We start from the raw sequence: 57671 nt of genomic DNA, 5'->3' as shown, positions 1-57671 counted from the left end.
CATTTTTTAGTTTTTCCCATTCAACTTTAAGATCAGCATACTCTTTGCCTTTTGCTTCAAAGTCAGCTTTTTCAGCATCAGTTGGGTGAACGATAACATCGCCATCGATTCCGTTGACTGCTAAAATATCGCCTTCTTTGACTTTGGCAGTGATTTCTTTTGTTCCTACGATTGCAGGAATTTCAAGAGAGCGAGCCATAATCGCTGAATGTGATGTGCGTCCGCCAATATCCGTTACGAATGCTTTCACATACGTACGATCTAATTGAGCAGTATCACTTGGTGTTAAGTCATGGGCAACCACAACTACCTCTTCGTTGATCATTGAAGGATTAGGAAGAGTAACACCTAATAAATGAGCTAAAATACGTTTTGCAACGTCACGGATATCTGCTGCACGTTCTTGCATGTAGGCATTATCATCCATCGCTTCGAACATGCCGATATACATATCTGTTACTTCTTTTAATGCTGATTCAGCATTTACTTTGTTATCTTGAATGTTTTGTTTGATTTGACCGATCATTTCTGGGTCAGCTAAAACCATTAAATGTGCATCAAATACTTGCGCTTCTTCTTCACCAAGGCTTTGCGCTGCTTTTTCTCTGATTGCTTGCAACTCAGTCGTAGATTTTGCTAAAGCATCATCTAAACGACTTTCTTCAGCAGATGTATCATCTACAGATTTTTTGTCGAAAGATAAATCAGGTTGAACTAACAGGTAAGCTTTAGCAATAGCAACACCATCACTTGCGGCAATTCCCTTTAGCATTTCAGACATTATTCTGACAATCCTTCTTTTTGCATTGTGTCTACGATTGCTGCTAATGCATCAGCTTCGTCAACACCGTCAACTGAGATTGTTACGTCTGAACCTTGGCCAACGCCTAAAGACATAACGCCCATGATTGATTTAAGGTTAACAGATTTACCTTTGTATTCTAAGTTAATATCTGAGTTAAATTTACTTGCAGTTTGTACTAATAATGTAGCTGGACGAGCGTGAATCCCTGTTTCTGCTACGATGTGAAATTCTTTCTTTTCCATATAAATCGGTCTCCTTCGTAAGTAAAATAATTTTTTATGTTAGGGTTTTCCTTTCTTGGTACGTTTCAAATGAAACTAGAATCTGGATAATACCCTTTCAATTTTTAAGATTACCATTTTTTGTGAGTAGTTACAACACTTTTCACCTATTTTTTATCAAATGAAACGATCAATTATTTTGCTTCTTTTATATAATGATATATAATTCGTCCATTTAATCCAGCTTCCCCAACAAAAGACATTCTATCGGGCAGGTTTTTCCAAGCCTCTCTAAAGGTTGTAAAATCTTTTGGCTCTACAACAAGTTCAGCAATAGTCCCTTCTTTCAAGGCATTTATTTGTTCTTCAAATGGATTTTCATACATTGATTAATCACAGCTTTCACTTTTATTTTTAGACTGAAGATATTGTATGACAAAAATAGATATTTGTCTAAATTATACCTGAAACCTACATAAACAAACCTTAATAATTTTATAAAAACATAATAATTTCAATTAAGTGTAAACTATGCAACCTATTAATAGGATTTCCCACTCTATTTATCAGGCTATTAAAAGTTCAATTGCTTGATTCTTGTTAAAAAGATGCTATAATATTCTCAAAGGTCAAAAATGGTCAGCAGACTGTTTGACTTTAGAACAATGACTTTAATACATGATTAGTCTTATTATGAAAGGACGTGTTTTATCCTATGATTTGTCAAAATTGTCAACAAAATCCAGCAACGATTCATTTGTACGCAAATGTTAATGGCCAAAGAAAACAATTGGACTATTGCCAAAGTTGCTATCAAAAATTAAAAGCACAAGCAAATGATAATCAACCAACAATGTCTCAACAAGATCCATTTGGTTTTGGAAGTTTAGATGATTTATACCGCTCACTGTCTCGTCAAATGCAAGAACAGCAAGGGAATCCTAACGGTCAAATCCCTCCTACTCAATTTGGGGACGGAAATGGCTTTAACGGAGGTCAACCGCCAAGAGGAGGGGCAGGTCAATCTAACGGGCTATTAGGTGAATATGGCATCAACATTACAGAAGCAGCTAGAAACGGCAACATTGATCCTGTCGTTGGCCGTGATGAAGAAATCAAACGTGTGATTGAAATCCTAAATCGCCGCACGAAGAATAATCCTGTCTTGATTGGTGAACCTGGTGTCGGTAAAACTGCCGTTGTTGAAGGTTTAGCACAAAAAATCGTAGATGGCGATGTACCGCAAAAATTATTGGACAAAGAAGTTATTCGTTTAGATGTGGTTTCTTTAGTTCAAGGAACTGGAATCCGTGGTCAATTTGAAGAACGTATGCAAAAATTGATCGAAGAAATCAAGCAAGCAGAGAATGTCATTTTATTCATAGATGAAGTCCATGAAATCGTTGGAGCAGGTTCTGCAGGTGATGGTAACATGGATGCAGGGAATATTTTGAAACCTGCACTTGCTCGTGGTGAGTTGCAAATGGTTGGAGCAACAACATTAAACGAATACCGCATCATCGAAAAAGACGCTGCTTTAGAACGTCGGATGCAACCGGTTCGTGTAGATGAACCGACAGTAGATGAAACAATCGCTATACTTAAAGGTTTGCAAAAACGCTATGAAGACTATCATCATGTGAAATACACTGATGAAGCGATCAAAGCAGCCGCAATCTTATCGAATCGTTATATCCAAGACCGCTTCTTGCCTGATAAAGCGATTGATTTGTTAGATGAATCTGGTTCTAAAATGAACTTGACGATCCAAATCGTCGATCCTAAAACAATCGAAAAGAAACTAGCAGATGCCGAACAACAAAAACAACAAGCTTCAGCTGAAGAAGATTTTGAAAAAGCGGCTTATTATCGTGACCAAATCAATAAATTACAAACAATGAAAGACAAACAAATCAGCGATGAAGAAACACCTGTGATCGATGAAAAAAATATCGAAGCAATTGTCGAACAAAAAACAGGTATTCCTGTCGGTGATTTAAAAGAAAAAGAACAAACACAATTAAAAAACTTAGCTGTCGATTTAAAAGCACATGTTGTTGGACAAGATGATGCAGTCGACAAAGTATCTAAAGCAATTCGACGTAATCGCGTTGGTTTAGGCAAACAAAACAGACCTATCGGCTCATTCTTATTTGTAGGACCAACCGGTGTTGGTAAAACTGAATTAGCGAAACAATTAGCATATGAATTATTCGGCTCAGAAGATTCAATGATTCGTTTTGATATGAGTGAATACATGGAAAAACACAGTGTATCTAAATTGATTGGTTCACCTCCAGGTTATGTTGGTTACGATGAAGCAGGACAATTAACTGAAAAAGTACGTCGTAATCCATACAGCTTAATCCTATTGGATGAAATCGAAAAAGCGCATCCGGATGTCTTGCATATGTTCTTACAAATCCTTGATGATGGTCGTTTAACAGATGCACAAGGCAGAACAGTCAGCTTCAAAGATACGATCATTATCATGACAAGTAATGCTGGAACTGGTAATGTAGAAGCAAATGTCGGCTTTGGTGCTGCCCGCGCAGGACTTACAAAATCTGTTTTAGGACAGTTAAATAATTTCTTCACACCTGAATTCTTGAACCGTTTTGATGGAATCATTGAATTTAAGGCGTTGAGTAAAGAAAACTTGATGAACATTGTTAGCTTGATGTTAGATGACGTCAATAATTTACTTGCTCATCAAAAAATCCATATTGATGTTCCTACAGATGTCAAAGAAAAATTAGTTGATTTAGGCTATGACCCTGCAATGGGTGCACGCCCTCTTCGTCGGACAATCCAAGAACAAATCGAAGACGGTATTGCTGAGTATTTCCTAGATCATCCAGAAGAACATCAATTGATCGCCAAACTAAACGATGATGGAAAAATTATTGTTACTGGAGAAATCGCTGTAGATCCCAACGAGAATAACGACACTACATCAGAAGAAGAATAACATGTGAAGTCAATCAGGCAAACTGATTGACTTTTTTGTGTTTTCCAAGACAAATTTCTTTTTATTTAAGCTAAAAAAAATTATAATTAAGATGCATAGAATTTATATCAAATTTTAAAGAAGACTATTCCAGCTTTCTAAGTCTGTGAATACTCTGTTTTTTATTATTAACATACAAATAAAGAGTTAAACCGAGGTGAAAAAAATGAAATTAGTCAATGTAACTAACAGTTACAAACAGTTAGTCAATAAACAACTAGAAAATACCGATGCATACTTTGTCAAAGTTTATTCAGCGGGTAACACGACCGTCGTTTATTCAGAAGCTACTCAACATGCTGAAATCTTGGTTGTAAATAAAAAACGTGCTGTTCGTAAAACTGAAATCAATGAAATTCTAACTTACTTCTTGAAACGTATTCCAAAAGAAAAATACGACCGTGATCAAATTTCAATTATTGAATTAAAAGACGTTATAGAAATTTCGATTCCGATGACTTCTAGTCTTATTGAAAATTAGACACGTACAGCTAAAAAGCCAGTTTATCACTTATATGATAAACCGGCTTTTTTATTTAATTTAAGATGTGCTTTTTATAATAACAATATAGTTCCTCAATAGAGTTACTCATCAAAATATCCATAGCCGCTTCGACCTGTTCTTCTGTCCAATCGAACCATCTCAGTTCCAAAAGCATCTTAATTTCATTATCTGAGAATCTTTGTTTTATCACTTTCGCTGGATTACCACCAACAATCGTATAAGGTGGCACGTCTTTTATAACCATAGAACCTGCTGCGATTACAGCTCCTTCACCAATCGTAACACCTGGCATGATCATCGCATTCATCCCAATCCAAGCATCACTTTTAATGACTGTATCGCCTTTTGGTTCATAAGATTTTTCTACATGACTAGCAAAAGGATAAACAGTGATCCAATCTGGATGGTGATTGTGATTACCACCCATTAAAATCGTGGCACCACCTGCAATGCAAACATAATTTCCAATAATCAATTTATCTAGATGCCAGCCCATATCTCTGACAGGATCAAAGGCCGCTCTTGTTAATGGATCTCCCCATAAATAACGAACACAACCATCTTCAAAATTCTGATTGCTGTAGTAACCAGAATAATAAGAAAAATCACCGACCTCTATTAATGGATTCGTCACTAACTCTTTCAAATAGACTGTATCTGACCATTTTTCAAATTTATTATTGTTCTTCATTTTTCTTCCTCGCTTCTAAGTTAATTTACTATTTTGACTTAGAAGCTTACTACCACTGAAACATTTTTTAATAGTCTTAAACGACGACTCATATTTATCACTCCAATAATGTTGTTGATTATACGTATTTGTTGATTTAAAGTCAAATGATAAAAAAATCGTTCCTATCAAAAGAAAATTGATAAGAACGGTCAATAAAATAATCTTACATCAAACTCTTCAATTCAACATCTGGATATTTATCTGCAAACCAACGCATAGCAAATTGATTTTCAAATAAGAACAACGGCTGATCAAAGCGATCTCTTGCCAAGATATTCCGGCTAGAGCTCATGCGTTCATCTAAATCAGCTGGATCGATCCAACGAGCGATTTTCGAGCCCATTGGTGTCATGATTACTTCTGCATTATATTCATTCAGCATACGATGTTGGAACACTTCAAACTGCAATTGTCCTACCGCGCCAAGAATATATTCTTCTGTTAAATACGTTTTATACAACTGAATTGCACCTTCTTGAACGAGTTGATTAATCCCTTTATGGAATGATTTTTGTTTCATCACATTTTTGGCACTAACTTTCATAAATAACTCTGGTGTAAATGAAGGTAGCTCTTCGTACTGAACTTTTAATTTCCCTTCAAATAGCGTATCCCCAATTTGGTAATTACCCGTATCATAGATCCCGATAATATCTCCTGCTACAGCTTCTTCTACATTTTCTCTAGCATCAGCCATAAATTGGGTTACGTTACTTAATTTGATTTTTTTACCAGTTCTGCCAAGTGTCACATCCATCCCACGTTCAAAAGTACCTGAACAGATACGAACAAAAGCAATACGATCTCGGTGGGCAGGATTCATGTTTGCCTGAATTTTAAAGACAAAACCTGAAAACTCTTCTTCATAAGGGCTAACTTCTTCTCCCTCTTCTGTCTTATGACCATATGGTGATGGCGCAAATTGTAAGAAGGTTTCTAGCATTGTTTGTACACCAAAGTTAGTTAACGCTGAACCAAAGAAAACTGGCGTTTGATCGCCACGAGCAATTTTTTCCGTATCAAACTCGTCTCCTGCTTCAACCAACAATTCAACTTCTTCTAACACTTGTTTGTACACACTATCTTTATGCAACGGTAAATCACTTGGAATATCACCATCTACTAATGGAATGAAACGTTCGCCATTATTGTTTTCAGGTCGGTAAACTTCTACACGCTTGTTGTAGATATCATATAATCCTTCCAAGCCTTTTCCCATACCGATCGGCCAGTTCATTGGGTAAGATTCGATATCTAGCAATTCTTCTAATTCTTCAAGCAACTCTAACGGTTCACGACCATCTCTATCTAATTTATTGATAAAGGTAAAAATCGGTATTCCACGTTTTTTGACAACTTGGAATAATTTCTTTGTTTGAGCTTCAATCCCTTTGGCGCTATCGATCACCATGACAGCACTATCCACGGCCATCAACGTTCGGTACGTATCTTCTGAAAAGTCTTCGTGTCCAGGTGTATCCAGAATGTTCACACGTTTTCCATCATAGTCAAACTGCATCACAGAACTGGTTACAGAGATTCCTCTTTGTTTTTCAATTTCCATCCAGTCAGACTTTGCAAAGTTTCCTGTTTTCTTTCCCTTGACAGTACCTGCTTGACGGATTGCTCCACCAAATAATAAAAGCTGTTCTGTAATCGTTGTTTTACCAGCATCCGGATGGGAAATAATCGCAAACGTACGACGGCTATCTACTTGTTCTTTTAAATGTGGATTATTCATTTGTTACTCCAATCTATTATTATTTTCTAAGAAAAAATCATTATTATTTATTTAAAGGATCTCTACATCGGAAAATTCTCCTTACTCTTTATTATTCAACTAGTGTAGTATATCATGGAATTACAGTAGTTTTCAAAGTCTTTAGCTAAGTTTCAAAAAAATCAAAGAGACCAAAGTAAAATTCAATGAATTTTGCTTTGATCTCTATTAATTGGGGAAGAAATTGATCTTAATAGTTATTTTGCTAAAAGACTAGCATTATTACTAAAAATTGCTTTACAGTTAGCTTAGGTTAAGTATAAAGTTATGGACTTAATTGTGCAAATGTCTGTTTTTTTTGCTAAACCGTTGTATAACACTGTTATTTCGTTATTTATATAGATCACAGTTCTTATTAATTATACTTATAAGTATTTAACATTGTTATTAAACCATATATTTTTTTATAAATTATTCAAATTAGTTCCATACTTTTCACTATATTGATAAACTTATTTTAAAGGAGGAATAAAATGCTAGAATCGATGATGTTAGAAGACACCGCTAAACGTAAATTGACACTATTTAAATTGTTGACCATATTTTCTAATAAGCAACATAGCATCAATTTTTTTGAAAAAAGGTTAGATTATTCTTATAGCCGAGTCGTTTATCTTCTAGAATTGATTCAACAAGATCTCACTAAAATGATTGGAAAAAAAGAAGAAATTTTACAAGTGAACGGTGTGCATTATAAACAAGATATTTCTTATGATATGTATTATCAGTTTTTGATTACCCAAAGTGTTCCCTATCAATTATTAATCTCGATTCTTTTTTATCCAAATGACAACTTAGCCAAATTTTGCGAGAAAAACTACCATAGTAGAACTACCGTTGTTCGAAAATCCAAGTTGTTAAGTGATTATTTTAAACGGTTCAACATCAAATTGAATATCTCTCAATTAAGCCTTTCCGGTGATGAAATGGTTATCCGAATAACATTGTACACACTGATCTGGTTAGCTTCACAAGGGACTAATCTACCAAAAATCAATAATAATCCAATCGATTATAAAAAAATCACCAAAATAATCAGTCCGTATTTCCCTGACAGTTACAGCTATTCAGCTCACAAACAAATCACCTTGATATTGGATATCGTTTATCTAAGAGTACACTCTGGAAATGTATTGACAGAAAAAACAACGATTGATCCTTATATTCCGTCAAATAAAACTTATACAAAAGCTTTATTTGGCGATCTGATCTGCGAGACAAAAACTTTGGAAGCAGAAGCTCAATTCGCAGCATATTTATTAATTTCTACACCAAATTTTTTCAGAAATAATGACTATCGACTATCATTGTTAAATATTTATTTAAAAGAACAGACAAATTCAGCGACTAAATTATTAGATGAATTTTGCACTTTATTTAGTAATGAGTTTGTCCCTAGTGACTTTTCTTGGAATGACGAACCCATTTTATTTGGAAATGTAGCAAATATTATTTTATCTGCTTCAATTATTGAACAACCCTTTCCAACTTTGTTTCATTTGATTAATCATTCGCTTTATTCAAAAAATGAATATTACTACCGTTTATTCACAAAATTTAAAGCTTTATTTCAAAAAGTTTCAAAAAGAAAAAACTTTAGCTGGCTCAAAGATAATATTGAGCAATTATCAGACACATTAGCTGCCTTGTTAGTGCCACTTTATGAATCATTTCAAGTAAATAATATTGTACGGATTGCATTAATTGCAGAGTCTAATTACTTACTTGTCCAACCATTAACACAGTTTATTGAAGAGTTACCTTTTGTTCAATTAGTTGCTTATCAGGAGAATCAGTTATCTTCTTTTGACTTTATCGTCGCTACTTCTTCGTATTTAATACCAAAAGAATGCCAAAAACCATCATTTGTTTTTCGCTTTTCAGCTGATAACGACGATCAATATATTGGTCTCTACCAAGCGATCAAAACCATCCATAATAAAAAAGACATTAATTCTATTTAAACTAAAAAGGATAGTTCAAAACTAATCTCTAGTTTTGTCCTATCCTTTTTGACTTTTTTATCTTCTTGGTTCGTCATCTTCCATTTCTTTACGGAAAAAGCGACGGTATTCTTCTGGTTCTTCATCAACAATTTCTTCATCATGGAAAACCACTTTTAATGCTAAAACTCTTGTTCCTTCCATCTCTTCAGAAGTCAGTGTGATATTTCCAACGTCAAATGACAACTTCTCACCTTCATCAGGAATTGTGCCTAATGCTGTAATCAAGTATCCCGCCATTGTATCAACATCACTCATATGCAAATCTGTTCCAAATGCTTCATTGAATTCATCTATCAGCATTCTTCCTTGAATTAAATACTCGTGATCATTAATCTTAGAGTATAAATTTTCTACTTCATCTGTCTCATCATCGATTTCTCCAACGATTTCCTCTAATAGATCTTCTAATGTAGCTAAACCAACCACGCCACCATATTCGTCTAATAAAATAGCCATTTGATTTTGGGTTCTTTTTAGCTCATACAATAGATCATCGATAAAAATCGTTTCCGGGACAAAGAGCGGTTCTTGTATAATATTTTTTAATTGAATTTTGTCAAAGCCTAATTTATGGGCTGCTTTTAATAAATTTTTAGTATGAAGAACTCCAACGATTTTGTCTTTGTCTTCATTGTAAACTGGAATTCTTGAATAGTTTTCTGATAAAACGGCATCGATATTTTTTTGAATGTCATCTTCAATATCGATCATAAAAGCATCTGTACGAGGAACCATTACTTCACGAGCAACTTTTGTATCTAAAGAAAAGACACCTTGAAGCATTTCTAATTCATCGTTATCTAAAACACCTTCTGATTCCAACATATAACGCATTTCATCACGTGTCATTTTTGAATCAGCATCATCAAATTTCATCGGTGTAAGTTTTGAAAGTAGATCTGTTGAAGCTGATAATAACCATACGAATGGTTTGGCCACAACACCTATAACACGAACAAAACCCGATGTAGCTTGAGCTACTTCTTCTGATTTATTCATAGCAATTCGTTTTGGATACAACTCACCAAAAACGATTGATACATAAGTCAACAACGCTAAAATAATAATATTTGCAATATTTTTTGCAGCAGCACCGCCGCCTAGAACAGGAGCTAATTTTGCTGATAATGAATCAGCTAATGAGGCACCAGATAAAATATTAACTAAAGTGATACCAACTTGGATTGTCGATAAAAAGCTTGTAGGATCTTGCAAAACTTTTAATAATTTCTTAGCTTTTGCATCTCCTTCTTCTGCCTTTTGTTCGACACGATTCTTATTTACAGAAACTACCGCAATTTCTGAAGCTGCAAGAAAAGCGTTGATCAATGTCAAAACAACCAATAGCAAAATTTGCGCGATAAGCGACTGACTCTCGGGGTCAGCATTATTCATAATGTTTTCTCTCCTTAAATGTTTGCGGGAATGACTATACGAGCTTATTTAATTAAAAAAATTAAAATTGTTGAATATGATTTTTCTTATCCTATTCATTATATTTTTTCATAATAACTAGTTCGTAACGTAGACTATTCCCAAATCTAGAAAGGGTTACTTTCTTCGTTTTAAAAAAACGTGACTACATGATGTAGTCACGTTAAAATCGTATCACAAATGGCTTCCGATTTCAATATTCACAAACTATTTTTCCTTACTTGGTGGCGAATTTATTTCGCCGGCTATTTCAACGGCAGGTTCTTCTGTTGCTTTAGTTTGGCTATACATCGTATAAACATGGACAACAATTGTTTTACAGACTGCATAAAATGGTACTGCTAAGAAAATACCTAAAAGTCCAGCAATATTTCCTGCGACAAGTAAAATAATAATAATCGTCAATGGATGAATTTGCAAAGATTTACCAATCACATTTGGGTAGATAATATTGCCATCGATTTGTTGTACGATCAACACAACTAGACAACAAAGTAATGCTTTAAACGGTTCATCAAAAACTGTGACAAAAACTGCAGGGGCAAGACCGATGTATGGTCCTAAGTATGGAATCAAGTTGGTCACACCAGCAATTACGCCAAATAAAAATGCATAACGGACACCGATCAATGAATAACCGATAACAGTAAATGTTGCAACGAATAAACATTCAATCGCCTGACCACTAATATAACTTGATAAGGTTTTATTCAATTTACCTAATAATTCAACAATGTCATCTTGGCGCTTTTCAGGTAAAAATCGTTTAACTCCTGGAACTATGCGATCCCCATCTTTTAACATATAAAATAAAATGAATGGAGCTGTGACAATAATGATCGTCGTTGAGGCAACCGTTGATACGATTGAACCTAAACTACTGGATAATCCGCTAATAAACTGTTGAATAATATTGCCATAAGAAATATCCAGTTGATCAATATATTTTGGCAAGTCAAAATCTTTAAAAATAGGCAACTCAGCCATTTGATAAACCCACGCCTCAACCCCTTTAAATACATCCGGCATGTTAGAAGCCAAACTAGATAGTTGCGAAACCAAGCTTGGAATCACACTTACTAAAAGCAATACAAGTGCTACGATCAAAAGTAAAAATACGATCAAAATCGCAAAAATTCGTTTCATATTCGTTTTCATCAATAAATTGACGATTGGATTTAAAATATAATACAAAAACCCAGCTACCAAAACTGGGGCAAATAATGTTGAAAAGAATGTTCCTATCGGTGTAAAGATAAAATTGATCTTTGATGATACAAAAATCAGCGTTGCAATCACCAATAATTCTGCTGACCAAAAAAATAATTTTGACTGTCTTAATTTTTCAAACAAAGATGATCCTCCTTTAGCATTAAAAAATTCTCTGTTATTCTTTTTACAAAAAATAATTGCTTGTTTATAGATTCTAGCATACATTTTCCTAAATAAGATAGCAATACTTCTTTGTACCTATTTTTGATCTCCATATTTTCTCAATTCATACAAAAAACATCCGCTAAATTGGATAATACGGATGTTTTTTGCAGAAAATTTTAATTACAAAAATAAATTTATTTTTTGAAAAATCCTTTTACTTTATCAGCCAAACTGCCTGCATCAATCTCGGGAATCATGGCTTTTAACTTTTCATAATGTTCACCAAGATCATCTTTGTGGTCATCAAGGAACTGTTTAGCTTTTTCAAAATTTCCTTCACCAACCAAGTCTTTTACTTTTTGCACGATTTCATCTGTATTCATTATGCACACAACCTTCCGTTTTTTTGTTATTTATACTGTACACTGCTGATACTTTTTTTACAAAAGATAAACACCAACCAATATCAACGTTCTAATGTCTGATTTTTTGGGGTATAATAAACGAAATACTTATAAGAGAGGTGCTAAATGAAAATCGTCCACACTAAAGATACTATGAGTGATATCTACTTAGATGCTGTTAAAATCCGCCGGCAAGTTTTTATGATTGAGCAAGGTGTTCCTGGTGAGATTGAAATTGATAAATACGAAGCGGCTTGTATTCATTTTGTTTTGTATGGTGATAATAACGAAGCTATTGCTACTTGTCGTTTGTTGCCGCTAGAAAATGGATTGATAAAATTACAGCGTATGGCTGTTCAAAAAGATTTTAGAGGGAATGATTATGGGCGTTTGATTGTAGCTAGTGCTGAACAGTTTGCAGACGAGCAAGGATACAATGCGATCACTTTAGGTGCACAAATCACAGCTCTTGGGTTTTATGAGAAAATGGGCTATACCAAGGAAGGCGAAATGTTTCTTGATGCAGCTATTGAACATTATCAGATGAATAAACGATTTTAGATTTCAAGTAAAAAAGAAGTCAAAGCAAAACTTAATCAGTCTTGCTTTGACTTCTTTTCTCACTTTGCATCTTACATTGGCTATTTCTTTGACAGCTCTTGATAACGCTTATACCAGATATCCACATAAGCTTCAGAGAAGGGACCTTTTTCGTTATTAATCCAATCGACTAGCGTCTTAACATTTTCTTTTAGAATAAAATCGATATCTTCTGGATAATCCATAATTTTACTGTGAAATTCATACTCATCCACATCCAATAATCGTTTTTCGCCATCAGGAAAAACTTTGATATCCAGATCATAATCAATATACTTCAATGCTTCATCATCTAAAAGATAAGGTGATGCTAAATTGCAGTAATAAGAAACCCCTTTTTCTCTAATCATCGCTATTATGTTGAACCAGTATTTTTTATGGAAATAAACGATAGCTGGTTCCCGAGTAACCCAACGGCGTCCATCAGACTCTGTTACCAAAGTATGATCGTTCACGCCGATTAAAGAATACTCGCTTGTTTTTAATACCATAGTATCACGCCATGTTCGATGCAAATGCCCATCGTGTTTGTAACTTTGGATCGTTACAAATTCACCTTCTTTTGGAATTGCCATAGTCCCCCAACTTTCCCTAGTACGAAAAATCATTTCTAAAAGCTACTAACTTTTCGTTTGGGTGTTCATTACACCGATATCAACATAATTATATCATAATTTTCAACTTTGCATACTAAGGAGTTTGGTTTCTCATCACAATGAAGGGGAACTATTAAAATAAATGGTTTGATTTTAGTTTTTTTGAAAGTTAATTGGTCATGATTTTGAAGAGGAGCGGGGTCTATACAGAGCTAGACATTTCTTGTGTTCCGACAACAGGTTCACCTATATTATTTCAATCCACTAGCTCTATACAGAGCTAGACCCTGTGTAATCGGGTGTAGATCCTTGATCTGTTTATTTCAATCCACTAGCTCTATACAGAGCTAGACTGTGAAAATGCTGCAAATACCTACCATATTTCCACTATTCAACTATTAATCACAGTATAACATTAAATTAAAATGAGAAAAACCCTGTTTTTCCAACTAAAATCAGCAAAATTTTGGTGCGGACCTCCTAGGGGTTTTATGGGCACTTAGGGTTCGCACCTCAACTTATTCTTCTATTTTAAATTCTTGTTTATAAAGTTCTACCATTTTTTGCTGAGGCTTAGGAAAAACATAATTTTGAAAGTCTTCTTTTTTTGACCAAATTTGATTTTCACCTGTATCTAGCTTCCCAGTTTGGCGTCCATAGAAAACTAAAATATGCCATTTTAAATGGCTAAAAATATGAATAACCTCTCCTAGAGATCGCTTTTGCCAAACAACTTGAGAATAATCTTCAAAAATTGCTGTTTTTTCTTCAGCAACTAAAAGCGGTTCTTCAAAATCAAATGATAACTGTTGCTCTTCTCTAACCGATGTCTTTTGTAGAAAATCAAAACGCTCTTTACTAACTTCTTCTATTGGAAATAACCACATATTAGCCAATAATCCTTTTGCACTACGCTGACTCAGTAAAAATTCTTGCTCTTTATTTTCAATAATTCCACCGACATAGTAGACATCTTTTGGTTTCAACTTTTTTGATTTGACTGGAAAATTCGTCATTGTATTATTCTGATAGCTCAAACAATAAGACTGAATCGGGCATTCTTCGCACTTTGGCGACGTTGGCGTACAAATTGCTGAACCTAAGTCCATCATAGCTTGGTTAAAATCACCAGGACGATTTTGATCAATGATTTTATACATCGCTTCTTCAAACACCTTGCGGCTACTAGGTTTGGCAATGTCATCACTGATTTCAAACAAACGGCTCACAACACGCATAACATTGCCATCAATTGCAGGTTCCGGGATTTGAAAAGCTATACTGCCGATTGCACCTGCCGTATACGGTCCAATTCCCTTTAATTGACGAATTTCTTCAATTGTTTCAGGCATCTGACCATTAAATTCTGTCATGATTTGTTGCGCTGCAACCTTTAAATTTCTTGCTCTAGAGTAATAACCTAAACCTTCCCAAGCTTTTAACAATCGCTCATCTGGTGCTTCAGCTAAATCCTTGATTGTCGGAAACCACTCCATAAAACGATAATAGTAATCAATCACTGTATCAACTCGAGTTTGCTGTAGCATAATTTCTGAGATCCAAATGCGGTATGGATCTAAATTGACTCGCCAAGGTAAATTTCGCTTTTCCTTTTCATACCAGGTGATAAATTCTTCTTGAAATGACTGGAGTTTATCATCACTCCACGTCTCCCAATATTTTTCATTCTTCATTCTCTAATTCCTTTTCATCAAAATATTGCTGAATCAAATCTGAGTCAAAACGTTTTTGGAAAAGTCCTTGTTTGACTTTCATTAGGCGTTTATAAGAATCTAATTTACGATGCTTTTCCCATAATTTATCGCCTTCTTTTCTGATCACATCTAATTCTTGGTCTTCATCTTTTTCAAACGATAACTCTTCTAAAGCCAAATCGATCACTTCACGATTAAACCCTTTTTGCATCAGATGCATTTGAACTTTTTGCAAAGCATCTTTGAAACTCTTTGTTCGATAACGTCTCATTGCTTTTTCAGCAGTTGCTTTTGCTACTTCTACTTGTTCGTCCATAGTATAAAAAGTTAACCCATGTTGAATGTCTTCGTCATTCAAGCCTTTTCGTTTTAATTGTTGTTCAATCATTTTGGGTCCTTTATCACTTGTTCGCATTAAGGTTCGAACATAACTTTCACTAAATATTTTATCGTCTAAAAGGTTCATTTCTTCTAAGCGAATCACGATGTTTTTTCGATCTTCTGGTAAAATTTCCTTTTCTTTCAAGTAATCTAAAATTTCTTTTTTTGAACGTAATTGGTAGCTTAAATAATTTAAGGACATTTGCAAGCCCACATCATAAGAACCAGCTTTTTTTATTTTCTCGACCATTTCATCCGATAATTCTTGTCCTTTTAACAAACGTTGTCGGACTAAGGTATCCTCAGATACACGTAATTTTTCTCCTGAAGATAGCCAGATAAGATAAAACTGACCTTTGTCTTTTGTAATTTTCGTGATTGTTTCCATCTTTCTCCGCCTTTCTAGTGAGAACGTATATTCTACTATAACATAAAATTGACAGAAGCTAAACTAGGCAAATTGTGCTAAAATAAGAACTATCGATATATTTGATTAATGGATCTACGGATCAAAAGGATGGAATTATGACCACACAACTATTAAAAGAAGGACAAACGATTCCTTTAAAAATAAAACGTTTAGGTATCAACGGTGAAGGCATCGGCTATTATAAAAAGACCATCGTTTTCGTACCTGGTGCTTTACCAAAAGAAGATGTCTCTGTAGAAATCACAAAAATAGCTCCACGTTTTGTGGAAGGGCAATTAAAAAAAATTGTAAAAGCAGCACCTGAACGTGTTGTACCGCCTTGTCCAGTTTACGAAGCCTGTGGCGGATGTCAGCTGCAACATTTGGCTTATCCGGCACAACTACTCTTTAAAAAAGATCTATTAAAACAGTCACTAAATAAGTTCAGACCAAGAAACTATGAACATTACCATTTACCAAAAACAATCGGCATGAAAAATCCTTGGAATTATCGTAATAAAGCACAATTTCAATTGCGGAAAATCGATGGTGAAGTTGAAGCAGGACTTTATCAAGCGGAATCTCATCGTCTAGTTCCAATCGATGATTGTCTCGTTCAACAACCTGCAACAACCAAAGTAATGAATGCTTTGGTAGAATTATTGAACAAATACCAATTACCAATTTATAATGAACGAAAAAATAGCGGCATCTTCCGAACTTTAATGGTTCGTGTCGGTGTTAAAACAGATGAAGTTCAAGTGGTATTTATTACGCAATCCGTAAAATTCCCACAGAAGAAAGCCTTAATTGAGGAGATCACACAACATCTTCCAGAAGTTGTTTCTATTATGCAAAATGTTCAAAACAAAAGAACATCAATTGTTATGGGCGATGAGACAATCCATGTCTGGGGGAAAGAGAGTATTGAAGAGCAAATCAACGAAGTAACCTTTGATTTATCTCCTAGAGCTTTTTTCCAGCTAAATCCAGAACAAACAGAAGTATTATATAATGAAGCTGTAAAGGCTTTAGATTTACAACAAAATGAAACCGTTGTTGATGCCTATTGTGGGGTTGGAACAATTGGTTTAAGTATCGCTAAACAAGCCAAAGAAGTTCGTGGAATGGATATTATTCCAGCGGCGATCGAAGATGCTAAGTTGAATGCTGAACGCTTAGGCGTTACGAATACCCATTATGAGGTTGGAACAGCTGAAGAATTGCTCCCTAAATGGCTTCAGAGCGGTTTTAAACCTGATGCTATCATCGTTGACCCTCCTAGAACCGGATTGGATCAAAAATTACTAAAAGCTATTTTAAAGCAGCCTCCTAAAAAGATGGTCTATATTTCTTGTAATGTCTCAACACTTGCAAAAGATTTAGTTGATTTGGCTAAAGTCTTTGACGTGAAGTATTTACAATCAGTTGATATGTTTCCACAAACAGCGCGATGTGAAGTCGTCGTGAAATTAACTAAGAGATAATTTGATAATAAAAAGATCCAACAATCAAAAAAATCTGGTTGTTGGATCTTTTTTAAGCTCACTGCTAAAGTACTTCCACTATGCATCAAAAAAAGTTAAAGATTTCAAAGGATTTATTGTTTAGTTAATTAAACACAATTACTAAATGATTTACGTTATAGAAAAAAAGGCTAAGAGAATTTAATCTCCTAGCACTTTTTCTTATTGATTCATTTAGTTTTTACCTACAAAAAATGATACTACTGCAACTAAAATCACAGCACCAATAATTGACGGAAACAATGCCATACCGGCAACTTGAGGTCCCCAACTTCCTAGAAGTGCTTGACCAATCGATGAACCTACAAGACCTGCAATAATATTGAAGATCCAACCCATTGATTTACCTTTACTTGTGATCGCTCCAGCAATTGCTCCGATAACGCCACCTACGATTAAAACCCATAACCAATGCATACATATGACCTCCCTTACAAATAAAATAATGTTAAAAATGATTACTTAATTATGCTAACAGATTATTTATTTTCTTGCGAAAGAAATGCACTTAAAATAAATTTATATCATTTAATTATCATTTTTATTTCATCTCATCTATTGCATGAATCGTCACATGATTTTTAGTACCGCAACTTTTGCAATCGTAGTGAAGATTTATTTCATCATCTACCAAAATATCATCACATTTTAATTCAATTTCATTATCTGAAAGCGTCAATTCTCCTAAAGGAATGTTTACTCTTTGATGATCTGCTTTGTCGGTTCTCGTATTCAACAAAAATTTACCCACCATTTCATTTTCGCAATTTTTACAAGTTACAGCAACGCTGATTTCTCTTTCCATCTTAAGCTCTCCTTCATTTTTTATCAAATAGATGATTATACATCTATAATTTTAAACGCCTACTAAAAAAAATTCGATTGATATGCTCTAAGCTTAATTTAGGCAAACAAAAAAAGCTAGAATCCAAATGGATTCTAGCTTGAAAGTTAATCTTAAAAAGATTATTTTACTGTGATTGAAGCGCCAACTTCTTCTAAAGCAGCTTTTAAAGCTTCTGCTTCATCTTTAGAAACGCCTTCTTTGATTGGTGCAGGAGCGCCATCAACTACTGCTTTAGCTTCTTTCAAGCCAAGACCAGTTGCTTCACGAACTGCTTTGATTACTTTAACTTTTTGATCGCCTGCAGAAGTTAATTCTACAGTGAATTCAGTTTGTTCTTCGCCAGCTGCTGCTGGTCCTGCTGCTGCTGCTACAGGAGCTGCTGCAGATACGTCAAATTTTTCTTCAATAGCTTTTACTAAGTCGTTTAATTCTAAAATAGTTGCGCCTTCTAATTCTGCAACAATGTTTTCAATGTTCAATGCCATTATGGTTTCCTCCGTTTTAATAATTCATTATTTTTTTAATTTAGTTTGTTACTAGGCTGCAATTATGCAACTTCTTCTTTTTCTGCCACTGCTTTGACAGCGTAAGCCACTTGTCTGACTGGCGCTTGTAATACAGATAATAGCATAGAAAGTAGTCCATCGCGACTTGGAAGTTTTGCTAAAGATGTCATTTCTTCTACTGAAGATACTTTACCTTCAATAACGCCACCTTTAATTTCCAATGCTTTGGCAGTACTTGCGAATTCGTCGATGATTTTAGCAGGTGCTACTACATCGTCGTTACTGAAAGCGACTGCTGTAGGTCCTGTAAATACTTCGTCCAAGCCTTCTAGTCCAGCTTTTTTGGCTGCACGTGAAAGGATAGAGTTTTTGATAACTTTCATTTCAACATTTGCATCACGCAATTGTTTACGTAAGTTCGTCACTTCCTCAACAGTTAAACCACGGTAGTCAACGATGACTACAGAAGCTGCTGCTTGGAACTTAGCTGTTGCTTCTTCGACTAGGGTTTCTTTTTTAGCGATTGCTGCTTCACTCATTTATTTTCACCTCCTGATTATTGATGGAGAAGCCTAAATTGTAATTAATACAAAATAAACTCCATGCCACCGTTGACATAGAGGGACGTAATTGTATGTATCAACAATTGTCCTCGGTAGGAAATTAAGACTTACGTCACCTACTGTCTTCGGTACAGTTAATTATTAACCTCAACTACCTTACCATGGTAAAGGTAGTTGAGTCAAGTAAAATTTCTAATTGTCTAGTTTCATGAACTAGCTTTGCTAATTAAAACGAAGCTTGGTCAACGTGGATTCCAGGTCCAAATGTAGTTGTTACTGAAATGTTCTTGATATATTGACCTTTAGCTGCTGATGGTTTAGCTTTCAACAATACATCGTTGATTGTATTGAAGTTTTCTAGTAATTTTTCATTATCGAATGAAACTTTACCAATTGGCACGTGGATGTTTCCAGCTTTGTCAACACGGTAAGTTACTTTACCAGCTTTTACTTCGTTAACAGCTTTTGTTACGTCCATTGTTACAGTACCAGTTTTAGGGTTAGGCATAAGGCCTTTAGGACCTAAGACACGACCTAATTTACCAACTTCAGCCATCATGTCTGGAGTTGCTACAACTACGTCAAATCCAAACCATCCGCCTTGGATTTTTTGAACCATATCAGCGTCGCCTACGTAATCAGCACCAGCTGCTTCAGCTTCTTTCGCTTTTTCGCCTTTAGCGAAAACTAAAACGCTTTGTGTTTTACCAGTTCCGTTAGGTAATACTACTGCACCACGGATTTGTTGGTCTGCTTTTTTAGGGTCTACATTTAGACGGTAAGCAACTTCAACAGTTGCGTCGAATTTTGCAATATTTGTATCTTTAGCCAAAGCGATTGCTTCTGCTACAGGGTAAACTTTTGTTGCTTCAACTTTTTTTAATGCATCTTGCATTTTTTTGCTTTTTTTAGCCATTTTGTTTCCTCCTTGATTGTGGTTATAACGGTCGAACCTCCCACGTAATTCATATCTTTGAATATGAAATAAACTGAGAAGCTACTTCTTTGGGTTCTATAGAATAAAAATTATCCTACAGTGATTCCCATGCTTCTTGCAGTTCCTTCAACCATGCGCATAGCCGCTTCAACGTCTGCTGCGTTTAGGTCTGCCATTTTAAGTTCAGCGATTTCTTTTACTTGATCTTTAGAAACATTCGCTACTTTATTTTTGTTTGGCTCACCAGAACCTTTTTCGATTTTTGCAGCTTTTTTCAATAATACTGCAGCTGGTGGTGTTTTCGTAATAAATGTAAATGAACGGTCTTCATATACAGAAATTACTACTGGAATGATTAAACCAGCTTGATCAGCTGTACGAGCGTTGAATTCTTTAGTGAATCCCATAATGTTGATACCCGCTTGACCTAGTGCTGGACCTACTGGCGGAGCTGGTGTTGCTTTACCTGCAGGAATTTGCAATTTAACTAATTTTTCTACTTTTTTTGCCACGAGACATACCTCCTTGGGTCCGTGATGTGGTTAATTGGAGATGAAGATTTCTCCTCCCACGTCATTCTTTGACGAATCAAAGAAATTCTGCATGCAAAAATGCACACTCAAATAGTATACTCTGCTTCTGATTAAATTTCAATACCTTTCTATTCTTTTTGCACATAGAATTATGTTTAGAAATGAGAGAAAGATAAGTTTTTCTCGCATTTTTATTACCGTTCTAGTGTATTCTCTTTAATTATGATAGACTTTCGTTAGAAAAATCCTGATTCAAACAAAAGGATAGGTGAATAAACAATGGAAAATTTACGTTATAAAAGTGTTTTTGACATCATTGGTCCGGTAATGATTGGTCCAAGTAGTTCGCATACTGCTGGCGCTGCTCGTATTGGTAAAATCGTCCGTAGTATTTTTGGTGAACAACCAGATACTGTTGATATCTATTTATATGAGTCTTTTGCTAAAACGTATCGTGGTCATGGAACAGACATTGCCTTGGTTGGCGGTTTATTAGATATGGAACCAGATGACGAACGGCTTGCTGATTCGTTAAAGATTGCTCATGAACAAAATATGGAGGTTCTATTTGTTCCGCTTAAAGAAAAAGCTGAACACCCAAATTCAGTCAAATTACTTGTTTCTAAAGGAGATCGAAAACTTTCAGTTACAGGAATATCGATTGGCGGCGGTAATATTCAAATCTCAGAACTGAACGGTTTTAAAATTTCTCTGACGATGGGGACACCCACATTTATTATCGTACATCAGGATGTACCAGGAATGATCGCTAAAGTTACCAATCTGTTATCTGATACAAACATCAATATTGGCACGATGACTGTAACACGGGAATCAAAAGGTGAAAAAGCGATCATGATCATCGAAATCGACCATGCTGATATTGGTGATATTACAATGAAATTAGTCCAAATCCCTCATATTTATAGTGTAAATTATTTTGATTAATCTAAATTAAAGGAGCAAATCAGTTATGTTTCTATCTATAGAAGAATTAGTGCAACAAGCCGCAGATTTTCCATCAGTTGCTGAATTAATGATCGCAACTGAGATAGAAAATCACGGTCATAGCCGCGAACGGATCATCGAAACAATGGAACGTAATCTTGCGGTCATGAAGCAATCGATCGAAGAAGGGGTCGATGGTGTGACCTCTGTCACAGGAATTACTGGCGGTGATGCTACTCGACTAGATGAATATATCAAAAATGGAAACTTTTTAAGTGGAGAAACAATTTTAACAGCGGTTAGAAATGCAGTGGCCGTCAATGAAGTCAATGCCAATATGGGCTTGATCTGTGCCACGCCGACTGCTGGAAGTGCTGGTGTAGTGCCAGGTGTTTTGATGGCAGCAATTGAAAAATTACAGCTCACACATGAACAGCAATTAGATTTTCTTTTTACTGCTGGTGCTTTTGGACTAGTGATTGCCAACAACTCATCGATCAGCGGTGCTGAAGGCGGTTGTCAGGCAGAAGTTGGTTCTGCTAGTGCGATGGCGAGTGCCGCTTTAGTTTGTGCTGCTGGTGGCTCAGCTGATCAAGCCGCACAAGCGATTGCAATTACTTTAAAAAATATGATGGGATTGATTTGTGATCCTGTAGCGGGTCTAGTGGAAGTCCCTTGTGTAAAACGTAATGCATTGGGCTCTTCGCAAGCTTTTATTTCAGCTGATATGGCTTTAGCCGGTATTCGTAGTGTGATTCCACCAGATGAAGTCGTGGCTGCAATGTATCAAGTTGGTCGTCAAATGCCGCAAATCTTTAAAGAAACGGCTGAGGGTGGTTTGGCTGTTACACCAACTGCGCAACGATTGGCAAAGGAAATTTTAGAAAATCAAACAGAAAACCCAACTAAATAATAACGAAAAGGAGTAGTCAAAATGAGTTGATTTTGACTACTCCTTTTCGTTTAATCCATTTTCGGTTGCAATAACGTAGTAACCCCAATACGGTTATAGATATTGATTGTTCCAATAAGAATAAGTAATGCACCAATTTCTTTTTCACTGTAATGCTTCTGCAATTCTTGATACGTTTCATCACTGACCCCACCTTGATGAATCAGTGTAACTTCTTTCGTAAATGCAAGCACCGCACGCTCTTCTGCTGTATAAAATGATGCTTCTTCCCATGCAATCAATCCGAGGATTCTTTGCAACTTTTCTCCTTACTATTTTCTCCTCATTTCTGCTAGTCAATTCCTTAACATATACAACTAGATATTATTATAATTCTTATTAACAATTGAGACAATCCAGATTTATTTCTATGCTTTTTTAGTCAAAAAAACTGTTCTCTCCATTAAATTGAATGAAGAAAACAGTGTACAGTTTTATAAAATTAGAATGCTGCAATTTCTGTTAATGTCGGCATGCCGGTTTGTGCACCTAATTTAGTTACAGAAAGTGTCGCACCTTTTCCAGAAATCTCAACTGACTCTGAAACAGTCATTCCTTTTGCTAAACACGCTGCCAAAATCCCATTAAATGTATCACCCGCACCTGTTGTATCAACAACAGTTACTTTTTCAGCCGGAATCGTAATGACATTATTCTCAGCGGTATAAGAGATTCCGTCCCCTCCACGCGTTACAATCAATTGTGTGTCATTTGTTTTTGACCAGTCCAGCATTTCCTTTTCAAATTGCATAGTATCTGTGATCGAGTGACCCAATAACCCTTCAAATTCCGTTTCATTTGGTGTAATGATATCCACAAACGGCAACATGTCGATGACGCTCTCGTTATAAGGAGCTGGATTTAAAATCGTTATTGCGCCTTTATCTTTTGCTAGTGCTAACCCTTTTTTTACAGTTTCGATTGGAATTTCTAGCTGAGTCAATAACACATCTTCAGCCTTAATTTTTTCGTTTAATTCCTCATTGATATCTCCCAACAACATATTTGCACCCGGCAATACAACGATTGCATTGTCTTCTTGTAGTTTAAAAATAGAGGCTACACCTGTAAAAATATTTTTTTCAGATGTGACTGCACTGACATCTACCTTTTCTTTTTCCAGATGTTTATAAACTTTTGAACCAAATGTATCATCACCAATTTTCCCAATCAAAGCCACATCGACTCCGATACGAGCAGCAGCAACTGCTTGATTGGCTCCTTTTCCGCCAACATAATAGTTGATACTGTCTCCCAAAAGGGTCTCTCCCACTTTAGGTAGTCGATCTGTTTCCATGACCATATCCATATTGATACTTCCTAAAACTGTTACTTTATTCATCGCGGACTCTCCTTATTTATATTTTCTTCAAATACTTATAGAAAGAACCCAGATGCTCTCTTTCAATTTCAGTATACTCTGAAATCTTTTCAAAACCGTGCTTTTTAAAAAAATGCTGCATTTTGAGATTGGAGTGATTTGTACTTGAATAAATATGTTTCCCATTTTTTTCTTTTATATTATTTATTATATCATTCAGTAAGTTTGATGCATAACCTTTAGACAAATAATTTGGATTTGTTGCAATTCGTCTTAAAATATAACTCTCCTGATTCATAACTTCTATGGTCGCCACCGCAACTATGATACAGTTATCAACTAATTTATATAAGTGCTGATCATAGATATCGTGTTGAATGGTTTGTTCATTAGGATAAGTACTCGTCCATTGATACACACTCGTTTGATACATATAGCTTTTTGCCGCTTCAAATAAATCGTTGATTTCTTTATAGTCTTTTGAATCAGCCAACATTATTTTCATTTATACTCATCTCCGAAAATACTGACCCTCACCTTGTTAATAGGGCAACAGAAGAATAGATAATACAACCACACAAATAATCCCTATGATTGTCGGCACACTTGTCCGCTTCAAAATACGAACTGGACTTACACCTACTGTTGACGCTACGATCATTACAACTGCTGCAACAGGTGAAATTGTTCTCGCTAAATTTGCGATCATTTGCATTGGTAATGCGATCAAAATACCATCGATACCAGCTTTTGCTGCAATATCAGGGATCAATTCGATCACCGCATAAAACATTGCTAAGCCACCACCACTTAAAATCCCAAAGACTGTTGTTGCTCCACTAAAAATCAGGGTTGTCACAAGGCCTGCAGAAGCTGAAGATTCTACAGAGGACATGATATTATCAATGATTCCTAGCGATTGGATAGCTGTTGTAAACAATGAACCACCCACAACTAGCATAACCACTTGGCTAAATCCTTGTCCCATGCCTCTGAACATTTCAGCTGCTGAATCTTGAATTTTTTTATATGATTTATGTCTGATCGTTTCAAAAGCGACAGCAACAAAAAATGAAATAAAGGTCAAAACAAAAATATCCATTTGGATTCCTTTAACAAACATCCCAGTAATTCCAACAATTAAAATCAACATTAATGGTAACAATGGCAACAGCGCATAAATTTTGGGCGTATCTGATTCTTCTTGTTTAGTTAATCCATCCTCTTCGATCGTGACAAAAGCTTGGTCACCTTCTTTTTTGTCACAATATTTTTGCCAGAAATAATGAGCGACTGCCATGATTAATAATGTTGGAATTGAAATTTTCGCATTCCAAGCTACATAGGTTAACAAATCATAACCTAACGTTTCAGCAGCAATCACATTATCCGCTCCAAGTGGTGTCGGCATGATCGTTGCAGTCATTGCGATGACTCCAGCAGCAGTCAATGAAGAAATTCCCATACTAGACAGCATTGGATATAAAATCGCCATCAAAATAATCGCTAAACTAGACGCACTTGGAACTACTAAAGACATTAAATTTCCTACTAAGAATACAAGTGGTACAAACAAAGCTTTTGATTTAATTTTTTGTAGTGGTTTTACCAGAATATTGACCGCTACCTGATTGGCACCGATTACATTCATATACCCAGAGTAGCCAAATAAAATCATGATCACGATCCCTGCTGAACTAACTTGAGCGATGATCGTATCTTTAAATTTCAAAAAGACATCAAAAAAGGCTAAACCTGTACCTTCTCCTGCTGGATAAAGAGGATGACCTAGCAAGACTGCAAATAGTAACAAAATCAGCGCCCCGCTAATCAAACTTAGAGCAGGATGGTAATTTTTAATAATCAAATAAGCAACAAGAGCTAAAACAACTAACACTAACAATGACTCAATCATAGTATGACTCCTTTTTTAATTTATTTTTTCTAAATTTGAGACAACCCATTTTTGGAATGCTGGAACATCGATATCTAAACAAACAATCGCATTCGTCGTATCATGATATTTCATTTTTAGATCAGCAACTGTAGCACCTGCTGCTGGACCATCTAAAGCGATTTCAATAAACGTTTCTTGAACTGTGAATAATTCTGAGTCAGTTAAATAGGCGATGGCACATACATCATGCATTTTTAAGCCCGTCTGTAAACTGCCCCCACGATAATGTTGAAATAATGAATAAAACATATTCCCGACTTTCCCGAATTCTTTGATTTTTTCTGTTTCATTTTTAGTCAATACTGCTGTACTAGTCACATCTAAGCCAACCATCACGATTGGAACACCTGATTGAAAAACGATTTGAGCAGCATGTGGATCGACATACGTGTTAAATTCTGCACTTGTATTCGTGTTTCCCCTTGATAAAGAGCCGCCCATCATAACGATTTCTTTAATATTTTGCTTTGTTTCTGGATACATACTGAAAAGTAATGCGATATTCGTTAATGCTGCTATTGGTACTAACGTGATTGGATCTGCGCTTTCAAGAATGCAGTCTTTCATTGCTTCAACAGCATGGACATCAAGTGTTTTAGTTGTAGCTTCCGGAAAATCATACCCATCCATACCGCTTTCTCCATGAATCTCTGCTGAATCTTCAAGCTGGATCAGCAAAGGAGTGTCGCAACCTTTAGCAACAGGTACTTGTTTACCAAAAAATGACACTAGTTTCAACGTATTCTCAGTCGTTTTGTTTACGTTTACATTTCCTGCAACAGTTGTTAATAACTTAACGTCTAATTCGGGGTGATTAAGGGCGATCGATAAAGCTACTGCGTCGTCAATTCCTGGGTCTGTGTCAATGATGATAGGTCTTTTCTTTTTTGCCATAAATGCTTCCTCCTTCTTAGGTTAAGCGCATTACCTAAATGGTATAAAAAAATACCTTTTCAATAATTAAAAAAGTATTTTTCAGATTAACCGCTTAATCTATCTGCTTATTATGATAGCGTTTTATTTCTGGTTAGTCAATAACTATTTTATTTTTTTAACACTTTCACCTTTAAATAGGTTGGGTTTCAAAATAATCGATTCCGTTTTTGGATTTTCCTTGGTAAGTATATTCTTCAATAATGTAACAGCCTGTTCTGTTAAAGATGAGATATTTTGCTCTACTGTAGCTAATGAAATCCCAAGAATATCTGCCATTTCTAAACGGTCATACCCAATAATCGAAAGATCTTCTGGAATCGACTTCCCACTACTCAAAGCTTGTTTTAATACACCAAAAGCAACCATATCATTGGATGTGAGTACAGCCGTTACATCTGTAAGCGCAAAAAGTGCCTTTGCTTTTTCTATACCGTAGTTAAAGCGATAACCCGTTTCAATGATGTAGTCTTCTCTTATCTTTACACCATAGCTTTCTAATGCTTGTTTATAGCCATTGATTCGATCAAGTGTACTTGGGACTTTAAAATCACCTGTCATAAAAGCAATATTTCGATGGCCATTTTCCAAAAGATATTCTGTTGAAAGTTTGCCACCAGCTTGGCTATCAAAATAGACTTGATTAACCCCTGCAAATGAAACCTGTCTATCAACTAAAACAAACGGTGCATCGATTTCTTTCAAGAAAAATTCTTGTTCTTCTTTAAATGAAAAAGATTCATTTGATAAAGCAATGATCAATCCGTCAACACCACGATTCAACAACATTTGAATCAGATTTTTTTCTACAGTAAAATCATCATTTGAATTAACGATGATGGTTAAGTAGCCCAATACTCTAAAACGTTCTTCTAATTGTTTGCAAAGCTTTGAAAAAAACGGATTTTCAATATCTGGAATCACGACACCAATAGTTTGTGAGGCTTTTTTGGCGAGGCTTTGCGCTGCAATATTTGGAACATAATTCAATTCTTTTGCGATTGTTTTTATTTCTTGCTTCTTTTTTTCAGAGATTCTAGAAGGTTTATCATTTAATACTAAAGAAACCGCAGCTTCAGATACGTTGGCCATTTTTGCAATGTCTTTCATTCTGATTTTCATGGCTTTCTCCTTTATCAATACACATGTTTTAGTCGTTTATTTCCATAAAAAATTTGCAACAAGTTGATCTACTTCTGTATTTTCGTGCAGTTGGCTGTGTTGTGCTGATTTTCCGTAAAATATTTTTTCTTGTACTACGTTACCACGTGTTTTAAACAATGACACAACGCTTAGTGCATCTGCAACTGGAACAGCTTCATCACTTAAACTACCATCCTCTACATCTCCTGCAACAATCATGACTTTCATGTCTTTAGACACATTTTCGATTCCATTGACATAGTCAGTATAGCGTTCACTTTGAACGATAGGACCTTTATTGATGACATCATCGATCGTCTCTCCATTAGATAATTCTACAAAATTATTAAAGGGTGCAGCGATACCAACAAATTTATTGATTTTGGGAAGGTTTGTATCATTACCAAATGTAGTTAAATAGCGTAAAGAGCTTGCTCCACCCATTGAATGACCTACCAAATTAACTTGCGTCACGTCATAATTATCTCGAATATATATCAAACAATTCTTGATCCACTCAGCTTGATTCCACTCATTGTTTTTATTATCTTCAAAAAGAACTTGGATACTTGGGTTGTTTTCTTTGCCCGTAAGTTTCCCTTTTGCTTGAACTTTTCCGTCAACACTAACAGTCAAAACGAGCTCTTTTTTAGTAAGATCATTTTTCTCCATCCTTTTGATCATGCGTCCGAAAGAATTATTACCACCACTATAACCGTGGATAAACAGTGTGGGAATCGATGATTTTTGAGTCGTTTCAGTAGCTTCTGAATTTTTATTTATTTGTTTATTTTCATTTTGGGATGATTTCTTACTCGTACAACCAGCAAAAATTAACAAGAGACAAACCATTATCAGCAAATAATATTTCTTATTTTTCATTTTCTCACCTTTTCAATCATCACTATAGTAAGAAGAGAGCAGGACAAAACTACGGTTAGTTTTGCTCCACTCTCTCGTTTCCCAACTTTATTGAATTGAATCTACTTGTTCAAAATCTAATTCTGTACTTGTTTCACGACCGAACATGTCGATATTAACTTTTAATTTTTGACGTTCTTCATCAACTTCTGTTACTTCACCTTCAAGACCAGAAAACGCACCTTCAATAATACGAACAGTATCGCCTAGTGCAACATCCAAATCAGATTGACGTGTGCTCATACCGATTGAACGCAAGATGTGATTGATTTCTTCTTGCAATAATGGCGCTGGTTTGCTTCCTGCACCATGTGATCCAACAAACCCAGTAACGCCTGGTGTATTACGCACTACATACCAAGAATCATCTGTCATCGTCATTTCCACTAACACATAACCAGGGAAAGTTTTATGAACGATTTCTTTTGACTTACCATTTTTTACTTCTGTTTCAGTTTCTTCTGGAACAACGACACGGAAAATGAAATCTCCCATGCCCATGCTTTGTGCACGTGATTCAATGTTCGCTTTTACTTTGTTTTCATAACCTGAGTATGTATGCAGTACATACCAATTTTTTTCAAATGATTCCATTTCTGATTCGGCTCCTTTAGGTTTATTAGTTGGTGAAACAATCATTAAGAGTAACAAGAATGCCTTGCACTCATTTTCTTTTTCTCATGTGAAAATAAAAAAACCTCAGTTCCCCGAAGTTTTTCCTCATGTGTTATTATAGCACTTCTCATAATGAAATACTAGTTTGAATTACTTAAGAATCCAGCCAAAAGCAGTTTGAATCACTGTATCCATTACAAAGAATAATGCTGCAAAAAGAATTGATGTTTCGATAACAACCAATGTGTCTTTGCGTAATTGTTTTTTAGATGGCCAAGAAACTTGTTTCATCTCATCTTTTACACTACGTAAAAATTTCATTTGAACTCCTCCTAAATCTATTTCGTCTCTTTATGTAACGTGTATTTTTGACAGTATTTACAGAATTTTTTGATTTCTAACCGTTCTCCACGCTTTCCTTCACTGACGGCTTTAGAATAGTTTCTGGAGCCACAATCTGAACAAGCAAGTGCTGATTTTTTTGTTGCCATTGTTCAACCTCCTCTATTCACAAATTTACTCAATAACATTATCATTATTTCACCAAAATGTCAATGGATACTCAATAAACTATGGTTTTCTTTCAAATTATGTTATCATTAGCTTGTTAGACGAATTTAACCTACGGGGGGTCAAGACATGTTATTAAAATCCGTTGTTATCAAAAAGAAAAATCTTACAACAGTCAATGAATCTTGTACTTTGGAAGAGGCTTTGACAATCCTTGAAGATTCAGGGTATCGTTGTGTACCGATCTTAGATGAATCGGAAAAGATCTTTAGAGGAAATATCTATAAAATGCACATCTACCGCCATAAAGCTAACGGTGGAGACATGAGTTTACCAGTTACTTATTTATTAAAAAATGCGACAAAATTTATTTTTTTGAACACTTCATTTTTCAAGGTTTTCTTTACGATCAAAGAATTACCTTACATTGCTGTGTTGGATGAGAATAACTATTTTTATGGTATTTTAACACATAGCACGTTATTGAATATCCTTGCTCAATCTTGGAATATTCAAAGAGGTAGTTATGTTTTGACAATTGCTACGACAGGTAAACAAGGAGATTTAGCTGCTATGACGAAGATCATTGCGAAACACAGCAGCATTGCCAGCTGTATTACATTGGATATCGGTGAAGATGAATTTATCCGCCGTACTTTGATTACTTTACCTGCTGAAACAACAGAAGAAACTTGTGCAGTTATCGTTGAGAATTTAGAGCGTAAAAATCTTAAAGTAGTTGAGATCGAAGATTTACAAGCAAATGCTGAATAAAATGCTAAAGAAAAGAAGCCTTTCAGTTGGAAGGCTTTTTTTATCTTTACTGTAGAAAATTTATTTATACTCAGTACTTTCTATGCTGCAATTTACTTTACATGAGAAAGGTAGGTCTCTTATGAAATTATCTGTTTATGTTGCAAGTGCATTTAGTAAGGATCATACAGGCGGAAATAAAGCAGGAGTCGTATTATTTGAAGATACATTGACCACTACTCAAAAAATGTCAATCGCCAAGCAACTAGGCTATGCCGAAACTGCATTTATATCAGAATCTGACATTGCTGATTATAAATTCGAGTATTTTACACCAAAAGAAGAAGTTGATTTATGTGGTCATGCTACAATTGGCTCTTTTTCAATACTGATGCATTTAAATAAACTTTTCAAAAATTGTTATACGATTGAAACAAACAGCGGTGTTCTTGCAATTACCATAAAAGATGACACTATATTCATGGAGCAAAACAAACCGATATTCTATGATGTTATATCACCAACTGAGTTCATCGATTGTTTTGCTAGTAAATCTATAGACAGCAAGTCTCCAATTCAAATTGTCTCAACAGGTCTAAAAGATATTTTAGTCCCCATAAAAAGTGAAACACAATTACATGCTCTGGAACCTAATTTTGATAAAATTAAAGAAATCAGCAAGTATTATAATGTTGTCGGGATGCATCTATATACATTTAATGACGATCGAATAATATGCAGAAATTTTGCTCCACTATACGAGATCAATGAAGAAGCAGCAACTGGGACTTCAAACGGCGCGTTAGCTTGCTACCTTTATGAACAGCACTCATTGCAAAAAGATGTCTATGTATTTGAACAAGGTTACTCTTTATACTCGCCTTCTGAAATATTAGTTAAATTAGTAACCAATAACAAGAATGGAATAGAAAAAGTTTATGTTGGTGGCAAAGGGTATTATTGTGAAACGAAGTGTTTAAATATAGAAGATCGTGAATAGACAAAGAAACCTAGACGTAAAAAGAAGCCTTCCAATAGAAAGGCTTCTTTTTTAACGTTCTTCACCAATAATACGTACTTCTGTCTCCAATACAACATCAAATTTTTCTTTGATCACTTGTTGGATATGGGCAATCAATTCGACATAATCTGTCGCTGTCGCATGATCGATATTCACGATAAAGCCAGCATGTTTTTCTGAAATTTGAGCGCCGCCCCATTTCAGACCTTGCAATCCAGCGTCTTGAATCAATTTCCCAGTGAAATGTCCTTCTGGTCGTTTAAAGACGCTACCACAAGATGGATATTCTAATGGTTGTTTCGACTCTCTAAGCTCAGTCAATTCAGCCATCTGACTCTTGATTACGCTATTTTCTCCTTCTTCTAAAGAAAAAGTCGCTTCTAACACAATACAATGCATGTCTTGAATCGCACTGTGACGATAAGAAAATGCCATTTCTTCATTTGTAAATGTTTTGATCGTTCCGTCTTCCAATAAAACATCAACACTTGCGAAAACATCTTTGATTTCTCCGCCATAAGCACCTGCATTCATATAAACAGCTCCGCCTATACTACCTGGAATACCGCAAGCAAATTCAAAACCAGTCAAATCATGCTCTAAAGCAACGTAGGTTGTATCAATCAATTTTGCTCCTGCCTCAACAACAATTTGATTTTTAGAAACAGAGATTTGTTTCATATGCTCCAACATGATTACCATTCCACGAATACCGCCATCTCGAACAATCAAGTTGCTAGCATTGCCTAAAACAAGCCAAGGGATTTCATGACTTCTGCAGTATTCGACCAGAGCAATTATTTCCATTTTTGTTTTTGGAAAAGCTAAGACATCTACAGGCCCACCAGTTTTAGTAAAGGTAAAATTCATCAAAGGTTCATCAAATAGTAAGGTTATATCTGTTAATTCATTCATCATTTCAATTTTATTCATCGAAAGTCGTTCCTTTCTTTCAAACATCCTACTTATTCTAGCATGTCAAAGACAAACTTTCTAGTCTGACTCTATAAAATATGTTCTTGATGCTTGCGTATCATTTGGGCACATAGCTCATGACTAGTGAAGACTTTTTCTTGTTTTAACCGCGATCCCTCATTTGTTTGAACCGCTTTGATAAATTCCTCCACCATTTGCTGGAAACCGCGTTTTTCTAGTGTTGTTGCCCAATCACCAAAGTTTTTTTGTTGCGTTCCTAGTTGATTTTTGATTGTTAAATCTGTCAAGTTTTCTAATACTAACGTTACTTCTGGACTTGTCAGTTGGTAGGTTTCAGTATTTGCCCCAGCATAAAGATTCATTGAAGCAATTGCTGTTGTGGTTGCTGTTTCTACATGGAGTATGGCTCTTTTTAATAGATTATTTTCCTCGATGATTTTAGTTTGGACATGTCGAATCTCATCATCAAGTAGATAAACAAGTATATCAGCTACATGTAAAAATAAATCATAAATCACAAAATTAGCTGTGGATTCTGACGCTATTCGATTTTTTTGGATCAGCAGCATATTTTTATTTTCAACTGCTTTTAATTCCTCGACCAATGGCGCAAAACGACGATTAAAACCTACCATTAAAAGAAGATTTTTTTCTGCTGCTAAGGTTTGGATTTCTTTGACCTCTGCTAAATTTTCACTTAATGGTTTGTCGACGAAAACGTGAATACCAGCTTCTAGTAGTTGTTTTACTAGTTGACCATGAACTTTGGTTGCCGCATGGACGAAACAGGCTGACACTTTAGCTTCAATCAACTCTTCTGTTGAAGCAACCATCTCGTTGAAGCCGTATTTTTCACTGATTTCTTTACGGGTTTCTTCATTTCTGGTGGATAATATAAAAGTTGCTTGGTCTCTTAGTTGAGAGTACACGGGTAGATACGCTTTTTGCGCGATATTTCCTAAGCCAATAATTCCGATTTTCATGAAAATCCTCCTAGTTCAACACATTATTTTTTATTAGAATGTTTGATCAACTGTTTTCTTTTTAGTTAAGTCAGCAATTATCTTTTTGGCTACAAATAATATAGTTGCTACCGCTAAAATGATCGGGCTTAGATTCAGTGGGAAAAACAATATCATAAACAGTCCAACTGGAAACGGTGCTTTTATGATTGCTATAGCGATGCTCGTACTTACGATAGCAACAATCAATAAGCGATCTGTTTGAGGAAATAATTGCGATACAGCAAATCCTTGAATGATCGCAGAAAATACAATCGGGAAAATATCCCCACCAATCCAACCTGTATTAAGACATATTTGCAAGAACAATAACTTAAGCAATGCAATCATTGTCAATACTAAAAACGAGGCGTGACTTCCAACAAATGGCGCAAGTGATAATGATAGTTGTCCTGAAAAAAGTAAATTAGGTAGAAAAATACCTATTAAAAAAATTGCTACAGACCCTATCAATGCTTTACGAATTGGGAACTCTTGCCAAAAATCTAAACGTTTCTTTAAAAAATTAGTAATGAGATGATAACCTTTTCCAAATAATACACCAAACATAATCAATGGCAATCCTAGCCACAACTCTCTCCATATCCAATTAGATTCGCCCATTTTTGAAACAAAAGAAGGTTGTCCTGTCATTTTCATCAAGAGAAAAAAAGTGGCTAAACCATTGATAATAAATAATAGATAAAAAAACTTTTTTTTCGATTTTTGTCGCTCTTTTACAGCCCTTTTTTCATCATAGGTCAATAAATATTTTTGAGGATTCAACAAATGTGCTACTCTTTTTTGCACAGACAGGCCTTTCAACTCGCTGTAATTAAAGTAATAATAACGCAGCTTATCTGCTTGCCAGACTGAAAAATAAATAACTGCACTTAATAATCCCGCTTCTGGTCCCACACCTGCACCAAAAATCAATACAATAAGCGCAATCCATAAGCTACGGAAAACACTACTGTAATTTAGTGTTTTCGTTTGCTTTAATTCTGTCACTGAATCATGAACTGTATGAGGTAAATTTCCCCATCTCGTTCGATAAAAACCTAGTAGAATACCACCTATTACAGTAATCCCCAGTATATATAACACTCGGAAACGATTGTCAGGTGAAACTAAATTCCAAAGCAATTCAGATCCTATTCCTTCTAATCTTAGAAAGATAAAGGATATAACACTAATAATACTACTTAGTACAATCCCATAAATCAATAAACCAATCTCTTTTGCGTTCAATTTGATAGATCCTTTCAGGTCAGAAAAATTAAAATACTTTTTCACATCTTTCTCTATAACTCTATCACAATTCTAATTACCTGAATACAAAAATGCTACTCATTGTTTTGAATCAGTATGCTGACAAAGAATACCAAAATCTAGATTATATATGTTAAACTATTCTAAAGTCTTGCTTGCAAGAATCAATAGCTATTGCCAAATTTGAAGGAGGTCCTCAAGGTGAAATGTATTTCATGGAATGTCAACGGCTTACGTGCTGTTGTTAAAAAGAATTTTATGGATGTTTTTAACGAATTAGATGCAGATTTTTTCTGCTTACAGGAAACAAAATTGCAAGAAGGTCAAATTGATTTAGAGCTACCTGGGTACCATCAATACTGGAATTATGCTGAGAAAAAAGGCTACTCTGGTACTGCGATTTTTGCTAAAGAAGAAGCGCTAAGCGTTCGATACGGCATGGATCTTGAAGAACATGATCAAGAAGGTCGCTTGATTACATTAGAATATGCTAACTTCTTTATGGTCACTTGTTATACTCCCAATTCACAAAATGAATTGAAACGTTTAGACTATCGTATGACTTGGGAAGATGCTTTTCGTTCGTATTTAAATGAATTGAGTAAAGAAAAACCAGTGATTTTATGTGGTGACTTGAATGTAGCCCATCAAAATATTGATTTGAAAAACTGGAAAACCAATCAAAAAAATGCTGGTTTTACACCAGAAGAACGTGAGAAGTTTACAGAATTATTGGATAGTGGCTTTATTGATACTTACCGTTATTTCTATCCTGACCAAGAAGGCGTTTATTCTTGGTGGAGTTATCGCTTTAATGCTCGGAAAAATAATGCTGGATGGAGAATCGATTACTTTGTCGTTTCTGATGGATTGAAAGAAGCTTTGACTAGTGCGAAGATCCACACTGAAATTACTGGTAGCGATCATTGTCCAGTTGAAGTTGATTTAACAATTGCTTAACGAGAGAGTCTTTCTCTCGTTTTTTATTTAGTTTCTGTTAATATTTTTCAATTAGACTTACTTTGCGTCACTCATTTTGTTATACTACATGTATGAATTAATTTTGAACCGAAAGGGATAATGAACATGAATTTTTATTCCATAGACTTTGAAACAGCTAGTTATGCTAAGCATAGTGCCTGTTCTGTCGCACTAGTAAAAGTAGAAAATAATAAAATCGTTGATGAATACTATTCCTTGATTAAACCAGAAACAGATTTTTTCTGGAAAAATATCCAAATCCATGGTATCAAACCGGAAGATGTTGCGGATGCACCGAAGTTTCCTGACGTTTGGAATCAAATCCAAAATTGCTTTAAACCGAATAGTTTAGTGGTCGCTCATAATGCCCCGTTTGATTGTGGAGTTTTAGCTGGTTGTTTAGATTATTATGGTATTGACCAACCGAATTATCTTTCATTGTGCACAGTGAAAACTAGTCGTAAGTTATTTCCAGAATTACCAAATCACAAGTTAAATACGATTTGTGAGAATCTAGATATTCAATTGAATAATCACCATGATGCGTTGGAGGATAGCCGAGCCTGCGCCGAAATTTTGTTGTATCAAGAGAAGCATTTTGGTGTGGAGCCTTTGAAAAAACTTGTCACGATAAAATAAATAAAAGCCGAATCAAGAACAACTCGTTCATTTGATTCGGCTTTTTGTTTATTTTTCTAAAATCTCAATGATTTCGTCCATGTTTTTAGAACCAAAAATAATGTCTTTATCATCAATGATCATCGCAGGGACACTCATGATTTTCTTTTCTGTTTTCAACTCTGGGAAAACACCGATATCGATCATTTCCGCTTCAACATTGTGATTGATCGAAGCAATTCTCTGACAAGCTGCTACAACATCTGGGCAGTAATGACAAGTCAATGAAACAAAAATCTGTACTTTCTTTTTAGGTAATTCTTTGATTTTATTGACCACAGGCTCTTCTATTGGCTGTCCAGCACTTCCTACATTATAGACAGCTAAAACAATTGAGTTCACTTCATGCCCACTTGGAATACCACTAAATTTGATTCCGGTATATTCACCTTGATCATTTAAAACAACAACACTTGGTAATTTATCAATACCATATTTCGCTTCTATATCAGAATCAGCACCTTTTTGAACAGTTTCCAGCAAGATTTTGTCGCTTAATGAGGCAAATTCTGTTAGGAAAGAATTCAATTCAAGTGATTTATCTTCGCTGCTATCCATCACTTGTAATAAAGTTACATTTTTCGTTAATTTACCAAAAATACCGCCCAATTGTTCTCTCATTGCATCCGGGAACCATGTGTTATTTCCACTTGTCGCCTTAGTTGGTTTCTTCTCTGCTTTTGGTTGAGTTTCTTTATTTTCAGCATGTTGCTTCGCTAAACGTTTTTCCATGCGTTCATTGACAATTGGCAAACCAGCTTTTGTTTTTTCTTCTGTGATATATTTTTGTGCATTTGTTGCAGCGATTGCGCCATCTGCAACAGCGGTAACGATTTGACGTAATTCTTTGATACGTAAATCTCCAGCTGCATAAACACCTGGTACATTGGTTTCCATATTTTCATTTGTCGGTACATAGCCGCGGTCTAATTCGACTTTCCCTTCAAAAATCTCTGTACTTGGTTTGTTCCCTGCAAAAACAAACATACCAAACGTGCTGTCTGCTGGTGCTTCATATGTTGTTTCTTCACCAGTTTCATTATTAACAAAAACAGCTTTACGAACAAAGTCATCTCCAGTAATTTCTTTGACTTCTGTATTGTAAACAATTTTGATATCTGGATGTTGTTTAGCTGCTTCTGCTGTTAATTTCGCACAAGTAAAATCAGGCTCACGAATGATCATTGTGACTGATTTACCATAACGAGTTAAATAGACTGCTTCTTCCGCTGCTGCATATCCGCCGCCAAGTACAAAAATATCTAATCCTTGGAAAAATTCACCATCACATGTTGAACAATAGGCAATACCGCGTCCTGTAAATTCAACTTCACCTGGGAAACCAATTTTACGTGCTGAAGCGCCTGTTGCGATAATTACAGCATACGCTTGATAGGTTTTAGTCGCGGACTTGACTGTTTTAACTGTTTGGCTTAGATCAACATCGATGATTTCATCTGTTGTAAATTCAACACCAAAATCAAGGGCTTGTAAACGCATGTCTTCCATCAACTCAGGACCAGTTGTTGCTCTAATCGCTGGGTAATTCACGATTTCAGATGTTGTCGTTACTTGTCCGCCAATCTTGTCTTTTTCAATGATCAATGTATCTAACATCGCACGACCTGCATAAATCCCTGCTGATAAAGCAGCAGATCCGCCGCCGATTACGATTAAATCATAAATTTCTTGACTCATGTATGTTCTCCTTTTTGTCGATTTCATTATTTTGCTCTATAAATTTTAAGAAAGACTTCCTAGAAAGGAAGTCTTAAGGTCATCTATTTGATCGTTTAGATTTTACCAACTAAGTCTAAACTTGGTGCGATTGTTTCTTCGCCTGGTTTCCAATTTGCTGGACAAACTTTATCGCCATGTTTTGCTACAAATTGAGATGCTTCTAATTTACGAACTAGCTCATCCGCATTACGGCCAATACCCATATCATTGATTTCGTATGATTTGATTTCGCCTTCTGGGCTAACGATAAATGTACCACGGTAAGCTTGACCTAGATCTTCGTTTAAAACACCGAAGAAACGAGCAATTTTACCATTTGGGTCAGCTAACATTGGGTATTTGATTTTACCGATCGTATCTGTCGCATCAGCCCATGCTTTATGAACAAAGTGGCTATCTTCTGATACTGAGTATACTTCACAATTCAACTCTTTTAAGTGATCATAATGATCTTGCATGTCCCCTAATTCCGTTGGACAAACAAATGAAAAGTCTGCTGGATAGAAGAAGAAAATACTCCATTTACCTAATACATCTGCTGTTGATACTTTGATAAAATCTCCATCTTGGTAAGCGTCACATTCAAAGTCTAATAGTTTTGTGTTGATTAAATTCATATACATATTCCTCCTAAAATTTAAAAGCGTAACGGGTTGATTTAGTCACAATTGAAAACAGGAAAATATGAATGTGATGCTTTCTATTCTCAATCATATTTTAGCTTTTTTCCATGAAACTAGCCCGTGAAGCTAGGTATTTTTCTACACTCTTAGCGTATCAATTTAAAATTATTATGTCAATAGAATTATTATAGTTTAGTTATTTTATTTTTGCTATTTTCGTCTTTTCTTTGAGAAAATAGCTCTTTCATTCTCAATAAGATGAAAAAACAACGTTTATTGTTTGTCTGATCATATTTACACAATAAAATAAAAATAGAACAAAGGCAAGCACCTCTATCCTATTTCATCTTCACTTTATTCTACCAAAAAAAATCTTTCACTAATTGAACGACTCTCTGATTTTCAACTAACTCACTGTGACTGGTATTTTCTCCTTTAATCAATATTTCTTGATACTCGGCTACCTGATCCTGAAAAATATACCTTCCTGAAAAAACGCTTTGTACAGGAACGGTATTGTCAGATGCAGTATCATTAACTTCTCCAGCAATATTTAACATCTTGATCGTATCAGGGATGTTTTCTAAATTCGTTAAATAGCCTTTTAGCAGATCACTAGTTTCTTTTAGTTGTGTAAAGGAAGTCACAGCGTCATTATATTTTTTTAACGTATCATTATATGGTGTCCCAAGTGTTATCAGTTTGGCTAATTTAGGATCGTCAGATTGCTGAAATTCTTCCAGATAAGAAGTGATCACTAATCCGCCATTGGAATGTCCCAGATAATTGTATGTTTCAAATGAATACTTTTCTTGTATATAACGCAATGCTAATTGATACCATTTACCTTGAACAGATAATGTTTTGTTACTACTGTCTTCAAAAGCAATCACTATCATAGGGTGTTTTGTTGAACTCGTTAGTTTGCCCTTAGATGAAACAGTTCCATCCGTTGCCACAGTAACTTTTAGCACATCCGCTTTTAGATCTAATGTTTTGATTAAGCCATTGAATCGATTTACGGTTCCATTAGTCCCTGGAACAAAAATCGTTGGGATTTGAATTGCCACAGGTTCACTCGTTGGCGTAAATTTTTCGGCAAATGCAGTTATGCCTTTTTGAAGTAAAAGAAAGAGCATTAGAACAACACCTACAATCAAAAGTATTTTTGGAACCTTTCTTTTTATGTTTTTAGTATTATTCATGACGTTTCCCTCCTCTTATAGAGAAAGTGTACGCCTTGAAACTTAAACGAAGGTTAAACACAATCGAAAGAAGGAAACTAAGCTTAAGAGATTAAAAATGATTCATCCATATTCTTGTCTTTGTTAAAATGTTTTCCATGAACATCAATTGCTGCATGCCATTCTTTACATAAATCATGCGGGATCGTTTCGGCCAAGTGAATAAAGTCTTTCCGCATTTCTTCGTACGTCTTATAGGGACCAAAACCCAAACGATTAAACAAACGAATGGCATATTGATCCGCGATAAAAACATTTCGTTCAAAAATATAAAGGAGCATCGCATCTGCTGTTTCTGAGCCAACACCTTTGATCGTTAACAGCTCTTTTCTTAACGCTTCAGTAGAGTAAGCACGAAATTTATCAAAATCACTATCATGGGAAATAAACCAACTGATCAATGCTTTGATATAGTTACTTTTTTGAGTGAAAAATCCTGCTGGACGGATCAGTTCTTGAAGTGTTTCTAATTCCATTTCATGAAGACTTTCTACTGTTAGATAAGGTTCCAAATTAGCCAATGCTTTATGCGCATTTTTTTCAGTCGTCTGCTGGATCAAGATCATCGAAACCCAATCAGAAATCCGATTTTCATCTTCCCACCAATATTGAAAACCGTAATGTGCGACCAAATTATTTAACACTTGAAGCTTTTCTTTATCTGATTTCAACTTTATCTACTCCTTTATCGTCACATAAAAAAACTCAGATCAAAATAATTAAATCCTGACCCAAGTTGTCTATTCGTTATTCAGTTAGTTCTCTTTCTTTTGTGATCATGATCACGCCATCACCTAACGGCAATAATGTTGAGGTCAAATCTGGATGGGTCATAACTGTCTCTAAAAATTGATTCAATTTTCTATGAATCGTTCTTTGGCTACGTGGAATTTCTTCGATTGGGTCTAAAATCGTGCCTGCTTGGAAAACGTCATCCACCATCAACACACCGCCAACGCGTAATAAGCGTAAGCATTCTGGTAAAAATTCGATATATTTAGATTTTGCACTGTCCATAAAAATAAAGTCATAAGGACCACTTAGTGTCGGCAAAATTTCCGCCGCTTGTCCTTCTAATAAAGTTACTTTGTCCGTTAGACCTAAACGTTCATAGGTTACTTTCGCTTTTCTGATCATTACATCAAATCGATCGATCGTCGTAACATGTCCGTCTTCCCCGACACATTGCGCCATAAGGCTAGAAGAAAAGCCGATTGCTGTCCCTATTTCTAAAATGTTCTTGGGTTTGATTTGATCTAAGAAAAATTGTAAGAACACTACTGTTTCATGGGGAATGATTGGTACTCCCGCTTCGTGAGCTTCTTCTTCGATTACGCCAAGTTCACCTTGGATTTTTTTTTGTTTATTTCGCATAAATTCAACAAGTTCTGGTTTCACAACTGGTCGATGCATCATTTCGTTGCGCACGTTATTCATCCTTCCAAAAGTCAATCATTTCTAGTTTTCACTACTAGTAATATAGCAGAAATCATTTTCGGTTAATAGCCTTTTTTAGCTGTTTTGAGAAAATAGTTTCGTTCATGTCTTTTAACAACGATGCATTCTTTTTAATCTACTACGATTTTACTAGACTTAAACTAAAAACAATCATGAAACATTTAAAGAGTATCCATTATCCTATAATGTTTTCAAATAGTTTTTTGCTTTTTGGTACAATTCAAGTTGCTGACTTTTCTTCACGAAGTTTCTCTTGTTAAAACATTGATAGTTGCTTTGCCTAACTGAATTTAAAATTCCTTTGTAAAAATAGATAGATAGTAATAGCGCTTCTTGACAATCTTTGTGGATAGCATCCAGCATTGTTTGGGCTTTTGAGTATAATTGCTCAGCTCTTGTTGCCTCGTATTCCCATAATTCTATAAAAGAATCATTGATGATGCCTTTTTCCAACGAATCAAGTGAAACATCAAATCTTTCCATGATTTCCTTTGGAAGATAGATTCTCTGATTATTGTAGTCTTCTCCGATATCTCTTAAGATATTCGTGATTTGCATGGCTTCACCTAATTGGATTGCTTGGCTTCTTATTTCATCAGGACGATCAGAAAGAATTGGCAACAACATCAATCCGACTGATCCTGCGACATAGTAAGAATATTCTTCTAATTCAGTCTGCGTTTCAGGTTGTTGAAACGTCCAATCCATCTCTTGCCCCAATAACATATCATAAAAAGACTGTTGATTCATTTCATAGGTTTCGAATACTGGCACTAAGGCTCTCCAAAAATAACGATCTGGAATTTTCCCCGCTAAAAAGTCATCTAATTCACGTTTTAATTTGTTTAAACGATCCACATCATGGTATACATCAATGCTATCATCTGCTTCACGACAAAAAGAATAAATAGCAAAAATACTTAGTGCTTTTTGCTTTGGAAGTTTAGAAAAGGCTTTATAAAAACTTTTTGAATGTTTGCGAATCGTTTCCTCACACAAAGCGAAATCTGATTCGTACATTGAAAATAGTTTCGTTACGTCATCTTTTCTTTTTATCATCTTTCAACAACTCCTCCGCAGCTAACTTAGCGCTTGTTAAAACAATCGGAACTCCCGCCCCTGGATGTGTACTACTACCGCAAAAATAAAGGTTATCTGCATAATCGAATTTATTATGAGGACGATAATAGTTACTTTGTTTTAAGGTCGGTTTCAGTCCGAACGTTGCACCATTATAAGCATTAAAATTTTGCTTGAACTCTTTAGGTGTATAGACAGATTCATAAACGATATGTTCTTCTATATCAGAGAAAATAGTTTCTTTTTTGACTAAATCGAGAACGTTTTGTCGAAATGCCTGCGTTGTTGATTCGTTCCAATCCACTCCTTGTGAGAGTTCAGGAACAGGCACCAAAATATAAACTCCTTCATGCCCTTCTGGCGCTAAACTTTCATCGATTGAAGACGGAACATAAATATAAAATGAAGGGTCATCTGGTAATTTTCCATCTTCAAAAATATCATTAATATTTTTTTCAAAATCTTCAGCAAATCGAATCGTATGAAGTGAATCCACTGGATATTTTTTATCCAGACCAAGATAAAGAATGAAACATGAACAGGAATAATCCAACTTATCAATTTTTTTATCGGTATATTTTCCTCTAGTCTTTTCATCTGGTAACAATGACTTCATTGCATAAGGAAAATCAGCATTACACACGACATAATCACTCGGGATAATGCCCTCTTCTGTCCTGATTCCTGTTGCTTGTTTATTTTCTATGATGATTTCTTTCACAGGTGTATTAAGGTGAATCGTACCACCAAGCTCTTCAAAAGCTTTGGCCATTCCTGTAGCCAAGGTATACATCCCACCTTCAATAAACCAGATGCCATAAATTAGTTCAATCATAGGAATAATTGTATAAAGAGAAGGACCATTATAAGGAGAAACCCCTATATAAAGAGTTTGGAAGGCTAATGCTTTCCGTAATCTTTCGTCTTTTACAAATTTTGAAATAGAACTATAGGCATCATTAAATGTGTGTAATCTAAACCCATCAATCAATGATCTCGGATTATAAAAATCCCAAAAAGAACGAAATGATTTCATAATGAAAGCCTTTTTCGCTATTTGATACCGTTTATAAATACTTGCTAAATATTCTAGATATCCTTGCATATCCTCTTCTGAAATACCTTCTAAAAGTGACGTTAAAGACACTAGATCGGAAGACATGTTCAACGTTTCTTCATTTGGAAAGTTCAAGGATAACATGGGATCAACTTTTTTCATCGGTATATATTGATCTGGGTCTTTCCCACATTGTTCAAAAACTTCACGATAAATTTCAGGCATCATTACGATGGTCGGACCTACGTCAAAGGTAAATCCTTGTTCTTTTATTTGGTACATTTTACCACCGACTTGTTCATTTTTCTCGTACAAATGAACATTATACCCTTCGTGTTGCAGACGAATAGCTGCTGCTAATCCTGCAGCTCCTGCACCAATTACTATAACTTTTTTCACTATTATACACCACCAACTCGTTTTTTTAAGTATATCCTTATCAATTGATAATGTAAATTATTTAGATTTTTTAGGAAAAAATCTAAATAAATGAGATAAAACGAAACATCCTATCCTAGTGCCTTATAATCTGAATGAATGAGGTAAAAATAGAAGCGCGCATTGCTTGTTTTTAAATAAAAACAAGCAATGCGCGCTTTTCACTATTCTTTCGTTTAATACAATAAGTTTACCAAGTCTTCTTTTTCAATGTTACCAAAATATTTTTTGATATCAATCTGATCAACTGCTGCTTCGATTGCTGATTTTTCATATTTTGTACCAGTTAAAATATCTTCTACATCTTTGATTTCACCGAGTCCAAAGAAATCGCCAAAGATTTTGATTTCTTTGATTTCTCCCTCTTCTACGTTCATTTGTGCATCAATAGAACCAATTGGAAAACGCTGATGACGCTCTAGATTGAAGGCTGGTGATTTGCCATAATTCCAATCCCAATTCCGATAATACTCGTCTGAAATTTTGTTGATTTTTTCCCAGTCTTCATCCGTTAATTCATACGTTTTTACTTGATCAACAGAGTCAACTCCGAAAATTTTCAATAAAATATCTTCACGAAATTCTTCTGTCGTCATATCTTGTTTGTCTGCTGGCAAGAATGGCTTGATATTGGTTACTCGTGAACGAACGGATTTAATGCCTTTTGACTCGATTTTATCTTTGCGAACTTTTAATGTATTCACAACTTCATCAATATCGCTATCAAACATCAACGTGCCATGAGCAAACATTCTTCCAGCAGTAGCATACATCGCATTCCCAGAAAATTTCATTCCATCAATGACTAAATCGTTTCGGCCTTTTAATTCGGCACCAGAAACCCCTAGCTCATGCAAAGCTTGAATGATTGGTTGTGTCACTTTTGCAAAATCACGGAAAGAATTACCATCATCAGGCATAATAAAGCTAAAATTCAAATTTCCATGATCGTGATAAACAGCACCACCGCCACTTAAACGACGAACGACATGAATGCCATGTTCATCTACATATTCTTTGTTGATTTCTTCGATTGTATTTTGATTACGACCAATAATAATTGAGGGGTCATTGATATAAAATAATAGAATGGGCTCATCTAGAGGTTTTTCTTTTAATAAATACGTCTCGATCGCTAAGTTGACTCTTGGGTCATTATTTTCATTTGGTACAAAAATCACAGTTCACCACTCCTTAAATTTCGATAACTAAATTTTTCTCTGCTAAACTAACGGATACTTGGTCGCCAGCGGCTTTTTTGGCTTGTCTCTTCAGTTCTTCTAGTGAGCCATGTTGTGGTAAATGGGTCAGAATCAGATTTTTAACTTGCGCTGCTTTTGCGATTTCCCCTGATTCTTTAGATGTAAAATGAGCATGGTGCTGCTCGTTTCCTTCAAATAGATACGTATCTGCTAAAAAGACATCAGCATCTTTCGCAAAATCGACAAAACTTTCCAAGTAGCCAGAATCACCGGTGAAAACAAATACTTTGCCTGTTTTTTCTTCTACAAAACGCATCGCATAACAGGGTACAGGATGGATCGTTTTCATAAATGTCACAAGAAAAGGACCTAGCTTTAATTCTTCTGCTTCAAAATAAGGAACGGCTACTGACACCCCAGGCATATTCAATGCTTCAAAGTGTACAGCATCGTCTGTATGACCATAAATCGGCAAAATAGGTGTTGGTTCCATCACTGGATATAATTGGCGATAATACTGTAGCACACCAAGATCTGCGATATGATCATAATGGTAATGAGACAAAATCACGGCATCTAATGTTAAGGGATCAAGATGCTCTTCTAAATTGACTAGGGTTGTACTTCCAGCATCTAGTAATAACTTAAAACCATCTGATTCTAGTAGATAAGAACTGGTTCCTTCTCCTTTATAAGGATAAGCACCTAAACAGCCTAAAACGGTTATTTTCAACTTCATCGACCTCCTTGATTCGTTTTCACTTAATGGTAACATAAAAATGGAAATCATTGATAGAAACAGGCATGATTGTACAAAAAAAACTAAAAAATAACTATTTTAAGTTATCTTTTAGTTTTTTATTGCCTCTAAAGATAGTTTAATTAAAGAGTTAGGTCAGCTATGCTTTTGTTTTCTTTTATTAACAAAGTATAGAACACCACTTAATAATATAATTCCTGTCCCCATCATCATTAATGATTGTTTATTAGTCTCACCAGCTAAAGGCAATTGTTTATTAGTATTAGTCGGCTTTTGGTTATTTTGGATTGTTTTATTCTGGCTGTATACATACGTTACTGTCTGATTTTGTTTTTCAAATGTACCTTTTGAATTTTTTGGTAATTTACTTTCATTTAGTGTATAGCCGTTTATCGTAAGCTTATATTTTGCTGTTGAAACATCATATTGGGTGTCGATATTACCACTAACGACTATAGAATCATGGATTTTTTTACCATTCTCATCTACATAGTTAATCGTGATAGTTGCCATTTTCAAAGTGTTCTTTGTATAGACATATTCCACTGCTTGCGGTTTATCACTCAATACTCCTGACATATGTTCAGGTAACTTGCTTTCATCAAGTGTATAACCGTCTATTGCAAGCTTATACTCTGGACTTGTTGCATCGTATGGTTCTCCAATATTTCCACCGATTGTTTGAGCAGTATGGATTTCTTCGCCCATTTCATCTACATAAGTCACTCTCACATCGGCTGCTTTTACTGGGTCTTTTTTGTACTTATACACTACTGTTTGGGCATCAGCACTGAATGTACCTGATGCATTGTCTGGTAGATTCGATTCGTCTAATGTATAGCCATCTATTATAAGCTTATACTCTGGACTTGTTGCATCGTATAACTCTCCAATATTTCCACCGATTGTTTGAGCAGTATGGATTTCTTCGCCCATTTCATCTACATAAGTCACTCTCACATCGGCTGCTTTTACTGGGTCTTTTTTGTACTTATACACTACTGTTTGGGCATCAGCACTGAATGTACCTGATGCATTGTCTGGTAGATTCGATTCGTCTAATGTATAGCCATCTATTATAAGCTTATACTCTGGACTTGTTGCATCGTATAACTCTCCAATATTTCCGCCAATCGTTATGGGCGTGTAAATTTCTTCGTCCTTTTCATCCACATAAATTACTGTAACGTCAGCGGCTATTCTCTTAACAGGCTGCCAAACATACGTATCATTTTTTGGAGTAAGATCAAAATTACTCATCAATTCTCTGCTCGTCCAACTATCTGTACCCTTAGGATTATTGATCGTCCCTTCACCAACATTTTGCCATATTCCAGTATAGTTATCATCTGCAGTAATCATGGGTAATTCAGGATTAGTATTAGTGTCACTGCCTATAAATCTAAAATTTGAACTCAGCTTTAATTCTTTTAAGGCACTAGTATTTTGGAAAAATCGTGATGTTGCATAAGAATTTGAACGATCTAAATTAGTCATGTTAAATCCAGACAAGTCTAATGATTCTAATGAACTATCTTCCATGAAAACCCCTTGTGCTGAATTAATTGGAGCAAGTTTCCAATTTGATAAGTCTAATACTTTTAATTTTGGCAGCCTCGCAAATGCATAGGTTACTGCTGTCATATTTTGTGTGTTCCAAGTCGAAACCTCTAAATTTTCCAAGTTCACACATCCGTTAAATAATGAAAAAATATCTTGAACTTTAGATGTATCCCAACTGGTCAAGTCTAATGAGACCAGATTCGTACAGTCAGCAAAAACGCGTTGCATATTAATTGTATTTGACGTGTCTAAATAGGAAATATTTTCAATTTCAGTTACATTAGGTAGACTTTCAAATAAACGTTCCATAATGGTTGAAGCTACAACAGGTCCTTCAAATACAATCTTGTTTATAGAATTTCTATACGCGTACCAAGGACTTTGATGATAAGTTCCCACCATCGGAGTATCATCAAACTCACCTTGCTGAATATGAAGTACACCTGCATTATCTATAAACCAATCACTAGTTCCAAAGCGACCTGTTGCAATATCAGTAGTAGATACGTCTGGCATGAAAACTTCTCTTTCTTTACTATCATTTGAAACTGTAGATTCAGTCGTTTCCTGGCTATTAGACAATTCATTCGTCTCGATTGTCGCACTAGATTCTAAAGAACCTAAATCTTCTACTGTTTCTTTTAACTCATTACTAATCGTATTATTAGAGTTATTGATTGTTTCAGCCCAAATAATATTAGGTTGGCAAATACTAAATAATAAAGTAAACAGTAATGTAATACTAATTTTCTTCAAAAAAATTCTCCTATCAGATTTTCATTTTGAATAATACTAATCGAAAAATTTCGTTATGTACAGTAAAAAGCTCTCAAAAACACATTATTTTTATATATTTTCAAAAAATATCTTTTTTTAACATTAAATATTCAATCATTAAAAAAAAGCTCTCTTTTGTTTATTTTTAATAAAAAACAAAAGAGAGTTCTTATTTATAATAACATGTCATATAAGGTTAAAAGTTTAACTCATTATCTACGACAAGCGGTGCACCTTTTTCTTCACGAGCTGTATCATAAAAACTTGCCACAGCAACATCATGGTAAGGAATCACCCACAATAAACCAATCCCGAAAACTAGTACCCCAATAATAAACCAGCCAATAAATGAAATTTGAAGAAGCAAATATTGACCAAAACGGCCTTTCATCAAGAACAATGCATATTTTAAGGCATCTCCTACTGATAATTCAGGATCATCAAGTTTTACCCAAACTGCAAATTGGAAGACACCACTAACAAAAATACCCACTAGAATCATTAAAAATCCGAAGATCAGTAATAATAAAGCTAGAAAGATATCTCCCCCCATTTCAGATTGAAATTGTTCAACTGAAACAGTATTAAACATCAATCCAAAGTACATAGTCACTCCAGATGATAGAAGAATTGGCAGTAATACAATTAAATTTAACAGTAATTCAACAACGTATTGGATAAGATTAATCACTAACATCGGAATATAAAACTTACCTTGAAAAATAGTTGTTAACATTCCTGCTTGAACTCTTTTACCACGTAAAACTTGCAACGCACAATAATAAGTACCATAAGTAATAGCAAAAAAGAGAAAGTTATTTAGCAAAAAGGACATAAAATTACTTCCTGCACTATCTTGTGGTAAATTGGCAATACTACCGATCACTGAGCCTATGATAAAGCGGATAAATACAGCTAGAAATGTAATCCAAGCCATCGTTCCCCATTGATTTTTTAATGATATTCGAGCTTGTTCTCGATGCATGCCATTCGTTATTTGACTTTTCATATTATTCATCTCCTCTTTGATTAATAACTGCGAAGCTTATCTACTGTTTCTTTGTCTAATCGCTTCACTACTTCTGTTACTAATTTAACCGTATTTAAATAATCATCCTCATGAATCATGGATGTATGGGAATGCAAATAACGAACTGGAACTGTGATTGCGAGTGATGGAACACCATTTCGAGTTAAATGCATTCTACCCGCATCTGTGCCCCCTCCTGTAATCACTGTGTATTGGAACGGGATGTTATTTTCTTCCGCCACTTGAATTACAAAATCACGTAACTTTTTATGCGGAATCATTGAAGCATCAAAAATTAAGATTTGTGGCCCTTTTCCAAGCTCAGAGTCAGCTTCTTTTGGTGTCATACCAGGAGTATCTCCTGCGGTTCCTGTATCTAATGCAAAAGCAATATCTGGATCAACTAAATGCGTACTTGTTTGTGCACCGCGCAAGCCAACTTCTTCTTGTACATCACTTCCGGCAAATAAAATATTAGGATGACCTTCTTCTGCTAAGTTTTCTAACACTCTTAAAGACACCGCTGTGCCAATACGATTATCCCAAGCTTTGGCTAACATAAACTTTGTATCATTCATTCGACGGTATTCAATATAAGGTGTGATCATATCTCCGGGTTTGATGCCCCACTCAGCCACTTGCTTGTCACTAGAAGCGCCAATGTCAATAAACATATCTGCAACATCATAAGGTTGTTTTCTGGCTTCTGCTGTTAAAACATGAGGCGGTTTTGAGCCAATCACACCATGAAACAGCTCACCTTTTCCTGTCTTGATCTGCACTTGTTGAGCCAACATTACTTGTCCCCACCAACCGCCAAGTGTTTGGAATTTAATAAACCCTTTTTCTGTAATTTGTGTCACCATAAAACCGACTTCATCTAAATGTCCTGAGAAAAAAACTTTTGGACCTTCTTTATCACCAACACGCTTAGCAATAATACTACCTAAACCATCATACATGATTTTATCTGCAAAAGGCTCTGCATATTTTTTGAATACTTCTCTGACTTCCCCTTCATTTCCAGGTACTCCTTTAGCATTTGTTAAGTCTATTAATAAACGTTCTTCTTTTTGATCCAAAATATTCCCTCCTAAATTTAAAAACGTAGCGGACTCATTCAGCTTTGATTGAAAATAGAAAAATAAAAATGACGCGCTGAAATATCATTATTTTTTTCAAAAAAGCTAAACTTTGAGGCTACTTATTCATTATTAATCGTATTATATCACTTCTTAACATTCTTGAAAAATTAACTATATATATAAAAACGACTAGGATATAACTCTGCGAGTCATATCCCAGTCATGTAGAATCCGGATAAGTTGAAAAGCACAGTGATGTAATGAACTGATGTTCACAATACCTACTTAGTTCTCGGAATTAAACTCTTCTATCCTTAGATAAAAAAATTATCTTTTATCTATTTGTTTTTTTCTATAGTTATACATAATGTAGTAAGCTAATAGGCTAATAATCAAGCTATTTCCTAGTACATTATACCAGTAGTCTACCTGTTCATTTGTCCTTGGTAATTTCTTCTCAGCAACTGAGGTTGTTTTTGGTAGTTGATTGTTTTTAGTCTGCACTACATTTTTTTCTGTAGGTACATCCGGATCAATGATCGGTGGTACTGATACTTTTTCATATACATAAACAATTTTTTGTGGTGCCTCTGTAAACATAACTTCGTCAGTTCCGACTAATTGCCTCACTCTATTTGTGAATTTAGCTATTGGTTGTTGAACTTCTTTAAATCGAAAACCTTTGATTTCTTTCGGTTGAAATTTTTGTTTTGTACCAACTATCCCTTTGGCTATCCCATCATCCCCAATTTTGATTCCATTGGTATCTACATGGCTGATTAAAATTTCCCCTATTATGAGCAATTTGTTCACTTTAATCCCTTTGGCTGCAGTTTCTGATTCGATCAAATCCTTCGTCAATATCAATGAAACTGGTTCTTGATCTAATACGTAACCGATTGGTGCCTCGATTTCTGTAAAAACATATTCACCCTCAGTCAGATCATCAACAGTGATTATCCCATGTTCATTTGAGTTAAAAACGTGAGCTTCTTTTTGATCTGGTATCCAATTTACCTCACCATTTTTATCTATCTGGTAATATTCATTTGTTCCCAGATTATTGCGAGATAAATTAAATTTAGCTCCTGGTAAATCTATTTTATTTTGATCCACTTTTTTCAATTCTAAAGTCCCTGTTGTGATGATCGGTTGGTTTTTAATGATTGTTACATAATCTGGATCGTTTATGTCATCATCTGATTTTGTTGATAACAGTATGCCTTTTTGAGACTCATCAGATACTTTATAACCATCCGGTGCGGTGATTTCTTTAATCAAATACTCACCTTCAGCGACTGATTGGAATGTTGCGTTTCCATCCTGATCAGACGTCACCTTTAATCCTAGTGATTGGCTACTTTTGTTGTCAAACAGTTCAAACACAGCTCCTTTTAGTGGTTCTTGTGTAAGAGCATCAACTTTTTTCAATGGAATTTGCCCTACGCCTTTTCCTGAACCAGAACCACTTGTAACAGTATGATTTACTGTTGACCAATCTGTTTTGATCGCTTTATCATTTGAAAAAACAGCAGTATTAAGTACATTTGCTGATTTTGTTGTAACTGTTTGATACTCAACAGAAACACCTCGAGTTTCCTTTTTAAACGTAATTTTGAAATAATTCGTGTTAAAATTTTTGAGCAACGCACCTGCTGGACTCTGATCTGCATCGTATGTGAATGTAATTTCGTAGTCTTCACCTAGCTTAAGAACTTTATTCGTCACTAATTCCCTGACAACAAATGCATCATTTCCTATCACAAAATTAGTGTTTTCGGCTTTTGAGGAATCACTCAGTGTGAAACTATCCTCTAAAACTAAGTTTTTATAGGTCTTGTTTTCGGGCATGATATTCGTTTGGACATACCAGCTGGCAAGCTTATTATCTACTGTAGAAACTCTACCAGTTTTATAAGTATTTATTCCTAAAGCAACCAGTTGTTCCGCTTTAAGGTCATGTTTGTAGCCTTGTTCATCACTGATTTTAGCTGTATTCGTAAAATTAGTGTAGTAATCAGAAACAGGCGCTGTGCTTGGTGCTGTTTTATATCTGATTGCTACTTTTTTATTTCCAATCGAAGAAAATTCTAGATGAATATGGTTGTCTTTGATTTCCATAACGGTTGGATAGCGGGCATCTCCAGATTGGATTTTTTCACCTGTCATAACGACTTCCTTGCCGTCTTGATTGATAATTTTATCTAGTTCAAGAATCTCAATTGAGTCTTTATCTAATTTTTGAATTGACTCAATGTCATCATCTAAAATTAGATTTTTGTATTTATGACGTTCTTCATTGATTCCTATCGTCCAAGTAAATACTCCAGCGGTGCTTGCATAAACTACGTTTTTCTTGCCGCCTTCAACTAAAAAGTTTGGAATATTAAAGGTTGCCGAAGCTTCCATCGGAATAGAGCCATTTCCTGCAAGAGAGACTTTATTACTTAGTTCGTCTCCTACTTTAACGTCTGTATTGTCAAATTTGCTTGTATACGTTAAAACATATTTATTGGTTGTAACGTCTCTATGCCCACCTAACATATCCACTGTAAAACCCGAATTTGTTTTACTGATCGTATAATCTAGTCCAGCAACTAATGGATGTTTGGTTTTGTCATCACCTTTTGCATAATAGTAAAAATCAGCAGATCCGTCCACTAATTCTTTAACTCGCTCACCAAAGGTATCGATCATTTGATTAAACTGCATCCCCCAATGTTTACTATTGACAATAATGGACCAGTCCACTGTACCCTCTGTCAAATCTAGAGAATCTTCTTCCAATATTTTAGAAATATTGGATGGCGCTAGGTTGATTTTTGCTTCATCACTTCCTAAAGTATCTGAAGCTTTATTTTCTATCATACGTGGACTAGGATTTTGAACTGCCGTCTCATAGACAAAGCGATAAGCCTGTGCTGTTGGGCTTTGATTATTGGTATAAGTATACTCCGTTGTGTATTGACCAAAACCACTTGTATCCCAATGACTTGTTGGAGCAAAACCGCCTTGACTGATTGAATTGGTGCCATAAACATATAAATAGTAAATTTTCAAATTGGAAAAAGTTAAATCATTCGCAACCTCATCCTTGAGAATGTCTGTAAATTTTGTGTCCTGATTTAGCTCTGTGTTATCTAAATTGTAATCAATCGTCCAGACAATTGTGTTCGTTTTTACATTGTATTCACCTTTTTTGGTTATATGAGGGTTATGATTATACTGGAAGTAAACATAACTTGAAAGTGATGTTCCATAGACAGTCGCCTCAGTTATCAGATTGTAAAGCTCTTCATTAACGATCGAGTCTTCATTGATGACCGATTCATATGTAAGAATCACAGCTTTATTTGTTTCTTTCGTTAAAATAACTTCTAAATTAGCATCGTTTTGTTGAATTGTGTACTCTCCGCTGCCTAACAAAACAGGTTCTCCAATCAAATTTCCACCCATGGAAACATCTTGTGAAAAGACTTTCACATCCCTGATATTGAGATAAGCTGATGCATCTTCACTTTGATTTGAGCCCTTTTTATTGATTGTATTTTTGACTATTATTTTTTGATTTGGCTGTATTGTTTGTCGATTGATATTGGTTTTTATCTCTGTAGAAACAATATCTGTATTGAAGTATTTATTTTTATTCAGGCTAACGCTTCCCTCACCGGAAAGTTTGAATAAAAACTCGTATTGTTTTTCTTGATTATTTGCTAATTGGAAAACAATTGTTTTAAGTAAATCACTATCATCGCTATATGGAATAAAACTTGTTTCTACATCAATTTGATATTTTCCATTGATTACTGTTTCAGTAAAAATGATCGTAAGTTTTCCAGTCATATCGATAGTCCAGCTTCCGACTGTCTCTAATCTTCCAGATATGTTGTTTGAAATTGCAATATCTGCTGGTAATTGGTATTCATAGGTTCCAGCCTGAATCGTTTGATTATCTGTTCCAACTTGTAATATTAAAGTTAATGGTGCTTGTCTTTGCGGACGATTTGTTGTGGTGTTGTACTCTATACCTTTAGGATCAGTCAGCGTAGCATTGGTTACTAAGTTCTCAGTTTGTTGTATGTCTGCTTGATTCGATTTAAGCAAGGTTTCAGTAGAGAAACTTGTTTCTGACTGCTCGGGCGTTTCTACGTTTATAGCGTTCCCAGTTGATTCTGTTGGCTTATCTGTTGTGTCATCTGTTGAAGACTCACTTATAATAGCGCTTTCCGAACTGTCTGAAGAATCCCCTTTGTTCAATGTCTCACTTGTTAGCTCATGAATAGACGTTTCTTCGGTTGTTAATGTTTCAGCAAAACTAAATACAGGAATCAAAGAGTTAGCAATCATTAATAGTATCGCCATTACTATCCAAAATTTCTGTTTTTTCATCAATATCCTCTTTTCTTTTTATTAAAAAATATATAACTATCATTATTTTAACATATAAAAAGTTTTTTTATAGTCTAATTCACAATATATTTTAATTTATATTAAATAAAAAAGAGCATGAAACAAAACTAAAGAACAGTTTTGTTTCACGCTCTAAATCCGAATAAATGGCGAGAAAAAAGCAACTCCTTCGGAAATAAGCTGAAATTCACAAAAATTTGAAAAGCAATTTTCGTGAATTCCCACTTATTTCTCGGAGCTAAACACTTTTGTCTCGGCCTATTTTTCGTTTTATCTACTTATTTATTTCATTTGGCTCTTTCTGCTGCCATTCTTTTGAATAAAATGACTCATCAAGTTTATAATTTGGGGCTTTGCCTGAATCACTTTCAAGAAATGGCTTAATCTTTTGATCTGCAGCCAACCAACCGCGCCAGCCTAAGTGAATCGTATCGGCCATAAAGTATTGTGTACCACTTTCTTTAGTAAAATCTGCAATATTATTAAAGCCTTGGGTCGTTAATTGATACTTGACCTTCTTTGCAAAGTCTTGCAACATCTCTTGAGAAAGTCCTGTGAAATCCGACCAATGCTTATTCACTGGTGGAATAATAAATAATACTTCCGCATTATCTTGAGCCAATTGGCTTAGGACTAGCTGTAAATCAGAAAACTCAGGAGAATAACGATAATCTAAATCTGTTTGAGAATTTTCTAAACGATTCAATTTCTTCTTGAGTCGTTTAGTATAAAATGAATTAGAGATCTCAAACGAGTTGTTGCTCGTTTCTTTTTGACCTATTTCTGCGGCTAATTGATCTAACTCATTTGCATTATATGCGTTAGGCAGTGGTTTTTTAGCCTTTTTAATTTCTTTGTCTTTGCTTACCATTCCGATTTTGCCAAATAATTCATCTTCACGAGAAAACATATTGATCATCAAATCGATATATTGCTTATTGGAAGAACTTGGTAATTTTCCTGAAATGATCTCTTTCAAAGCACTATCTAAACGTTTGTCTTCTTTTACTTTTGGAAAGTCCATTAAACGTGTTGCCAGATAAATATCATCAGCTGTCACTTGTTTTAAATCACTGACCCATTGATAGGTTTGCAGCTCAGAATAATAAGCATTGAAGTAATCATTGGTTACTCCATTTTTCACAAACCACTGTGGTGAAAGAATGAAAACGACTTTTTTATGAGAAAGATTTTTCCCCATTGATTGCATCATCAAAGCCTGTGTTAAGGATTGTGTGCCTGGCGCTCCTAATAAGAACGGTCGGTAACTCCGATCATATTTGTCTGCTAAAACAGAGGGGTGAAATGGACTGATTCGGCTCAACTCCGAAGAGCCAAAAAATGGAATGTATTCCTTTGAACCAATTGCTTTATTTTTTATTGCATTGCCTCTAAGCACATTGGTCGCCATAGAAGTTGAAGCCTCCGCTAATACACGTTTGCTATCCAAATCTATTTTAAACGGTGCAAAGAAGAATCCAACTAGTAGCACCGCGGAAATCAGGATCGGTCCAAAGATTCCAAAGATTTTTTTCTTCATGCTCATTATTGTAATGCTTTCACTTGTTCGATAACTTTATTTGGTGTGTTCCATAAATCGCGGTCAAATTCTGAAACTGGTACTTGTACACCTAATTGTCCATCGATTTCAACTAATAGCTGAACGGTTGCTAGTGAATCCATCAAGCCTTCTTCAAATAAATCAACGTCTCTATTTTCTTTGACTTCATCTGTACCAGCAATTTCTTCTAAAATATCTAAAACTGTTTCTTCTATATTCATGTGTCGTTCTCCTCTGTCGTACAGCTTTTAACTGTAAATTATTTGTTTTTATTTAAAGAATAATGTATCTAAAAATCCTGAGAAAATCAAGAAGCTAAAGCAAACTGCATTAAAAGTTAAGAAAATCGCAAAAGCATGTGTGAATTTATTAGATGGTATTTGCTCCTTATGTTTTTTCTTGAAACGCAACCAAGCATCGGTTAAACAAATCAGCGCAGCATGGTAAAACCCATAAGCCAAATAATACCATGTTAATCCATGCCATACTCCCATCAATAAGAATAAAGCAAAATAACCTACATTTGAAGCAACGATCCTACTCTTGAAAACTTTTTTCTTTATCAAAGTAAACATTAAACGCATATAAACATAATCACGAAACCAAAATGATAGCGTCATATGCCAACGATTCCAAAATTCTTTGATATTCCAACTCAAGAAAGGCTTGTTAAAGTTAACTGGTGTATCATAGCCCATCAAATAGCTAGTTCCAACAGCAAATAAGCTATAACCAGCAAAATCAAAGAATAAATACATACTATAAATATACATGTAAGCAACTAGTTCCCAAGAAAAACCACCTGTTTTAACA

57 protein-coding genes and 1 other annotated feature (2 of these 58 only partly in view) are annotated in these 57671 nt (G+C 35.1%); of the genes, 11 read left to right on the top strand and 46 right to left on the bottom strand.

The features are described 5' to 3' along the window. The 3 genes from ptsP to IGJ02_RS04330 all read right to left on the bottom strand — a co-directional run. Positions 1-781, bottom strand: the 5' portion of a protein-coding gene (gene ptsP, locus IGJ02_RS04340; protein ID WP_010760597.1) for a phosphoenolpyruvate--protein phosphotransferase. The gene continues 947 nt to the left of window position 1, outside the view; 781 of the gene's 1728 nt are visible here — the first part of the coding sequence; it begins with the start codon at positions 779-781; its stop codon lies off the left edge, out of view. Beyond that, positions 781-1047, bottom strand: a complete 267-nt coding sequence (locus IGJ02_RS04335) for a phosphocarrier protein HPr (RefSeq protein WP_010760596.1) — start codon at positions 1045-1047, stop codon at positions 781-783. The genes ptsP and IGJ02_RS04335 overlap by 1 nt, the downstream gene beginning before the upstream one ends. Before the next feature lie 173 nt (positions 1048-1220). Continuing rightward, the gene (locus IGJ02_RS04330) at positions 1221-1412 is read right to left on the bottom strand and encodes a hypothetical protein (RefSeq protein ID WP_430603417.1); all 192 of its coding nucleotides are present in this window, start codon (positions 1410-1412) and stop codon (positions 1221-1223) included. Positions 1413-1741: 329 nt separating this feature from the next. On the opposite strand from IGJ02_RS04330, the gene IGJ02_RS04325 reads away from it, so the two are divergent. Next, positions 1742-3997: an ATP-dependent Clp protease ATP-binding subunit gene (locus IGJ02_RS04325; protein ID WP_010760594.1), complete on the top strand. Its 2256-nt coding sequence runs from the start codon at positions 1742-1744 to the stop codon at positions 3995-3997. Between the two features lie 205 nt (positions 3998-4202). Then, positions 4203-4517 carry a DUF1827 family protein gene (locus IGJ02_RS04320; RefSeq protein ID WP_010760593.1) on the top strand — a complete coding sequence of 105 codons (315 nt, stop codon included), beginning with the start codon at positions 4203-4205 and terminating at the stop codon, positions 4515-4517. Between the two features lie 55 nt (positions 4518-4572). On the opposite strand, the gene IGJ02_RS04315 is transcribed toward IGJ02_RS04320, so the two are convergent. Beyond that, positions 4573-5232, bottom strand: a complete 660-nt coding sequence (locus IGJ02_RS04315) for a CatB-related O-acetyltransferase (RefSeq protein ID WP_010760592.1) — start codon at positions 5230-5232, stop codon at positions 4573-4575. 205 nt (positions 5233-5437) lie between these two features. After that, positions 5438-7015, bottom strand: a complete 1578-nt coding sequence (locus IGJ02_RS04310) for a peptide chain release factor 3 (RefSeq protein WP_010760591.1) — start codon at positions 7013-7015, stop codon at positions 5438-5440. 512 nt (positions 7016-7527) lie between these two features. Here IGJ02_RS04310 and IGJ02_RS04305 point away from each other — a divergent pair. Beyond that, a complete protein-coding gene (locus IGJ02_RS04305) occupies positions 7528-9018 on the top strand; it encodes a helix-turn-helix domain-containing protein (RefSeq protein WP_430603416.1) in 1491 nt (496 codons plus the stop codon). A gap of 57 nt (positions 9019-9075) precedes the next feature. Here IGJ02_RS04305 and IGJ02_RS04300 read toward each other — a convergent pair whose 3' ends face one another. From IGJ02_RS04300 to IGJ02_RS04290, 3 genes are all read right to left on the bottom strand, one after another. Next, the gene (locus tag IGJ02_RS04300; protein WP_010760589.1) at positions 9076-10455 is read right to left on the bottom strand and encodes a hemolysin family protein; all 1380 of its coding nucleotides are present in this window, start codon (positions 10453-10455) and stop codon (positions 9076-9078) included. A 246-nt stretch (positions 10456-10701) separates the two neighbouring features. After that, positions 10702-11847 (bottom strand): AI-2E family transporter, encoded by a 1146-nt coding sequence (locus tag IGJ02_RS04295; protein ID WP_010760588.1) that lies wholly within the window; start codon positions 11845-11847, stop codon positions 10702-10704. Between the two features lie 218 nt (positions 11848-12065). Then, on the bottom strand, positions 12066-12254 hold the full coding sequence (locus IGJ02_RS04290; RefSeq protein ID WP_010760587.1) for a hypothetical protein: 189 nt from the start codon (positions 12252-12254) through the stop codon (positions 12066-12068). A gap of 147 nt (positions 12255-12401) precedes the next feature. On the opposite strand from IGJ02_RS04290, the gene IGJ02_RS04285 reads away from it, so the two are divergent. Then, positions 12402-12836 carry a GNAT family N-acetyltransferase gene (locus tag IGJ02_RS04285; protein ID WP_010760586.1) on the top strand — a complete coding sequence of 145 codons (435 nt, stop codon included), beginning with the start codon at positions 12402-12404 and terminating at the stop codon, positions 12834-12836. Between the two features lie 80 nt (positions 12837-12916). Here the strand turns inward: IGJ02_RS04285 and bph are convergent, their stop codons facing one another. The 3 genes from bph to recX form a co-directional block, all read right to left on the bottom strand. Next, the gene (gene bph / locus IGJ02_RS04280; RefSeq protein ID WP_025872814.1) at positions 12917-13450 is read right to left on the bottom strand and encodes a biofilm phosphatase Bph; all 534 of its coding nucleotides are present in this window, start codon (positions 13448-13450) and stop codon (positions 12917-12919) included. 539 nt (positions 13451-13989) lie between these two features. Beyond that, the gene (gene mutY, locus IGJ02_RS04275; RefSeq protein ID WP_010760584.1) at positions 13990-15165 is read right to left on the bottom strand and encodes an A/G-specific adenine glycosylase; all 1176 of its coding nucleotides are present in this window, start codon (positions 15163-15165) and stop codon (positions 13990-13992) included. Next, entirely contained in the window at positions 15155-15955 is an 801-nt protein-coding gene (gene recX, locus IGJ02_RS04270; protein WP_010760583.1) for a recombination regulator RecX, read from the bottom strand. Before recX ends, mutY begins: the two co-directional genes overlap by 11 nt. A 137-nt stretch (positions 15956-16092) precedes the next feature. On the opposite strand from recX, the gene rlmD reads away from it, so the two are divergent. Further along, positions 16093-17463: a 23S rRNA (uracil(1939)-C(5))-methyltransferase RlmD gene (gene rlmD, locus IGJ02_RS04265; RefSeq protein ID WP_430603415.1), complete on the top strand. Its 1371-nt coding sequence runs from the start codon at positions 16093-16095 to the stop codon at positions 17461-17463. Between the two features lie 213 nt (positions 17464-17676). Here the strand turns inward: rlmD and IGJ02_RS04260 are convergent, their stop codons facing one another. From IGJ02_RS04260 to rplK, 6 genes are all read right to left on the bottom strand, one after another. After that, positions 17677-17919 (bottom strand): GlsB/YeaQ/YmgE family stress response membrane protein, encoded by a 243-nt coding sequence (locus tag IGJ02_RS04260; RefSeq protein ID WP_010760581.1) that lies wholly within the window; start codon positions 17917-17919, stop codon positions 17677-17679. A gap of 124 nt (positions 17920-18043) precedes the next feature. Next, positions 18044-18307, bottom strand: coding sequence for a hypothetical protein (locus IGJ02_RS04255; protein WP_010760580.1), 264 nt, complete (start codon positions 18305-18307; stop codon positions 18044-18046). Between the two features lie 161 nt (positions 18308-18468). After that, positions 18469-18834: a 50S ribosomal protein L7/L12 gene (gene rplL, locus IGJ02_RS04250; protein ID WP_010760579.1), complete on the bottom strand. Its 366-nt coding sequence runs from the start codon at positions 18832-18834 to the stop codon at positions 18469-18471. A gap of 62 nt (positions 18835-18896) precedes the next feature. Then, positions 18897-19394 carry a 50S ribosomal protein L10 gene (gene rplJ, locus IGJ02_RS04245; protein ID WP_430603414.1) on the bottom strand — a complete coding sequence of 166 codons (498 nt, stop codon included), beginning with the start codon at positions 19392-19394 and terminating at the stop codon, positions 18897-18899. A 43-nt stretch (positions 19395-19437) separates the two neighbouring features. Then, positions 19438-19565: a sequence feature (ribosomal protein L10 leader region), on the bottom strand. A gap of 79 nt (positions 19566-19644) precedes the next feature. Beyond that, positions 19645-20334: a 50S ribosomal protein L1 gene (rplA, locus tag IGJ02_RS04240; RefSeq protein WP_010760577.1), complete on the bottom strand. Its 690-nt coding sequence runs from the start codon at positions 20332-20334 to the stop codon at positions 19645-19647. A 110-nt stretch (positions 20335-20444) separates the two neighbouring features. Next, entirely contained in the window at positions 20445-20867 is a 423-nt protein-coding gene (gene rplK, locus IGJ02_RS04235) for a 50S ribosomal protein L11 (RefSeq protein ID WP_069645399.1), read from the bottom strand. Between the two features lie 300 nt (positions 20868-21167). On the opposite strand from rplK, the gene sdaAB reads away from it, so the two are divergent. Further along, entirely contained in the window at positions 21168-21836 is a 669-nt protein-coding gene (sdaAB, locus tag IGJ02_RS04230; protein WP_010760575.1) for an L-serine ammonia-lyase, iron-sulfur-dependent subunit beta, read from the top strand. 25 nt (positions 21837-21861) lie between these two features. Then, a complete protein-coding gene (gene sdaAA, locus IGJ02_RS04225; RefSeq protein WP_010760574.1) occupies positions 21862-22749 on the top strand; it encodes an L-serine ammonia-lyase, iron-sulfur-dependent, subunit alpha in 888 nt (295 codons plus the stop codon). 50 nt (positions 22750-22799) lie between these two features. Here sdaAA and IGJ02_RS04220 read toward each other — a convergent pair whose 3' ends face one another. The 10 genes from IGJ02_RS04220 to rpmG form a co-directional block, all read right to left on the bottom strand. Next, the gene (locus tag IGJ02_RS04220; RefSeq protein ID WP_010760573.1) at positions 22800-23048 is read right to left on the bottom strand and encodes a carboxymuconolactone decarboxylase family protein; all 249 of its coding nucleotides are present in this window, start codon (positions 23046-23048) and stop codon (positions 22800-22802) included. Between the two features lie 182 nt (positions 23049-23230). Then, positions 23231-24130: a ribokinase gene (gene rbsK, locus IGJ02_RS04215; RefSeq protein WP_010760572.1), complete on the bottom strand. Its 900-nt coding sequence runs from the start codon at positions 24128-24130 to the stop codon at positions 23231-23233. Between the two features lie 16 nt (positions 24131-24146). Then, positions 24147-24614: a GNAT family N-acetyltransferase gene (locus IGJ02_RS04210; RefSeq protein WP_010760571.1), complete on the bottom strand. Its 468-nt coding sequence runs from the start codon at positions 24612-24614 to the stop codon at positions 24147-24149. Between the two features lie 36 nt (positions 24615-24650). After that, positions 24651-26024, bottom strand: coding sequence for a C4-dicarboxylate transporter DcuC (gene dcuC, locus IGJ02_RS04205; protein WP_010760570.1), 1374 nt, complete (start codon positions 26022-26024; stop codon positions 24651-24653). A gap of 15 nt (positions 26025-26039) precedes the next feature. After that, entirely contained in the window at positions 26040-26960 is a 921-nt protein-coding gene (gene rihC, locus IGJ02_RS04200) for a ribonucleoside hydrolase RihC (protein ID WP_430603413.1), read from the bottom strand. A gap of 144 nt (positions 26961-27104) precedes the next feature. Continuing rightward, a complete protein-coding gene (locus IGJ02_RS04195) occupies positions 27105-28121 on the bottom strand; it encodes a LacI family DNA-binding transcriptional regulator (protein WP_430603412.1) in 1017 nt (338 codons plus the stop codon). Between the two features lie 36 nt (positions 28122-28157). Continuing rightward, the gene (locus IGJ02_RS04190) at positions 28158-29024 is read right to left on the bottom strand and encodes an alpha/beta fold hydrolase (RefSeq protein WP_430603411.1); all 867 of its coding nucleotides are present in this window, start codon (positions 29022-29024) and stop codon (positions 28158-28160) included. An 87-nt stretch (positions 29025-29111) separates the two neighbouring features. After that, positions 29112-29657: a transcription termination/antitermination protein NusG gene (nusG, locus tag IGJ02_RS04185; protein ID WP_010760566.1), complete on the bottom strand. Its 546-nt coding sequence runs from the start codon at positions 29655-29657 to the stop codon at positions 29112-29114. A 171-nt stretch (positions 29658-29828) separates the two neighbouring features. Next, on the bottom strand, positions 29829-29999 hold the full coding sequence (gene secE / locus IGJ02_RS04180; protein ID WP_010760565.1) for a preprotein translocase subunit SecE: 171 nt from the start codon (positions 29997-29999) through the stop codon (positions 29829-29831). Positions 30000-30016: 17 nt separating this feature from the next. Then, complete coding sequence (gene rpmG / locus IGJ02_RS04175; protein ID WP_010760564.1) at positions 30017-30169, bottom strand: 50S ribosomal protein L33; 153 nt, start codon at positions 30167-30169, stop codon at positions 30017-30019. Positions 30170-30317: 148 nt separating this feature from the next. Here rpmG and cbpA point away from each other — a divergent pair, with 148 nt between their 5' ends. Together cbpA and IGJ02_RS04165 are read left to right on the top strand one after the other, a co-directional pair. Beyond that, entirely contained in the window at positions 30318-30962 is a 645-nt protein-coding gene (gene cbpA / locus IGJ02_RS04170) for a cyclic di-AMP binding protein CbpA (RefSeq protein ID WP_010760563.1), read from the top strand. A gap of 121 nt (positions 30963-31083) precedes the next feature. Further along, on the top strand, positions 31084-31941 hold the full coding sequence (locus tag IGJ02_RS04165) for a PhzF family phenazine biosynthesis protein (RefSeq protein ID WP_430603410.1): 858 nt from the start codon (positions 31084-31086) through the stop codon (positions 31939-31941). Positions 31942-31992: 51 nt separating this feature from the next. Here IGJ02_RS04165 and murB read toward each other — a convergent pair whose 3' ends face one another. The 3 genes from murB to IGJ02_RS04150 form a co-directional block, all read right to left on the bottom strand. Continuing rightward, positions 31993-32895 (bottom strand): UDP-N-acetylmuramate dehydrogenase, encoded by a 903-nt coding sequence (gene murB, locus IGJ02_RS04160; protein ID WP_430603409.1) that lies wholly within the window; start codon positions 32893-32895, stop codon positions 31993-31995. Positions 32896-32966: 71 nt separating this feature from the next. After that, the gene (locus IGJ02_RS04155; protein WP_430603408.1) at positions 32967-33881 is read right to left on the bottom strand and encodes a Gfo/Idh/MocA family protein; all 915 of its coding nucleotides are present in this window, start codon (positions 33879-33881) and stop codon (positions 32967-32969) included. A gap of 33 nt (positions 33882-33914) precedes the next feature. Beyond that, positions 33915-35150: a chloride channel protein gene (locus IGJ02_RS04150; RefSeq protein WP_430603407.1), complete on the bottom strand. Its 1236-nt coding sequence runs from the start codon at positions 35148-35150 to the stop codon at positions 33915-33917. Between the two features lie 222 nt (positions 35151-35372). On the opposite strand from IGJ02_RS04150, the gene IGJ02_RS04145 reads away from it, so the two are divergent. Both IGJ02_RS04145 and IGJ02_RS04140 read left to right on the top strand, forming a co-directional pair. Next, positions 35373-36131, top strand: a complete 759-nt coding sequence (locus IGJ02_RS04145) for an exodeoxyribonuclease III (protein ID WP_010760558.1) — start codon at positions 35373-35375, stop codon at positions 36129-36131. Positions 36132-36257: 126 nt separating this feature from the next. After that, positions 36258-36791, top strand: coding sequence for a 3'-5' exonuclease (locus tag IGJ02_RS04140; RefSeq protein WP_010760557.1), 534 nt, complete (start codon positions 36258-36260; stop codon positions 36789-36791). Between the two features lie 48 nt (positions 36792-36839). On the opposite strand, the gene IGJ02_RS04135 is transcribed toward IGJ02_RS04140, so the two are convergent. The 16 genes from IGJ02_RS04135 to dltB all read right to left on the bottom strand — a co-directional run. Next, positions 36840-38528: an FAD-dependent oxidoreductase gene (locus tag IGJ02_RS04135; protein WP_430603406.1), complete on the bottom strand. Its 1689-nt coding sequence runs from the start codon at positions 38526-38528 to the stop codon at positions 36840-36842. Between the two features lie 95 nt (positions 38529-38623). Then, on the bottom strand, positions 38624-39187 hold the full coding sequence (ahpC, locus tag IGJ02_RS04130; protein ID WP_010760552.1) for an alkyl hydroperoxide reductase subunit C: 564 nt from the start codon (positions 39185-39187) through the stop codon (positions 38624-38626). 365 nt (positions 39188-39552) lie between these two features. After that, positions 39553-40398, bottom strand: coding sequence for an alpha/beta hydrolase (locus tag IGJ02_RS04125; RefSeq protein WP_010760551.1), 846 nt, complete (start codon positions 40396-40398; stop codon positions 39553-39555). Between the two features lie 83 nt (positions 40399-40481). Further along, complete coding sequence (locus tag IGJ02_RS04120) at positions 40482-41108, bottom strand: endonuclease III domain-containing protein (protein WP_430603405.1); 627 nt, start codon at positions 41106-41108, stop codon at positions 40482-40484. Between the two features lie 76 nt (positions 41109-41184). Then, the gene (locus IGJ02_RS04115) at positions 41185-41865 is read right to left on the bottom strand and encodes an O-methyltransferase (RefSeq protein ID WP_206838233.1); all 681 of its coding nucleotides are present in this window, start codon (positions 41863-41865) and stop codon (positions 41185-41187) included. A 210-nt stretch (positions 41866-42075) separates the two neighbouring features. After that, on the bottom strand, positions 42076-42954 hold the full coding sequence (locus tag IGJ02_RS04110) for a phytoene/squalene synthase family protein (RefSeq protein ID WP_430603404.1): 879 nt from the start codon (positions 42952-42954) through the stop codon (positions 42076-42078). Further along, a complete protein-coding gene (locus IGJ02_RS04105) occupies positions 42935-44431 on the bottom strand; it encodes a phytoene desaturase family protein (protein ID WP_069640969.1) in 1497 nt (498 codons plus the stop codon). Before IGJ02_RS04105 ends, IGJ02_RS04110 begins: the two co-directional genes overlap by 20 nt. Positions 44432-44646: 215 nt before the next feature. After that, the gene (locus IGJ02_RS04100; protein ID WP_430603403.1) at positions 44647-45651 is read right to left on the bottom strand and encodes a lipoate--protein ligase; all 1005 of its coding nucleotides are present in this window, start codon (positions 45649-45651) and stop codon (positions 44647-44649) included. A gap of 13 nt (positions 45652-45664) precedes the next feature. Next, positions 45665-46405: an MBL fold metallo-hydrolase gene (locus IGJ02_RS04095; protein WP_034683318.1), complete on the bottom strand. Its 741-nt coding sequence runs from the start codon at positions 46403-46405 to the stop codon at positions 45665-45667. Positions 46406-46567: 162 nt separating this feature from the next. After that, positions 46568-48751 carry a MucBP domain-containing protein gene (locus IGJ02_RS04090; RefSeq protein ID WP_430603402.1) on the bottom strand — a complete coding sequence of 728 codons (2184 nt, stop codon included), beginning with the start codon at positions 48749-48751 and terminating at the stop codon, positions 46568-46570. Positions 48752-48968: 217 nt separating this feature from the next. Next, entirely contained in the window at positions 48969-49781 is an 813-nt protein-coding gene (locus IGJ02_RS04085; RefSeq protein WP_430603401.1) for a DUF975 family protein, read from the bottom strand. A 20-nt stretch (positions 49782-49801) separates the two neighbouring features. Then, positions 49802-50884: a M42 family metallopeptidase gene (locus IGJ02_RS04080; protein WP_430603400.1), complete on the bottom strand. Its 1083-nt coding sequence runs from the start codon at positions 50882-50884 to the stop codon at positions 49802-49804. Positions 50885-51214: 330 nt separating this feature from the next. Next, on the bottom strand, positions 51215-55276 hold the full coding sequence (locus IGJ02_RS04075; protein WP_430603399.1) for a SpaA isopeptide-forming pilin-related protein: 4062 nt from the start codon (positions 55274-55276) through the stop codon (positions 51215-51217). Between the two features lie 295 nt (positions 55277-55571). After that, the gene (dltD, locus tag IGJ02_RS04070; protein ID WP_430603398.1) at positions 55572-56843 is read right to left on the bottom strand and encodes a D-alanyl-lipoteichoic acid biosynthesis protein DltD; all 1272 of its coding nucleotides are present in this window, start codon (positions 56841-56843) and stop codon (positions 55572-55574) included. Continuing rightward, the gene (gene dltC, locus IGJ02_RS04065) at positions 56843-57079 is read right to left on the bottom strand and encodes a D-alanine--poly(phosphoribitol) ligase subunit DltC (RefSeq protein ID WP_010760538.1); all 237 of its coding nucleotides are present in this window, start codon (positions 57077-57079) and stop codon (positions 56843-56845) included. Before dltC ends, dltD begins: the two co-directional genes overlap by 1 nt. 48 nt (positions 57080-57127) lie before the next feature. Continuing rightward, on the bottom strand, positions 57128-57671 hold the end of the coding sequence (gene dltB / locus IGJ02_RS04060) for a D-alanyl-lipoteichoic acid biosynthesis protein DltB (RefSeq protein WP_010760537.1). Its footprint extends 662 nt past the window's final position; the window shows 544 of its 1206 coding nt (coding positions 663-1206); its start codon lies off the right edge, out of view; the stop codon is at positions 57128-57130.

Origin of the sequence: Enterococcus sp. DIV0724b, assembly GCF_050531475.1 — a bacterium.
In the GTDB taxonomy this organism is placed as follows: domain Bacteria; phylum Bacillota; class Bacilli; order Lactobacillales; family Enterococcaceae; genus Enterococcus_L; species Enterococcus_L haemoperoxidus.
The sequence above is the reverse complement of the archived record's forward strand: the minus strand, read 5'-3'. Positions and strand labels throughout refer to the sequence as shown.

What these genes read in the sequence shown, in the direction of transcription:
- IGJ02_RS04335 (WP_010760596.1), bottom strand. Translation starts at nt 1,047, where the DNA reads ATGGAAAAGAAAGAATTTCACATCGTAGCAGAAACAGGGATTCACGCT.
- IGJ02_RS04330 (WP_430603417.1), bottom strand. Translation starts at nt 1,412, where the DNA reads ATGTATGAAAATCCATTTGAAGAACAAATAAATGCCTTGAAAGAAGGG.
- IGJ02_RS04325 (WP_010760594.1), top strand. Translation starts at nt 1,742, where the DNA reads ATGATTTGTCAAAATTGTCAACAAAATCCAGCAACGATTCATTTGTAC.
- IGJ02_RS04320 (WP_010760593.1), top strand. Translation starts at nt 4,203, where the DNA reads ATGAAATTAGTCAATGTAACTAACAGTTACAAACAGTTAGTCAATAAA.
- IGJ02_RS04315 (WP_010760592.1), bottom strand. Translation starts at nt 5,232, where the DNA reads ATGAAGAACAATAATAAATTTGAAAAATGGTCAGATACAGTCTATTTG.
- IGJ02_RS04310 (WP_010760591.1), bottom strand. Translation starts at nt 7,015, where the DNA reads ATGAATAATCCACATTTAAAAGAACAAGTAGATAGCCGTCGTACGTTT.
- IGJ02_RS04305 (WP_430603416.1), top strand. Translation starts at nt 7,528, where the DNA reads ATGCTAGAATCGATGATGTTAGAAGACACCGCTAAACGTAAATTGACA.
- IGJ02_RS04300 (WP_010760589.1), bottom strand. Translation starts at nt 10,455, where the DNA reads ATGAATAATGCTGACCCCGAGAGTCAGTCGCTTATCGCGCAAATTTTG.
- IGJ02_RS04290 (WP_010760587.1), bottom strand. Translation starts at nt 12,254, where the DNA reads ATGAATACAGATGAAATCGTGCAAAAAGTAAAAGACTTGGTTGGTGAA.
- IGJ02_RS04285 (WP_010760586.1), top strand. Translation starts at nt 12,402, where the DNA reads ATGAAAATCGTCCACACTAAAGATACTATGAGTGATATCTACTTAGAT.
- bph (WP_025872814.1), bottom strand. Translation starts at nt 13,450, where the DNA reads ATGGCAATTCCAAAAGAAGGTGAATTTGTAACGATCCAAAGTTACAAA.
- mutY (WP_010760584.1), bottom strand. Translation starts at nt 15,165, where the DNA reads ATGAAGAATGAAAAATATTGGGAGACGTGGAGTGATGATAAACTCCAG.
- recX (WP_010760583.1), bottom strand. Translation starts at nt 15,955, where the DNA reads ATGGAAACAATCACGAAAATTACAAAAGACAAAGGTCAGTTTTATCTT.
- rlmD (WP_430603415.1), top strand. Translation starts at nt 16,093, where the DNA reads ATGACCACACAACTATTAAAAGAAGGACAAACGATTCCTTTAAAAATA.
- IGJ02_RS04260 (WP_010760581.1), bottom strand. Translation starts at nt 17,919, where the DNA reads ATGCATTGGTTATGGGTTTTAATCGTAGGTGGCGTTATCGGAGCAATT.
- IGJ02_RS04255 (WP_010760580.1), bottom strand. Translation starts at nt 18,307, where the DNA reads ATGGAAAGAGAAATCAGCGTTGCTGTAACTTGTAAAAATTGCGAAAAT.
- rplL (WP_010760579.1), bottom strand. Translation starts at nt 18,834, where the DNA reads ATGGCATTGAACATTGAAAACATTGTTGCAGAATTAGAAGGCGCAACT.
- rplJ (WP_430603414.1), bottom strand. Translation starts at nt 19,394, where the DNA reads ATGAGTGAAGCAGCAATCGCTAAAAAAGAAACCCTAGTCGAAGAAGCA.
- rplA (WP_010760577.1), bottom strand. Translation starts at nt 20,334, where the DNA reads ATGGCTAAAAAAAGCAAAAAAATGCAAGATGCATTAAAAAAAGTTGAA.
- sdaAB (WP_010760575.1), top strand. Translation starts at nt 21,168, where the DNA reads ATGGAAAATTTACGTTATAAAAGTGTTTTTGACATCATTGGTCCGGTA.
- sdaAA (WP_010760574.1), top strand. Translation starts at nt 21,862, where the DNA reads ATGTTTCTATCTATAGAAGAATTAGTGCAACAAGCCGCAGATTTTCCA.
- rbsK (WP_010760572.1), bottom strand. Translation starts at nt 24,130, where the DNA reads ATGAATAAAGTAACAGTTTTAGGAAGTATCAATATGGATATGGTCATG.
- IGJ02_RS04210 (WP_010760571.1), bottom strand. Translation starts at nt 24,614, where the DNA reads ATGAAAATAATGTTGGCTGATTCAAAAGACTATAAAGAAATCAACGAT.
- dcuC (WP_010760570.1), bottom strand. Translation starts at nt 26,024, where the DNA reads ATGATTGAGTCATTGTTAGTGTTAGTTGTTTTAGCTCTTGTTGCTTAT.
- rihC (WP_430603413.1), bottom strand. Translation starts at nt 26,960, where the DNA reads ATGGCAAAAAAGAAAAGACCTATCATCATTGACACAGACCCAGGAATT.
- IGJ02_RS04195 (WP_430603412.1), bottom strand. Translation starts at nt 28,121, where the DNA reads ATGAAAATCAGAATGAAAGACATTGCAAAAATGGCCAACGTATCTGAA.
- IGJ02_RS04190 (WP_430603411.1), bottom strand. Translation starts at nt 29,024, where the DNA reads ATGAAAAATAAGAAATATTATTTGCTGATAATGGTTTGTCTCTTGTTA.
- nusG (WP_010760566.1), bottom strand. Translation starts at nt 29,657, where the DNA reads ATGGAATCATTTGAAAAAAATTGGTATGTACTGCATACATACTCAGGT.
- secE (WP_010760565.1), bottom strand. Translation starts at nt 29,999, where the DNA reads ATGAAATTTTTACGTAGTGTAAAAGATGAGATGAAACAAGTTTCTTGG.
- rpmG (WP_010760564.1), bottom strand. Translation starts at nt 30,169, where the DNA reads ATGGCAACAAAAAAATCAGCACTTGCTTGTTCAGATTGTGGCTCCAGA.
- cbpA (WP_010760563.1), top strand. Translation starts at nt 30,318, where the DNA reads ATGTTATTAAAATCCGTTGTTATCAAAAAGAAAAATCTTACAACAGTC.
- IGJ02_RS04165 (WP_430603410.1), top strand. Translation starts at nt 31,084, where the DNA reads ATGAAATTATCTGTTTATGTTGCAAGTGCATTTAGTAAGGATCATACA.
- murB (WP_430603409.1), bottom strand. Translation starts at nt 32,895, where the DNA reads ATGAATAAAATTGAAATGATGAATGAATTAACAGATATAACCTTACTA.
- IGJ02_RS04155 (WP_430603408.1), bottom strand. Translation starts at nt 33,881, where the DNA reads ATGAAAATCGGAATTATTGGCTTAGGAAATATCGCGCAAAAAGCGTAT.
- IGJ02_RS04140 (WP_010760557.1), top strand. Translation starts at nt 36,258, where the DNA reads ATGAATTTTTATTCCATAGACTTTGAAACAGCTAGTTATGCTAAGCAT.
- IGJ02_RS04135 (WP_430603406.1), bottom strand. Translation starts at nt 38,528, where the DNA reads ATGAGTCAAGAAATTTATGATTTAATCGTAATCGGCGGCGGATCTGCT.
- ahpC (WP_010760552.1), bottom strand. Translation starts at nt 39,187, where the DNA reads ATGAATTTAATCAACACAAAACTATTAGACTTTGAATGTGACGCTTAC.
- IGJ02_RS04125 (WP_010760551.1), bottom strand. Translation starts at nt 40,398, where the DNA reads ATGAATAATACTAAAAACATAAAAAGAAAGGTTCCAAAAATACTTTTG.
- IGJ02_RS04110 (WP_430603404.1), bottom strand. Translation starts at nt 42,954, where the DNA reads ATGATAAAAAGAAAAGATGACGTAACGAAACTATTTTCAATGTACGAA.
- IGJ02_RS04085 (WP_430603401.1), bottom strand. Translation starts at nt 49,781, where the DNA reads ATGAAAAGTCAAATAACGAATGGCATGCATCGAGAACAAGCTCGAATA.
- IGJ02_RS04075 (WP_430603399.1), bottom strand. Translation starts at nt 55,276, where the DNA reads ATGAAAAAACAGAAATTTTGGATAGTAATGGCGATACTATTAATGATT.
- dltD (WP_430603398.1), bottom strand. Translation starts at nt 56,843, where the DNA reads ATGAGCATGAAGAAAAAAATCTTTGGAATCTTTGGACCGATCCTGATT.
- dltC (WP_010760538.1), bottom strand. Translation starts at nt 57,079, where the DNA reads ATGAATATAGAAGAAACAGTTTTAGATATTTTAGAAGAAATTGCTGGT.